At 35.0% G+C, this 57,671-nt stretch carries 58 protein-coding genes and 1 tRNA gene (2 of these 59 cut by a window edge); 51 read left to right on the forward strand and 8 right to left on the reverse strand.

Annotated elements, in window-relative coordinates; genetic code table 11:
* The 6 genes in view from xseA to recN are tightly spaced (at most 25 nt apart) and all read left to right on the forward strand, a layout consistent with a single transcriptional unit that may run on beyond the window.
* A protein-coding gene (gene xseA / locus K5Q12_RS03835; RefSeq protein WP_220742400.1) for an exodeoxyribonuclease VII large subunit crosses the window boundary here: on the forward strand, positions 1 to 892 show its 3' portion. The gene continues 395 nt to the left of window position 1, outside the view; only the last 892 of its 1,287 coding nucleotides appear in the window; its start codon lies beyond the left edge, outside the window; its stop codon occupies positions 890 to 892.
* Positions 885 to 1,109: an exodeoxyribonuclease VII small subunit gene (locus tag K5Q12_RS03840; protein ID WP_220742401.1), complete on the forward strand. Its 225-nt coding sequence runs from the start codon at positions 885 to 887 to the stop codon at positions 1,107 to 1,109. The genes xseA and K5Q12_RS03840 overlap by 8 nt, the downstream gene beginning before the upstream one ends.
* Positions 1,102 to 2,010, forward strand: coding sequence for a polyprenyl synthetase family protein (locus K5Q12_RS03845; protein ID WP_220742402.1), 909 nt, complete (start codon positions 1,102 to 1,104; stop codon positions 2,008 to 2,010). Before K5Q12_RS03840 ends, K5Q12_RS03845 begins: the two co-directional genes overlap by 8 nt.
* Before the next feature lie 2 nt (positions 2,011 to 2,012).
* The gene (locus K5Q12_RS03850) at positions 2,013 to 2,855 is read left to right on the forward strand and encodes a TlyA family RNA methyltransferase (protein ID WP_220742403.1); all 843 of its coding nucleotides are present in this window, start codon (positions 2,013 to 2,015) and stop codon (positions 2,853 to 2,855) included.
* Entirely contained in the window at positions 2,848 to 3,303 is a 456-nt protein-coding gene (locus tag K5Q12_RS03855; protein ID WP_220742404.1) for an arginine repressor, read from the forward strand. The genes K5Q12_RS03850 and K5Q12_RS03855 overlap by 8 nt, the downstream gene beginning before the upstream one ends.
* Before the next feature lie 25 nt (positions 3,304 to 3,328).
* A complete protein-coding gene (gene recN / locus K5Q12_RS03860) occupies positions 3,329 to 5,008 on the forward strand; it encodes a DNA repair protein RecN (protein ID WP_220742405.1) in 1,680 nt (559 codons plus the stop codon).
* Between the two features lie 33 nt (positions 5,009 to 5,041).
* On the opposite strand, the gene K5Q12_RS03865 is transcribed toward recN, so the two are convergent.
* Positions 5,042 to 6,349 carry an NCS2 family permease gene (locus K5Q12_RS03865; RefSeq protein ID WP_220742406.1) on the reverse strand — a complete coding sequence of 436 codons (1,308 nt, stop codon included), beginning with the start codon at positions 6,347 to 6,349 and terminating at the stop codon, positions 5,042 to 5,044.
* A 283-nt stretch (positions 6,350 to 6,632) separates the two neighbouring features.
* Here K5Q12_RS03865 and K5Q12_RS03870 point away from each other — a divergent pair, with 283 nt between their 5' ends.
* Genes K5Q12_RS03870 through K5Q12_RS03900 form a run of 7 tightly spaced genes read left to right on the forward strand, consistent with a single transcriptional unit; the run spans position 6,633 to position 12,041 of the window.
* The gene (locus K5Q12_RS03870) at positions 6,633 to 7,307 is read left to right on the forward strand and encodes a 2,3-bisphosphoglycerate-dependent phosphoglycerate mutase (protein ID WP_220742407.1); all 675 of its coding nucleotides are present in this window, start codon (positions 6,633 to 6,635) and stop codon (positions 7,305 to 7,307) included.
* A 24-nt stretch (positions 7,308 to 7,331) separates the two neighbouring features.
* The gene (gene pepA / locus K5Q12_RS03875) at positions 7,332 to 8,402 is read left to right on the forward strand and encodes a glutamyl aminopeptidase (protein WP_220742408.1); all 1,071 of its coding nucleotides are present in this window, start codon (positions 7,332 to 7,334) and stop codon (positions 8,400 to 8,402) included.
* A gap of 6 nt (positions 8,403 to 8,408) precedes the next feature.
* Positions 8,409 to 9,593 (forward strand): FtsW/RodA/SpoVE family cell cycle protein, encoded by a 1,185-nt coding sequence (locus K5Q12_RS03880; protein ID WP_220742409.1) that lies wholly within the window; start codon positions 8,409 to 8,411, stop codon positions 9,591 to 9,593.
* Complete coding sequence (locus K5Q12_RS03885; RefSeq protein WP_220742410.1) at positions 9,590 to 9,877, forward strand: YlbG family protein; 288 nt, start codon at positions 9,590 to 9,592, stop codon at positions 9,875 to 9,877. Before K5Q12_RS03880 ends, K5Q12_RS03885 begins: the two co-directional genes overlap by 4 nt.
* 33 nt (positions 9,878 to 9,910) lie before the next feature.
* Complete coding sequence (gene rsmD / locus K5Q12_RS03890) at positions 9,911 to 10,486, forward strand: 16S rRNA (guanine(966)-N(2))-methyltransferase RsmD (protein ID WP_220742411.1); 576 nt, start codon at positions 9,911 to 9,913, stop codon at positions 10,484 to 10,486.
* Positions 10,483 to 10,959 (forward strand): pantetheine-phosphate adenylyltransferase, encoded by a 477-nt coding sequence (gene coaD, locus K5Q12_RS03895; RefSeq protein WP_220742412.1) that lies wholly within the window; start codon positions 10,483 to 10,485, stop codon positions 10,957 to 10,959. Before rsmD ends, coaD begins: the two co-directional genes overlap by 4 nt.
* A complete protein-coding gene (locus tag K5Q12_RS03900) occupies positions 10,959 to 12,041 on the forward strand; it encodes a SepM family pheromone-processing serine protease (protein WP_220742413.1) in 1,083 nt (360 codons plus the stop codon). The genes coaD and K5Q12_RS03900 overlap by 1 nt, the downstream gene beginning before the upstream one ends.
* Positions 12,042 to 12,054: 13 nt before the next feature.
* Here the strand turns inward: K5Q12_RS03900 and K5Q12_RS03905 are convergent, their stop codons facing one another.
* The 3 genes from K5Q12_RS03905 to pncB are packed head-to-tail and all read right to left on the reverse strand — an operon-like array spanning position 12,055 to position 14,972.
* A complete protein-coding gene (locus tag K5Q12_RS03905) occupies positions 12,055 to 12,756 on the reverse strand; it encodes a hypothetical protein (protein WP_220742414.1) in 702 nt (233 codons plus the stop codon).
* A gap of 37 nt (positions 12,757 to 12,793) precedes the next feature.
* On the reverse strand, positions 12,794 to 13,621 hold the full coding sequence (gene nadE / locus K5Q12_RS03910; protein ID WP_220742415.1) for an NAD(+) synthase: 828 nt from the start codon (positions 13,619 to 13,621) through the stop codon (positions 12,794 to 12,796).
* A gap of 1 nt (position 13,622) precedes the next feature.
* The gene (gene pncB / locus K5Q12_RS03915) at positions 13,623 to 14,972 is read right to left on the reverse strand and encodes a nicotinate phosphoribosyltransferase (protein ID WP_220742416.1); all 1,350 of its coding nucleotides are present in this window, start codon (positions 14,970 to 14,972) and stop codon (positions 13,623 to 13,625) included.
* A gap of 75 nt (positions 14,973 to 15,047) precedes the next feature.
* On the opposite strand from pncB, the gene tsaE reads away from it, so the two are divergent.
* Genes tsaE through K5Q12_RS03930 form a run of 3 tightly spaced genes read left to right on the forward strand, consistent with a single transcriptional unit; the run spans position 15,048 to position 16,532 of the window.
* The gene (gene tsaE, locus K5Q12_RS03920) at positions 15,048 to 15,497 is read left to right on the forward strand and encodes a tRNA (adenosine(37)-N6)-threonylcarbamoyltransferase complex ATPase subunit type 1 TsaE (RefSeq protein WP_220742417.1); all 450 of its coding nucleotides are present in this window, start codon (positions 15,048 to 15,050) and stop codon (positions 15,495 to 15,497) included.
* Positions 15,494 to 15,994 (forward strand): GNAT family N-acetyltransferase, encoded by a 501-nt coding sequence (locus K5Q12_RS03925; RefSeq protein ID WP_220742462.1) that lies wholly within the window; start codon positions 15,494 to 15,496, stop codon positions 15,992 to 15,994. The genes tsaE and K5Q12_RS03925 overlap by 4 nt, the downstream gene beginning before the upstream one ends.
* A gap of 4 nt (positions 15,995 to 15,998) precedes the next feature.
* Complete coding sequence (locus K5Q12_RS03930) at positions 15,999 to 16,532, forward strand: 3'-5' exonuclease (protein WP_220742418.1); 534 nt, start codon at positions 15,999 to 16,001, stop codon at positions 16,530 to 16,532.
* Between the two features lie 24 nt (positions 16,533 to 16,556).
* On the opposite strand, the gene K5Q12_RS03935 is transcribed toward K5Q12_RS03930, so the two are convergent.
* Both K5Q12_RS03935 and K5Q12_RS03940 read right to left on the reverse strand, forming a co-directional pair.
* Positions 16,557 to 17,375: an exodeoxyribonuclease III gene (locus K5Q12_RS03935; RefSeq protein WP_220742419.1), complete on the reverse strand. Its 819-nt coding sequence runs from the start codon at positions 17,373 to 17,375 to the stop codon at positions 16,557 to 16,559.
* Between the two features lie 13 nt (positions 17,376 to 17,388).
* The gene (locus tag K5Q12_RS03940) at positions 17,389 to 18,213 is read right to left on the reverse strand and encodes an NAD(P)H-hydrate dehydratase (RefSeq protein WP_220742420.1); all 825 of its coding nucleotides are present in this window, start codon (positions 18,211 to 18,213) and stop codon (positions 17,389 to 17,391) included.
* A gap of 390 nt (positions 18,214 to 18,603) precedes the next feature.
* On the opposite strand from K5Q12_RS03940, the gene pepV reads away from it, so the two are divergent.
* The 17 genes from pepV to fakA all read left to right on the forward strand — a co-directional run bounded on the left by pepV (position 18,604) and on the right by fakA (position 37,832).
* On the forward strand, positions 18,604 to 20,019 hold the full coding sequence (pepV, locus tag K5Q12_RS03945; protein WP_220742421.1) for a dipeptidase PepV: 1,416 nt from the start codon (positions 18,604 to 18,606) through the stop codon (positions 20,017 to 20,019).
* A gap of 61 nt (positions 20,020 to 20,080) precedes the next feature.
* On the forward strand, positions 20,081 to 21,223 hold the full coding sequence (locus tag K5Q12_RS03950) for a nicotinamide-nucleotide adenylyltransferase (RefSeq protein ID WP_220742422.1): 1,143 nt from the start codon (positions 20,081 to 20,083) through the stop codon (positions 21,221 to 21,223).
* Positions 21,224 to 21,738: 515 nt separating this feature from the next.
* Positions 21,739 to 23,034, forward strand: coding sequence for a trigger factor (gene tig, locus K5Q12_RS03955; protein ID WP_220742423.1), 1,296 nt, complete (start codon positions 21,739 to 21,741; stop codon positions 23,032 to 23,034).
* A 139-nt stretch (positions 23,035 to 23,173) separates the two neighbouring features.
* The gene (gene clpX / locus K5Q12_RS03960; protein WP_220742424.1) at positions 23,174 to 24,421 is read left to right on the forward strand and encodes an ATP-dependent Clp protease ATP-binding subunit ClpX; all 1,248 of its coding nucleotides are present in this window, start codon (positions 23,174 to 23,176) and stop codon (positions 24,419 to 24,421) included.
* A 1-nt stretch (position 24,422) separates the two neighbouring features.
* A complete protein-coding gene (gene yihA, locus K5Q12_RS03965) occupies positions 24,423 to 25,007 on the forward strand; it encodes a ribosome biogenesis GTP-binding protein YihA/YsxC (RefSeq protein WP_220742425.1) in 585 nt (194 codons plus the stop codon).
* 66 nt (positions 25,008 to 25,073) lie between these two features.
* Positions 25,074 to 27,491, forward strand: a complete 2,418-nt coding sequence (gene priA, locus K5Q12_RS03970; RefSeq protein WP_220742426.1) for a primosomal protein N' — start codon at positions 25,074 to 25,076, stop codon at positions 27,489 to 27,491.
* A gap of 141 nt (positions 27,492 to 27,632) precedes the next feature.
* Positions 27,633 to 28,595, forward strand: a complete 963-nt coding sequence (gene fmt, locus K5Q12_RS03975) for a methionyl-tRNA formyltransferase (RefSeq protein WP_220742427.1) — start codon at positions 27,633 to 27,635, stop codon at positions 28,593 to 28,595.
* On the forward strand, positions 28,592 to 29,935 hold the full coding sequence (gene rsmB / locus K5Q12_RS03980) for a 16S rRNA (cytosine(967)-C(5))-methyltransferase RsmB (RefSeq protein ID WP_220742428.1): 1,344 nt from the start codon (positions 28,592 to 28,594) through the stop codon (positions 29,933 to 29,935). The genes fmt and rsmB overlap by 4 nt, the downstream gene beginning before the upstream one ends.
* A 77-nt stretch (positions 29,936 to 30,012) precedes the next feature.
* Complete coding sequence (locus tag K5Q12_RS03985; RefSeq protein WP_220742429.1) at positions 30,013 to 30,756, forward strand: protein phosphatase 2C domain-containing protein; 744 nt, start codon at positions 30,013 to 30,015, stop codon at positions 30,754 to 30,756.
* 2 nt (positions 30,757 to 30,758) lie between these two features.
* Positions 30,759 to 32,696, forward strand: coding sequence for a Stk1 family PASTA domain-containing Ser/Thr kinase (pknB, locus tag K5Q12_RS03990; protein ID WP_220742430.1), 1,938 nt, complete (start codon positions 30,759 to 30,761; stop codon positions 32,694 to 32,696).
* A gap of 47 nt (positions 32,697 to 32,743) precedes the next feature.
* A complete protein-coding gene (rsgA, locus tag K5Q12_RS03995; RefSeq protein WP_220742431.1) occupies positions 32,744 to 33,649 on the forward strand; it encodes a ribosome small subunit-dependent GTPase A in 906 nt (301 codons plus the stop codon).
* 16 nt (positions 33,650 to 33,665) lie between these two features.
* Positions 33,666 to 34,322, forward strand: a complete 657-nt coding sequence (rpe, locus tag K5Q12_RS04000) for a ribulose-phosphate 3-epimerase (RefSeq protein WP_220742432.1) — start codon at positions 33,666 to 33,668, stop codon at positions 34,320 to 34,322.
* Positions 34,322 to 34,960 (forward strand): thiamine diphosphokinase, encoded by a 639-nt coding sequence (locus K5Q12_RS04005; protein WP_220742433.1) that lies wholly within the window; start codon positions 34,322 to 34,324, stop codon positions 34,958 to 34,960. The genes rpe and K5Q12_RS04005 overlap by 1 nt, the downstream gene beginning before the upstream one ends.
* A gap of 15 nt (positions 34,961 to 34,975) precedes the next feature.
* Positions 34,976 to 35,290: a thioredoxin gene (trxA, locus tag K5Q12_RS04010; RefSeq protein WP_220742434.1), complete on the forward strand. Its 315-nt coding sequence runs from the start codon at positions 34,976 to 34,978 to the stop codon at positions 35,288 to 35,290.
* An 87-nt stretch (positions 35,291 to 35,377) separates the two neighbouring features.
* The gene (rpmB, locus tag K5Q12_RS04015; RefSeq protein WP_004900506.1) at positions 35,378 to 35,578 is read left to right on the forward strand and encodes a 50S ribosomal protein L28; all 201 of its coding nucleotides are present in this window, start codon (positions 35,378 to 35,380) and stop codon (positions 35,576 to 35,578) included.
* Positions 35,579 to 35,770: 192 nt separating this feature from the next.
* Complete coding sequence (locus tag K5Q12_RS04020; RefSeq protein ID WP_220742435.1) at positions 35,771 to 36,130, forward strand: Asp23/Gls24 family envelope stress response protein; 360 nt, start codon at positions 35,771 to 35,773, stop codon at positions 36,128 to 36,130.
* 7 nt (positions 36,131 to 36,137) lie between these two features.
* Positions 36,138 to 37,832 (forward strand): DAK2 domain-containing protein, encoded by a 1,695-nt coding sequence (gene fakA, locus K5Q12_RS04025; protein WP_220742436.1) that lies wholly within the window; start codon positions 36,138 to 36,140, stop codon positions 37,830 to 37,832.
* A 30-nt stretch (positions 37,833 to 37,862) separates the two neighbouring features.
* Here fakA and K5Q12_RS04030 read toward each other — a convergent pair whose 3' ends face one another.
* On the reverse strand, positions 37,863 to 38,066 hold the full coding sequence (locus K5Q12_RS04030) for a DUF4044 domain-containing protein (protein ID WP_220742463.1): 204 nt from the start codon (positions 38,064 to 38,066) through the stop codon (positions 37,863 to 37,865).
* Positions 38,067 to 38,731: 665 nt separating this feature from the next.
* Between K5Q12_RS04030 and mraZ the strand changes: the two genes are divergently transcribed.
* The 16 genes from mraZ (at position 38,732) to K5Q12_RS04110 (ending at position 55,780) form a co-directional block, all read left to right on the forward strand.
* Positions 38,732 to 39,163, forward strand: coding sequence for a division/cell wall cluster transcriptional repressor MraZ (mraZ, locus tag K5Q12_RS04035; protein WP_220742437.1), 432 nt, complete (start codon positions 38,732 to 38,734; stop codon positions 39,161 to 39,163).
* 20 nt (positions 39,164 to 39,183) lie between these two features.
* The gene (rsmH, locus tag K5Q12_RS04040; protein ID WP_220742438.1) at positions 39,184 to 40,125 is read left to right on the forward strand and encodes a 16S rRNA (cytosine(1402)-N(4))-methyltransferase RsmH; all 942 of its coding nucleotides are present in this window, start codon (positions 39,184 to 39,186) and stop codon (positions 40,123 to 40,125) included.
* Positions 40,126 to 40,146: 21 nt separating this feature from the next.
* Positions 40,147 to 40,503 (forward strand): cell division protein FtsL, encoded by a 357-nt coding sequence (locus tag K5Q12_RS04045; RefSeq protein WP_220742439.1) that lies wholly within the window; start codon positions 40,147 to 40,149, stop codon positions 40,501 to 40,503.
* A 2-nt stretch (positions 40,504 to 40,505) separates the two neighbouring features.
* Positions 40,506 to 42,686 (forward strand): penicillin-binding transpeptidase domain-containing protein, encoded by a 2,181-nt coding sequence (locus tag K5Q12_RS04050; RefSeq protein WP_220742440.1) that lies wholly within the window; start codon positions 40,506 to 40,508, stop codon positions 42,684 to 42,686.
* A 12-nt stretch (positions 42,687 to 42,698) separates the two neighbouring features.
* Positions 42,699 to 43,661, forward strand: coding sequence for a phospho-N-acetylmuramoyl-pentapeptide-transferase (gene mraY, locus K5Q12_RS04055; RefSeq protein WP_220742464.1), 963 nt, complete (start codon positions 42,699 to 42,701; stop codon positions 43,659 to 43,661).
* 46 nt (positions 43,662 to 43,707) lie between these two features.
* The gene (gene murD, locus K5Q12_RS04060; RefSeq protein WP_220742441.1) at positions 43,708 to 45,057 is read left to right on the forward strand and encodes a UDP-N-acetylmuramoyl-L-alanine--D-glutamate ligase; all 1,350 of its coding nucleotides are present in this window, start codon (positions 43,708 to 43,710) and stop codon (positions 45,055 to 45,057) included.
* A gap of 1 nt (position 45,058) precedes the next feature.
* Positions 45,059 to 46,168 (forward strand): undecaprenyldiphospho-muramoylpentapeptide beta-N-acetylglucosaminyltransferase, encoded by a 1,110-nt coding sequence (gene murG, locus K5Q12_RS04065; protein WP_220742442.1) that lies wholly within the window; start codon positions 45,059 to 45,061, stop codon positions 46,166 to 46,168.
* 4 nt (positions 46,169 to 46,172) lie between these two features.
* Positions 46,173 to 46,910 (forward strand): cell division protein FtsQ/DivIB, encoded by a 738-nt coding sequence (locus K5Q12_RS04070; protein WP_246570487.1) that lies wholly within the window; start codon positions 46,173 to 46,175, stop codon positions 46,908 to 46,910.
* A gap of 101 nt (positions 46,911 to 47,011) precedes the next feature.
* Positions 47,012 to 48,355 (forward strand): cell division protein FtsA, encoded by a 1,344-nt coding sequence (gene ftsA / locus K5Q12_RS04075; protein ID WP_220742443.1) that lies wholly within the window; start codon positions 47,012 to 47,014, stop codon positions 48,353 to 48,355.
* Positions 48,356 to 48,376: 21 nt separating this feature from the next.
* Positions 48,377 to 49,696: a cell division protein FtsZ gene (gene ftsZ / locus K5Q12_RS04080; protein WP_220742444.1), complete on the forward strand. Its 1,320-nt coding sequence runs from the start codon at positions 48,377 to 48,379 to the stop codon at positions 49,694 to 49,696.
* 33 nt (positions 49,697 to 49,729) lie between these two features.
* Positions 49,730 to 50,182, forward strand: coding sequence for a cell division protein SepF (locus tag K5Q12_RS04085; RefSeq protein ID WP_220742445.1), 453 nt, complete (start codon positions 49,730 to 49,732; stop codon positions 50,180 to 50,182).
* Between the two features lie 3 nt (positions 50,183 to 50,185).
* The gene (locus K5Q12_RS04090) at positions 50,186 to 50,449 is read left to right on the forward strand and encodes a YggT family protein (protein WP_220742446.1); all 264 of its coding nucleotides are present in this window, start codon (positions 50,186 to 50,188) and stop codon (positions 50,447 to 50,449) included.
* Between the two features lie 2 nt (positions 50,450 to 50,451).
* Positions 50,452 to 51,243, forward strand: a complete 792-nt coding sequence (locus K5Q12_RS04095) for a YlmH family RNA-binding protein (protein ID WP_220742447.1) — start codon at positions 50,452 to 50,454, stop codon at positions 51,241 to 51,243.
* A gap of 36 nt (positions 51,244 to 51,279) precedes the next feature.
* A complete protein-coding gene (locus tag K5Q12_RS04100; protein ID WP_220742448.1) occupies positions 51,280 to 51,948 on the forward strand; it encodes a DivIVA domain-containing protein in 669 nt (222 codons plus the stop codon).
* A gap of 317 nt (positions 51,949 to 52,265) precedes the next feature.
* Positions 52,266 to 55,058, forward strand: coding sequence for an isoleucine--tRNA ligase (ileS, locus tag K5Q12_RS04105; RefSeq protein ID WP_220742449.1), 2,793 nt, complete (start codon positions 52,266 to 52,268; stop codon positions 55,056 to 55,058).
* Between the two features lie 107 nt (positions 55,059 to 55,165).
* Entirely contained in the window at positions 55,166 to 55,780 is a 615-nt protein-coding gene (locus K5Q12_RS04110) for an ECF transporter S component (protein ID WP_220742450.1), read from the forward strand.
* A gap of 30 nt (positions 55,781 to 55,810) precedes the next feature.
* On the opposite strand, the gene K5Q12_RS04115 is transcribed toward K5Q12_RS04110, so the two are convergent.
* Positions 55,811 to 55,883: transfer RNA gene (locus tag K5Q12_RS04115), tRNA-Arg, on the reverse strand.
* 302 nt (positions 55,884 to 56,185) lie between these two features.
* Here K5Q12_RS04115 and K5Q12_RS04120 point away from each other — a divergent pair.
* The gene (locus K5Q12_RS04120) at positions 56,186 to 56,974 is read left to right on the forward strand and encodes a 2-keto-4-pentenoate hydratase (protein WP_220742451.1); all 789 of its coding nucleotides are present in this window, start codon (positions 56,186 to 56,188) and stop codon (positions 56,972 to 56,974) included.
* 149 nt (positions 56,975 to 57,123) lie between these two features.
* On the forward strand, positions 57,124 to 57,671 hold the 5' portion of the coding sequence (gene upp / locus K5Q12_RS04125) for a uracil phosphoribosyltransferase (protein ID WP_220742452.1). 82 nt of this gene lie beyond the right edge of the window; the window shows 548 of its 630 coding nt (coding positions 1-548); it begins with the start codon at positions 57,124 to 57,126; the stop codon falls past the right edge of the window.

A 57,671-nucleotide genomic window follows, 5' to 3' on the forward strand; every position in this document is an offset into this window, starting at 1 on the left:
GAAAGTATTACCTCTGTTTCCAAAGAAAATAGCAGTGATAACTTCCCCAACAGGTGCCGTTATTGAAGATATTGCTAAAACAGTCCAACGCCGTTTTCCAACTGCGCAAGTTGTACTCTTTCCGGCAGTTGTGCAAGGTGAAAAATCTGCAGAGTCTATTATCAAGCAACTGATAAGAGTTGATCAGTCTAATGATTTCGATACATTGATTGTTGGCCGTGGTGGCGGATCAATTGAAGATTTGTGGTCTTTTAATGATGAACAATTAGCTCGAAGCATAGCAGCAGTTAAGGTTCCAGTCATTAGTTCTGTTGGACATGAGACGGATAATACACTAGTTGATTTGGTTGCTGATCATCGAGCAGCTACCCCTACTGCCGCTGCTGAGCTAGCAACACCAATAACGTTGAATCAATTACTTTCACGATTAAATGAATTACAAGTTAGGTTAAACTTAATCATGAAAAAAAGAATTGATGTTCAAAGAGATCGGGTTAATCGAGTAGCAAATCACATTATTTTTCAACAACCAGACCGTTTATACATCGGATATAATCAAAAACTTGATCAGTTGAATTATGGTTTAAGTCAAAGCATTCAAAGATATATTGTGGATGCCAGTCATCATCTAGATGTATTAACTCAAAGGCACAAACAAATTGGGGTGCATTTGTTACAGCAACCAAAAGAAAAACTATACATATTAGCAGCTAAATTAGATACAATGAGTCCATTAAAAATTTTAGATCGTGGTTTTGTTATGATGGAAAAATCAAATAAGATTGTGAAACAAATAAGTGATATTGAAATTGGTGATCAAGTTGAATTGCGTTTGAGTGATGGAAAAGCAACAGCAAAAATTATGGAAAAGAGTGAGATAATTAATGAGTGAATCACAAACATTTGAAGAGAAGCTAGAGAAACTAGAAACAATTGTTAGCGAATTAGAAAAAGGCAATCGACCTTTGGAAAGTGCTTTAAATGATTTTAAAGATGGGGTAAGTCTTGTTAAGGATTTACAAAAAACACTAAAAGATGCCGAATCTACTTTAGCCAAAGTCATGAGTGATGATAATCATATGACAGATCTGGAATTAACAAATGACTAAAATGGAACAGTTTCAAGAAAAATGGCATACGCTAATTGATAATCAACTAAATCGAGATATTTCAGTAATTGCTAACGATCAAAAATTTACTGATATGTTATCTTATGCCGTATTAAATGGCGGAAAACGTTTAAGACCGATACTAACATTGGCAGTCTTGGATAGTTTTGGCGTGCATATTTCGCCACAGCTACTAAAATTGACAACAGCCGTCGAGTGGATACACTCATATTCCTTGGTTCATGATGATTTGCCGGCTATGGATAATGATTTATTGCGTCGTGGTAAGCCAAGTCTGCATGCTAAATTTGGCGAAGATATGGCCATATTAGCTGGGGATGCTTTACTAACTGGTGCTTTTCAGATTATTGCCGAGTCCAATGATATAGGTCAAAAAGATTTAAATATTAGTGATCAATTGTTGATCACAGTAACTCAACAGTTATCACTATTTTCAGGTGGTAAGGGAATGGTCATTGGTCAGGTACATGATATGCAAAATCATGGACAACGAGACAAAATATTAAAAAATTGGCTGTTAGATGAGGTTTATGTACCAAAGACTGCTGCACTATTAAGTTTTTCAGCAGGAATTGGTGGATTATTACTAAAACAGTTCGTTGAAAATTTAACGTCGTATGCAAATACAAGCCATGATTTATTTGAATTTGGCAAAAATTTTGGGTTAGCTTTTCAAATTCAAGATGATTTAGATGATTATGAACAAGATAATCAAGAAGATGTTGCCTCATTGCCACATATCATAGGACTAGATGCTGCACGTGATTTAAGGAATCAGTTTATCAGTCAAGCTAAACAGTGCTTAGATTTAATTGCTAAACGTGAGACGTGTTTCAATCGTGACTTGTTAGATAGTTTTCTGAACATTATTGGAGATTAATTATGAGTGGTGTAGAAAAAGAACGTGTTGACGTTTTATTAGTTCAGCAAGGATTATTTGAATCCCGCGAACAAGCTAAGCGAGCAGTTATGGCTGGCGAAATTTTGGGTGAAAATGAAGAGCGTCTAGACAAGGCAGGACAAAAAATTCCAGTCACCACTGAATTACATTTCAAAGGTGAGAAGTTGAAATATGTTTCCCGTGGTGGTCTGAAACTTGAAAAGGCGTTAAATGATTTCGATATTTCTGTCACTGATAAAGTTGTCTTAGATATTGGTTCATCAACCGGTGGTTTCACAGATGTGGCTTTACAAAACGGTGCAAAATTGGTTTATGCATTAGATGTTGGGACTAACCAACTTGCTTGGAAATTGAGATCTGATAGCCGTGTAAAAGTCATGGAAAATACTAATTTTAGATATGCGCAATTAGGAGATTTTGTTTTTGGACAACCTTCATTTGCAACCATTGATGTGTCATTTATCTCTTTGGGATTAATTCTGCCACCATTATCAGATATCATTAGTATGGGTGGGCAAGTAGTTGCCCTCATTAAACCTCAGTTTGAAGCAGGGCGTCAACATGTTGGCAAGAATGGCATCATCAAAGATCCCGCAGTTCATAAGCAAGTTTTACAAAAAATGATACAAGTTATGTTGCATGATGGATTTTCAGTTAAAGCATTGACATACTCACCAATTAAAGGTGGTCAAGGGAATATTGAATTTTTGGCAGTTCTGCAACGCGATGAGCTTGCTAGTATTGAAGAACATATTAGCATTGATCATTTGTTACAACAAACATATGCGCAATTAAATCACACAGGTAGTAAAGATGATGAATAAAAAAATACGTCAAAAAAATTTAATGGCGTTGATTCAAAATCAACAACTGGGTAGACAAGAAGATATTGTCGCTTATTTTGAAACGCTTGGTGAGAGTGTCACACAGGCAACAATTTCACGTGATATTAATGAACTAGGATTAATTAAGGTACCAACAAGTTATGGTAGTTTTCAATACCATTTACCTAAGCAAGATGACCGCCCACATCTGCAACGTTTAAAAAAGGCAATGCAGCAATCTTTTTTGAGTCAGCGTTCGCAACGTGGACAAATCATGATAAAAGTTCAACCTGGTAACGGACAGCTTGTAGCAAATTTGTTTGAACAAGTTAATTTTCCAGAAGTATTTGGTACACTGAGTGATGATGGTACAGTACTCGTATTATTAAAAGAAGGTGTGGCGACTTTACAGATGACAAATATTATTCAAAAATTGCTTGAAAAATAATTGTTATTGAAAGAGTAGGTTAAATATGTTAGAAAATCTTATCATTGAAAATTTTGCTATTATAGAAAAAATTTCACTTCAATTTGATGAAGGCATGACAGTCTTAACTGGTGAAACTGGTGCCGGAAAATCAATTATTATAGGTGCATTACTTTTATTAACAGGTGGTCGTGCTAATTCTGATATGATTCGCCATGGTAGCAAAAAAGCCATATTGCAAGCTATTTTTAATGTGAAAAATAATCAGGTTATTATGGCACAACTATCTGATCAAGGGATTGATGTTGAAGACAACCAACTCATTATTTATCGTGAACTGAACCAAAATGGGCGTAGCGTGATTCGCATCAATGGTGTGTTAGTCAACCTTAAATTCTTAGCATTAATTGGTCGTCAACTAGTTGATATTCAAGGACAAAATGACACGCAACAGTTACTTAATTCAGATGAGCATTTAATGTTATTAGATGCATTTGGTGGAGAGCAATTACAAAAAGTTAAATCACTTTATTTAAATGAATTTTTAGACTTTAAAGCGGTAACTCAGCGTATTAGACAAATACAGAGTTCCCAGCAAGAGATGACTCAGCGACTGGACTTATTGCAATTTCAACAGCAAGAGTTAATAGATGCAGATTTGAAGCCAAATGAAGAAGATGATTTAGTTGACGCTAGGGGTAAACTGATTAACTATAAGAAGATAGCTGATAGATTAAATAATACACAATTGGCATTAAATAGTGATCAAGGTGGTGCAATTGATTTATTGGCTGAAGCAATGCATGAATTACAAGAAATTGCTGAATATGATGATGCCTATGCAGAATTAGCAAAAACAATAGCAGATAGCTATTATACAGCGCAAGAAGTAGGTAGAGATATTGATGAACAAATCAGTGAGTTAACATATGATGAAGAACAATTAATAAGGATTGATGAACGACTCCAGTTAATTCACAGTTTAGAACGTAAATATGGATCAACAGTTAACGATGTATTAATGTTTAAACAAAAAGTTGATGCAGAACTAGCTGTGTTAAATGACGATACTTTTAATATTGAACAATTGCAGATTAAACAAAATAACTTAAGACAGTCTTTACGTCAGAAAGCTATGAGATTACGTGAAAATCGTCAACAAGTTGCTCGAGAATTAGAGCAAAACGTTAATGCTCAGTTGTCTGAATTGTTAATGTCAGGAGCACAATTTGCTGTTGAATTCGAATCAATAGAAGGATTTACCTCGTCTGGCTCTGAAAAAGTGCAGTTTTACGTACAAACTAACGTCGGGGAAGGTATGTTGCCTCTTTCAAAAATTGCTTCTGGTGGTGAGACATCTAGACTGATGTTAGCATTAAAAACAACTTTTGCTAAACAACAACAAATTATTTCTATTGTTTTTGATGAAGCTGATACTGGTGTTTCGGGTCGTGTTGCGCAAGCCATTGCAAGAAAAATGTTGACAATTGCATCGACTTCACAAGTTTTTGCGATTACTCATCTACCACAAGTTGCAGCAGCAGCAAATCATCATTTCTTAATTGCTAAAACGACTGATAGTGATCGAACAGTAACGCATGTTACACCACTAGATGAATCTGGAAAGGCACATGCTATTGCAATGATGTTATCTGGTGATGATGTCACTGAAATGGCTTTGGCAAATGCAAAAGAATTACGTGCAAAAATTGGTAACTTGACGTAAGTAAAAAAGACTGAGCAGCCAGCTCAGTCTTTTTTAATGTGCAACAATTACAAGGAATAGTATAAATAGTACGGCAAGTCCGTACATCAGTGGATGAACTTTTTTGCCACGACCTGTAGCAATCATTGTAATAGGATATAGAATAAATCCTAAAGCGATACCATCTGAAATAGAATATGTAAGTGGCATACCAATGACAATTAAGAAAGCAGGGGCAGCAACAGCAAAATCATCCCATTCAATGTGACGTAAACTTTTTGCCATAAGCACACCTACAACAACCAAAGCAGGTGCGGTTACTTGAGAAGTAACTACTGTTAGTAGTGGTGAGAAAAATAAAGCAAGTAGAAAGAAAATACCAGTAAAGACACTGGTTAAACCAGAACGACCACCAACAGCAATACCAGAAGATGACTCAACATAAGCAGATGTAGGAGATGTACCAATAACAGCTCCTACAGTCATACCTACCGCATCGGCCATCAAGGCGCGTCCAGCACGTGGCATTTCATTATTTTTCATGAAACCTGCTTGTGTAGCGAGACCAATCATTGTTCCTGCGGTATCAAAGAAAGTTACCAGTAAAAAGGTAATAACAACTGTTACCATTTGTAAGGAATTAATATCTCCAATATGCATCACACCTTGTCCAAATGTTGGTGAGAGTGAAGGAGCTGATGACACAAAACTATTAGGTAATTTTATGAGTCCAAAAATAACACCGGCAATTGAAGTAAGTACCATACCAATAAAAATAGCAGCAGGTATTTGACGAGTTAATAAGACAAATGTAACGATAATGCCAAAAATAGCAAGCAAAGAAGTAGGTGTTGTCAAATGACCAAGAGATACCATTGTATCCTTGTTAGCCACAATTAAACCGGCATCGTGTAATCCAATAAATGCAATAAACAAACCTATACCAGAAGCAATAGCCAATTTCAAATTATGAGGAATAATATTTATAATTTTCTCACGGATTTTGAAAAAGGTTAAAATTAAAAAGATGATGGCAGCGACAAATACCCCTGCTAGAGCTGTTTGCCACTTGACACCCATGCCAATAACAACAGAGTAAGCAAAGAAAGCATTCACACCTAATCCAGGTGCAATAGCAATTGGATATAGAGCAACAATGCCCATAAATAATGTTGCGACAGCTGATGCGACAGCAGTTGCCGTGAAAACTGCGCCTTTGTCCATACCAGCAGCACCTAAAACTGTTGGATTAACAAATAAAATGTATGCCATTGAAGCGAAAGTTGTTAAACCAGCAATAAATTCTGTACGAATCGATGTGTTTAACTCGTTCAGTTTAAAATAATTTGCAATCGTAGACATGATTGCCTCCCAAAAATAATGTAACGTTAACACGTTCTACTCAAGTGTAACAGTATAAAATACTAAATTAAATAATTACAGTATAAAATTATGTAAAGAATGACAAAAAAATCGTGTATTAAATATTTGAAAGCGCTTTAATAACGAACGGATTCTCAGAATTGTTCGGTTATCATTGAAATATCAATCTAACACATAATGATGACAAGACATATTAAATCGTCTTATATCAAATTTGTTTAATGTTATAATTAATATATTATGAATCAAAGGAAGTTCGCTTATGGGAGCATATTTAGTACTTGTCCGGCATGGAGAGTCAACTGCTAACCGTGACAATGAATTTACTGGATGGACCGATGTACCATTAACTGACAAAGGGCGCGCACAAGCTAAAATTGTTGGGGAGACTATTTTTGAAAAACAGTTAAATTTTGATGCAGTTCACACATCATATTTACAACGCGCCATTGTGACTGCAAACATTATTCTTTCTGAATCTCATCAGTCTTGGATACCGATTTATAAAACTTGGCGTTTAAATGAGCGTCATTATGGTGCATTAAGAGGGATGAATAAGGATGAGGCACGTGCTAAATATGGTGTCGATAAAGTTGCGCTATGGCGTCGCAGCTATACAGCTATACCACCTTTGGTCAATGAGCTAGTCTATGATAGACGTTATCCTAATAATATTGAACCTAGAGCTGAAAGTCTTGAAATGGCCAGTATCAGATTGCTGCCGTATTGGCTATCAGTTATTCAGCCTGCGTTGAAGGCTGGCAAGAATCAACTTATAGTTGCTCATGGAAGTACATTACGGGCACTGATTAAATATTTAGAAAAAATTAGTGATAATGATATTGATGGGTTGGAAATTGGTAACGGCGATCCTATTTATTATGTTTTTGATGCAAATTTTAAAATGAGTAGTCGTCACTATCTTGTACATCACTAATTGCCCAACAGCAAAGGATAAACTATGAACGATAGAACATGGCAAAAGATAAAAAAATATACTGAAATACAGGGCACTTCTGGTCAAGAACATCATATTCGTAAACTATTCAGAGAAGATATTACACCTTTAGTTGATAGCATACATCAGGATGGTTTAGGGGGTATTTTTGGTGTTAAAAATACGACATTAGTTGAATCACCAAGAATCATGTTTGCTGCACATATGGATGAGGTAGGGTTCATTGTAACGAACATTTTATCTAGTGGTGCATTAAAAGTTACCAATGTTGGTGGATGGAATCCGCTAGTTGTCTCATCTCAGAGATTTACGTTATTTACTAGTTCTGGGGAGTATCCAGTTGTTTCAAGTTCGATTTCACCGCATTTATTAAGAGACAAAGCCAATCCATCACTGCCCGAAATTGACAATATTATTTTTGACGCTGGCTTCTTTGACTCTGATGAAGCAATAGCATATGGCGTGAGACCTGGTGATTTTATTGTCCCACAGGTTGAAACAATTTTATCAGCAAATAAAAAACGTGTTTTCTCGAAATCTTGGGACAACAGATTTGGTATGGTTACCATTTTGGAAGCATTAGAAGCATTACAAAATCAAGTAACACCCAATACATTAATTATGGGCGCCAATGTCCAAGAAGAAGTTGGATTACGTGGTGCGCACGGCGCAGTTAATTTATTAAAGCCAGATATTTTTTTTGCAGTTGATTCAAGCGCTGCAGATGATACTATTAAGCATAGCGGGCAGCAAGGTATACTGGACCAAGGAACACTGTTACGCGTGTTTGATCCAACTGTTGTGATGCCTGTACGTCTTCGTGACTTTTTGTTGTCTACTGCCGAAGATAACCACATTCCTTATCAATATTTTATTGCAAAGGGTGGCACAGATGCAGCAGCACAAAGTGAGTTATCAGGGATTCCTTCTGTAGCGTTAGGTGTTGCTTCTAGATATATCCATACGCACCAAACTGTATGGTCTATATCAGATTTTGAAGCTGCAAAAGATTTTGTTATTGCAATTGCCAAAAATTTGGATAATAGCAATCTAAAAACAATAATGGGTGATTAAATTGTTATGTTTAAAAAATTACGGAAATTAGACTATTGGATAGCTGTACCATATGCCTTGCTAAGTATGTTAGGTGTTGTGATGGTTTTTTCAGCTACTCAAGGTGCAAATACAGCATTTTTCAATTTTATTAAGCAAGCTATATTTGTTGTAGCTGGTTTAATGGGGGCATTTTTTTTATATCATTTAAACATGAACCTGTTAAGAACTAAAAAAAATATGAAGCGTATACTGTTAATTGTTATTGGTGCGTTATTAATTGCTAAATTCATTATGCCTTCAGTAAATGGTGCACATGGATGGATTAATTTAGGACCAGTAACCCTTCAGCCAGCTGAATTTTTAAAGTTGAGCATAATATTATACTTTTCAGATTTTTTTGCAAAACATCCTTGGCGTATAGGCGTTGGGTTCCGTAATCAACCGCTATTTCACCTTAATGTGCTGGCACTACCAATATCAGCTCTATTTTTAGTTTTTATTATGCCGGATAATGGAAATGGATTGATTACATTTTTAATTTTATTTGTCTTATTTATGGCATCAGGTGTGCCTCGTTTGATTATCGGATTTGTAGCCTTTCTTGGAGGCTTGAGCTTTGCATTTCTACAAACAATAATAAAAATTGGCGATCAAGTGTTTCATATTACGGGAAGTAATCATTATGCTTTAACAAGATTAACAAGCTTTGTTAACCCTTGGAATCCAGATGCGGCTGATGCTAGTCGTCAATTATTATATGGTTACTATGCTATTTCTCATGGTGGATTTTTAGGTGTTGGATTAGGTAATTCATTAATTAAACCTTACTTGCCGGAATCAAATACTGATTTTATTATGGCGGTAATGACTGAAGAACTAGGCGCTGTTACAACTGCAATAGTTTTGATACTACTTCTAATACTAGTTGGTCGAATGATACTTTTAGGTATTAGACAGCGAAACCAATACTATAGATTATTACTATTTGGTATATCCTCATTGTTATTTATTCAAGCCTTGGTTAATTTAGGTGGTGTTATCGGTGTTTTGCCGATTACAGGTGTTGTTTTTCCGTTTATTTCTGGTGGTGGCTCATCATATATTGTTTTCAGTGCTGCAGTTGGGTTAACACTTAACATAGCCGCGACACAAAAGAAAGAAGTAGATATTCATCCCGCAGATATTTTATCTAGAAAGGATTATAAATGACTTTTGAAATTTATCCCAGACGCGCTTTATATATTTATTTAAAACAAATAAGACATGCACCACAACTTAAAAAGTTTGGTTATTTAAGTTATGTATCTCATAAAATGAATGTTGCCATGATTTATGTCGATGACAAGGACATTGACGAGCAAATAAAAAAAATTAAACAATATAAATTTGTTAAAAAAGTATTAATGTCACCACGCCCAGATATAGATCCAGATTTAGATAATTTACATGATGATATTTTCTTTGAAAACTATGATGAGGAGAGTGTGCGTTGATGATGGACTCAGACAACGTTCAGTATTTATAATATGAGAGTAGTATCCGGACAATTTAGGGGAACAAGATTAGAAGCAGTAAATGGTGATAAAACTAGGCCTACGACTGATAAAGTTAAAGAAGCAATGTTTAGTATACTAACACCATATATTAGTGGTGGACAAGTATTGGATTTGTACGCTGGGACTGGTGGTTTAAGTATAGAAGCTGTTTCAAGAGGCATGCATCATGCTATTTTGATTGATCGTCAATTTCAAGCGATTAAAGTGATTCAAAGTAATATCGAGAAAACACATCAACAATCTTTGTTTACTGTTATTAAATCATCAGCACAGCAAGCATTAGAAAAATTAAAAAGTGATAATCAATTGTTTGATTTAGTTTTTTTGGATCCACCCTATGCAAAAGAGACAATTCAAGATGATATGTTATACTTAGCCACTAATGGTATGTTAAATGAAGATGCTATTATATTAGCTGAAAGTAATGATTCAGCCAATTTACCTGAAGAAAATTCATATTTTGAAATTATACAACAAAAGCACTACGGTATAACTGTTGTTACGGTTTATCGCTTTTTAGGAATAAAAAAAGAGGACGAAAAATGAGTATTGCACTGTTTCCAGGAAGCTTTGATCCGTTAACCAATGGTCATTTAGATATTATTAAACGAGCTAGTTTTATGTTTGATAGGGTAATTGTGGGTGTTGGAAATAATCACAGTAAAAAAAACTTGTTTACACCAGAAGAAAAATGTCATTTGATTAGTAAGGTAGTTGCAGATATACCAAACGTTGAAGTTGAGATTATGCATGGTTTGACTGTCCAATTTATGTCTGAAGTAGGTGCTAAGTTTATTGTACGTGGATTGAGAAACAGTAAAGATTTTGAGTATGAGCGTGATATTGCGGGTGTTAACAGTGCACTAGCCGACGTTGAAACGGTTCTTTTATTAGCAAAACCTGAAAATCAAAATATTTCAAGTTCAATGGTAAAAGAAATTGGCAGTATGGGAGCAGAAAATATGTCGAAATTTGTTCCCAAAGCTGTTGTTGATGCTTTGAAAGAGCGGTTCAATTAATGAGAAAGAAAAGTAAACTTGTTGCGGCAGTTATTGCAGGATTGTTATTAATTGGGATTGGTGGTATGTTTTGGCCATTGGACGGATATATTGAAGCTCCCGGTGAAGCAGATGATTTGTCACAGTTTGTTAAGATAGATGGCAAACAAGATAATAGTAAAGGTAGATATAACATTACGTCAGTGTACTTGTCAAAGGCTAATGGATTTGGATATTTACAAACGTTGATTAATCCCCATTTATCTTTTTCTAAATCTGAAGATATAACTGGAGGTGAAAGTTCAGCAGTTTTTGCCAAAGTACAAAATTTTTATATGCAAAGTGCCATTGCTAATGCTGAACAAGTTGCGTTTAAGAAAGCCAATCAAAAAATCACAACAACTTATCGCGGTATATATGTGTTAAGTGTGACGGACAACTCGCATTTTAAAAAAACGATTAATGTTGGAGATACCATAACAGCTGTTGATCAACATCATTATGAAAATTCAGATGGCTTTATCAAGTATTTAGCAAACAAAAAGCAGGATACGGATGTCAAAGTAGAGTATTTAAGAGATGGCAAAGCAGGTGAAACAACTGGCAAAACGATTAAGTTGCCTAGTAGTAAATCATCGGAGTACCCTAATGGTCGTTCAGGAATAGGCATTGTTTTGACGGACAATGTAGAGGTTAAAACTGATCCCAAAGTAACAGTAGATCCTGGACAAATAGGAGGACCATCTGGGGGTCTAATGTTTACACTACAAATGTATGATCAGTTAACTGGTGATAAACTGTCAAAAAATCGCAATATTTCTGGCACTGGTACAATCAATGCGAATGGTTATGTAGGTGAAATAGGTGGTATTGATAAAAAAATTATTGCGGCTAAAAATGCAGGATCAACAATCTTTTTTGCGCCATACATTGAACCCACTAAAGCGCTTTTGAAGTATGAAGATCAACATCAAACTAATTATCAACTGGCAAAACAAACAGCTAAAAAGTATGCACCTAATTTAAAGGTTATACCAGTTGAAACCTTTGATGATGCTGTCAATTATCTTGAAAATGGAAAAATAATTAAGACAGTGAATTAAAAAAGACCCCTTATTATAAGGAGTCTTTTTTTAATTTTTTAATATAAAGGCTATTAATCCAGCCATTGTTTGCTAATTTAAACCAAGTCAGTCCGTTTTGGTTATTTTGTTCATCAATAATGGTGACTAAGTCGCCATCCATCAAACTACTTATAGGTAACCCATATGGCTCAGAAAACACATCTGTTGAGCCATTTTTAATGAAGTCAACTACGGCATTAGGTTGTGTAGGTTCTATAAATTGTTTTTTAAAATAATTTATAACATGAGTTTTTGGCTCTTGATTCAATATAGTCATGATTACAGGATCGTATCTCAACCAAGCGTGTGTATCAATTTGGTACCAAAATTGGCCATCTTGAGAGATAACGCGTAATGGCGTTTCCCAAAAACTTTGAGCTGGCACATTTACAGTGATACGATTGTCATCAGGACTGTAATAAGCAATTGTATTGGATAGAATTTCGATAAACATTGATATTCTATGAACCTCTTGCCAATTTTCCGGTCGATAATATAAAAATATATTTTGTGGTTGTTCGTTAAAACGAATAGTTAACTCACTAGAACTATCTTCGTAGACAAAGTTTTCAATGAATGGTGGGTTAATATGATAAGAATCACCAATCATACCAACTTTTGTTTCAGAATCAATTAGAGGTTCCAATGTTGCTATATTGTCGTAATAAATCCATATGGGTGAGCTATTAGTCATTATAAAACTCCTATAAATTGTGGTATAGAATATTAATTTAATAAAACCAAGTATCGTAAACGTTTATTGGTTCATGACGTTTGTGTTCACTGTTTAAATAAAGTGATTCAATTTTATTTGCTACGGACTCTTCTACTGATTTTCCTTCAAGATAGTCATCTATTTCATTATAAGTCACCCCTAATGCAGTTTCATCAGCTAACAGAGGATGTTTATCTTCAAGATCAGCAGTGGGTATTTTTTCATAGAGTGTTTTTGGTGCTTGCAATGCCACTAACATTTGGCGCCCCTGCCGCTTGTTTAATCTCCAGAGAGGATTAATATCTGTCCCACCATCACCATATTTTGTAAAGAAACCAGCAAAAGCTTCTGATGCATGGTCAGTACCAATTACAACACCATTGTGTTCTCTAGCAATGGCATATTGGGCAATCATTCTTACTTTAGGTTTAATAGATCCTTTGCTCATGTCATTAACAATCAAACCACTTTCTCTTAGAGAACTAGTCATAGCATCTGTCGCTGCTTTAATGTTAGTTGTCAAGATAATGTCAGGATTGATAAATGTTAAGGCTTCTTGTGCATCAGCTTCATCTAACTGTTCACCATATGGTTGTCGTACAGCAATTAATTGATATAGGGATTCATCATGTGAAGCGTTTAATTCTTCAATGGCTATTTTGGCAAGTTTGCCAGCTAATGTAGAATCTTGACCACCAGAAATGGCAATTACATAAGTTTGATATTGTGGATTATGTAATAAATATTGTTTCAGAAGGTTAACTGATCTTTCAATTTCAAATAATGGATTAATACTCGGCTGAACTTTTAAATTAGCAATGATTTGAGATTGGAGTGTTCGCATACTAGTTCTCCTTAATATGATTTTTAACTTGATTAATGATATTTACTTTTTGTTCTTTTAAACTATCTGAAAGTATAACTGGATAGTGATCAGTTACCTCAAGTTTCTTATAATTATCAGAAATTTTTGATAGTGACATTTTTTTATAGTCGCGTACTTGTTCAGTAGATGGTTCTTGATATGTTAAGTCTCCGTTCACAAAAATATCATGTAGTAGTTTCTCTCCACTATAATTTTCATGAGATAAGCCGACAATATCTTGTCCATTATTTCGCCAAATTTGCTTTTTGCCCGGCGTTGAAATTTTCTCGATATCGTCTGACAATTTAATTGTATTTTCATTTGCAATACGAACCATCTTATAAACAGCACCTAGTGCTGGTTGATCATATGCAGTGATTAGTTTTGTACCAACGCCCCAAACATCTATTGCTGCACCTTTATGTTTTAAAGAGGCTATAGCATATTCATCTAAGTCATTAGAAGCATATATTTTTGCATCTGGAAAACCCGCTTCATCTAATTTTAGTCGTATACGTTTAGAAAGTCTAACCATATCACCTGAATCAATTCTGACACCTTTAAAATTAATTTTTGATCCAAATTCTTGGGCTACTTTAATTGCATTGACAATACCAGAGTTTAATGTATCAAAGGTATCGATTAAGAAGACAACATCTTTGTGTGTTTTTGCATAAGCTGTAAATGCTTCATAATCATTTTTAAATGCTTGTACTAAAGCATGAGCATGTGTTCCTGAAACAGGAATATGGAATAATTTACCTGCTCGCACATTGGACGTTGCATCAAAACCTGCAATGTAAGCAGCTCTTGTTCCCCATAATGCGGCATCTAATTCTTGAGCACGTCTAGTACCGAATTCAAGAAGCGGATCACCATTAACAATGTCGACTATTCTTGATGCTTTGGTAGCCACCAGAGTTTGATAGTTAATGATGTTTAGTAGAGCTGTTTCTAATAATTGGCCATCAATAAGAGGACCTTCAACTTGAATTAACGGTTCATGGGCAAACATGACCTCGCCTTCATAAGGGGACCGTATTGTGGCTGATAGTTGCCAATTACTGAGGAAAATCAAAAAATCTTCGCTATATAGATTTAGACTTCTTAAGTAATCAATATCTGTCTGACTAAATCTAATGTTTTTCAGGTAGTCAATAATATGACTTAATCCTGAAAATATAGTATAACCATTTTTAAAAGGGTAGTTTCTAAAGTAGGATTCAAAAATAACAGGTGTGTTATGAATACCTGTTTGCCAGTAAGTGTAAATCATATTGATCTGGTAGAGATCGGTATGTAATGTGAGTGAATCGTCTTGCGTTGACATTATGTTTTCCTCTAAGATGATTATTGCTCATATTATAACAAAAATAAATTATAAAAGCCGTGTTATAATAATGCCATGAAAGAATTCTTGACTAATAATATCATTCAAACTCAAAAATTAGCAGCTGAGATTGCTAAGCATGTTTATCCTGGTTTGGTCATTACGCTGAATGGGGATTTAGGATCTGGAAAAACTGCCTTTACACAAGGTTTTGCTAAACAATTAGGTGTGAAATCACGAGTGAAAAGTCCAACATTCAACATTATGAATGCTTACCAAGGTGATCAGCTATCAATCTATCATTTTGATGCGTATCGTTTAGAAGAAACTGGTGCCCAAGATCAAGGATTTGAAGATTATGTAGGTACAGATGGGGTTACAATTATCGAGTGGCCACAATATATGCTAGATTTATTACCTAATGATAGACTAAGTATTAGTTTTTTTAGAGGTGAACCTGATGATTTTAGACGTATTTGTCTTAAAGGTCATGGGAAAGCTAGTGAAATTGAGGAACTATTATAATGTTTGATTTTGATAAGCCAATAGTTTTCGAGATTGAAGTAGCTAATTTAGATTCCGCTGTTAAATGGCAAAATTTAATCCAAACACTGATGTCTGAAACTGACCTGTTTACTATTGGTAGTATGCGTGATGGCAATTCTGAAACCGACTTCAACGATTACAAAGCAGTTACTTTACTTTTAATTGCTAAACAGGAAAGTATGAGTCAACCAGTTGGCATAGGATCAGTTAGTCGTGGGGAAGTCGGGCTAGCAATTTTAAAACAGTTTCAAAGAGCCGGACTTGGACAATTATTATTGACTGAACTGATTACTTGGGCAGAAGAAAATGATATTTTTGAATTGTGGCTTGACGTTCAAACCAATAATCAAGTTGCCATACATATTTATCATAAATTTAATTTTGTAAACCAAGGATATGAAACATCATTTACTCTACCAAATGGTAAAGTAGCGAAACTACAAAGGATGACCAAGTATTTAAAGGAAAAAGAGTAATAATATGAATTTTATATCAATGGATTTTGAAACTGCTAATCATGAGAAGCATTCTGCTGTTTCAATCGCAATTGCAGTTGTTCGGGATAATAAAATTGTTGATGAATTTTATAGTTTAATTAAACCTGAGACTTATTTTAGTAGTCGTAATACTGCTGTTCATGGTATCGAAAAGAGTGATGTAACAAATGCGCCTAAGTTTCCTGAAGTATGGGCAAAAATTTCGCCCCTATTTACGGAAGATAAACTTGTCGTAGCACATAATGCTTCATTTGATAATAGTGTCTTAAAAGGGACATTAGCTTACTATAATATTGAAGAGCCTCATTATATGTTATTAGACACTGTTCGTACTAGTAGGAAATTATTTCCAAAATTTGAGAATCACAAGCTAAATACAGTGGCTCAAAATTTAGGTATTTCTCTAAATCATCATCATAATGCGCTGGATGATGCTGTTGCCGCAGCCAATATATTAATATATCAGCAAACTCATTTTGGGGATGAGCCTTTAAAGTATTTTATAAAACAAAAATGACCCTAATCAAGGTCATTTTTGTTTTTATAAATTAATTTCCAAACTTATTGGAGCATGATCTTGCCGTAAGCCAGTATCAATGACCTCAGTGTTTGTCACTTGAGATGCTATACGATTACTAACAAGGTAGTAATCGATACGCCACCCAGAATTATTAATTTTACTTGTCTTACTAATTTGCGCCCACCAGGTATAGAGACCTGTCATGTCAGGATATTGGGCACGCATTGTATCAGTAAATCCTGCGCTTAGTAATTGACTAAACTTTTCACGTTCTTGATCCGTGAACCCTGCAGATTGATGGTTAGTTTTTGGATTCTTAAGATCAATTTCTTTATGTGCAACATTCATATCACCACTGAAAATAACAGGCTTTTGTGAGTCTAAAGATTTTATATAGTTTCTATAAGCATCATCCCATTGACCACGCTCTTCTAAACGAGCAAGGCTAGATCCTGAATTTGGTGTATAGACTGTTGATACAAAATAGTCTTCGAATTCTAAGGTAATAATACGACCTTCAAGGTTCATTTCTTCGGGCACATCAATTTTCGGATAATCAATCTTTAATGGTATTTTTTTTGATAAAATCATAGTACCAGAATAACCTGAACGACCAGTACTTGAATGCGTATAAATTTGATAATCTGGGAATAACGTGGTGATTGTCTCAGATTGTTTTTTAGTCAGTCCAGTTGCTTTTAGCTTGGTTTCTTGAATGGCAAAAATCTCTGGCTTTTTTTCAGCAATCTGGTTTAACACAGACCAGGTCATTTCACCTCGAGCAGATTTGTGTTCGACAGCTGCGTTAATTGAATCAATGTTCCATGAAATAAGTTGCATATATTGTTCCTTTTTAGTTAGTATAACGTTTCATAAATTCTGGTAATTGTTGGCTAATACGTGTTGGTAATACAACATATTGAGTCTGAGATAATTCTTCTGCTATAGCTGAATGAGAAAAGACGGCAGCCATAACAACATCTGACAGCGGATCATTGTGAAATTGACCCACGAAACCAGCAATAATACCTGCTAGAGTGTCACCCATACCACCAGTTGCTTGGTATGGGCCACCAATATTTAATTTATATGCACCCGTATTAGTATAAATTTCTGTATGAAATTGTTTTAATACTAGAATACAGTTGTGGTTTAAAGTTGCTCTGGCGAATTGATTTAATCTTTCTTCAGATTGTTTGATGATAGGGATACCACTTAGTCTTTGCCATTCCATTTGATGTGGTGTCATAATAAGCTCACAGTTTGGCAAAGTTAATTGATGTGTCGCTAGCATGGTGATAGCAGAACCATCGATAATAAGTTTATGGTCATCTTTAATAGTGGAAAGTACATTTTCTAAAATATCCAATCGATCACCCAAACCCGAACCAATTAAGATTACATCACTTTTTTTGACAAAGTTAGTCAAATCATGATTAAAGTCGATAACCATGGCTTCTGGTACATGATTATGTATTGCTGTAAAGTTGGTTTTGTCCGTTGCAACAGTCACCAAGCCAGCACCTGAATTGACTGCTGCTATGGTATTCATGATAACTGCACCACCATATTCGGAGTTACCGCCAATAATCAGTAGTCGCCCAAAATTACCTTTATGAGTATGATTTTGTCTAGTATGAATAATTTTTGAAAGAATTGCATTGGTTATGTTTTCCAAAACGTACACCTTTATTGTTTAAACTATTCCCTGTTTTGCAAAAGGACCATGATAGAAAGGATAACGAGGCCAAAATTTGCAGTTAAAATTGCCAAGTTGGACTGATTCAATACCCAACTTGCCAAGGAAATAAACATTAAAATCATAGCCAAAATAACCATATAAAGAACTGTTTTTTTCATTATTATAAACTCCATTTATATATTTTTTTAATTGTACTAATGAATTTTATACAAAGCTAATTGTAAAGTAATACTTATTGATTTACAAATAAATGTCAAATAATAAGATTAAATATTTATGACAATATTATGGTTCAATTTGTAATAATTAGAACAAACAGTATAATAGGTCATAATAGAGAATACGTCGAAAGGGTAGGCAATTAGAATGACAATTAATTGGAAAAATGAAGCAAAAAATCGACAAGAAGAATTTGTGACAGATTTAAAAAGCTTGCTGGCGGTAAAATCAGTGCGTGATGATAATAAAGCAACAAAAGATGCGCCACTTGGGCCAGGACCCAAAGATGCACTCGTTAAAATGTTGGCAATTGCAGAACGTGACGGATTTAAAACTAGAAATATTGATAATATTGTTGGTTATATCGAAATTGGACCAGAAGAGGCGGCTGATTATGTTGCTATATTATCGCATGTTGATGTTATGCCTGCGGGAGAAGGGTGGGATACAAACCCATTTGTACCTGTTGTGACTGAAGACAAAATTATTGCACGCGGTGCTTCTGATGACAAAGGACCAGGTATGGCTGCCTATTATGCGTTTCGAATACTATCGGATTTGAAAGTCCCACTAAAGCATCGCGTAAGATTGATTTTTGGAACCGATGAAGAAAATGATTGGTTAGGCATGACACGTTATTTTGAGGTTGAACCAGCTCCAATTTTTGGTTTTTCACCTGATGCAGAGTATCCTATAATCAATGGCGAAAAAGGGAATGTACAAGTTGTTGTGTCAGGTCATGCAAACAATGGCGGCAGTGTTACGTTAAAAACTTTTGAAGCAGGACTTAGAACTAATATGGTACCAGGTATTGCTCGTGCAACCGTTGAGGCCAAAAATGTAAATGATATTCAAAAAGAATTTAATCAATTCTTGAAAGATAATCATGATATTTCAGGCATTGTTTCGGAAGAAGACAATAAATTATCATTTGTTCTAAATGGTAAACAAGTTCATGGTGCAATGCCAGAAACTGGTAAGAATGCTGGGACATATTTGGCTAATTTTTTGCAAAGACTTGATTTTGGAGGCTCAGCAAAAAAATTCTTGACATATTTAGGTACGCCTGCTCATAATGATACGATTGGTAAGAAATTTGGGATTAGTTACACTGACAAAGTCATGGGCGCTTTATCAATGAATGTTGGGATTCAAAAATTTATTGATGGCGAAGAAGCATTTATTAACTTTAATTTTCGTTATCCAAAGGGGATTTCACCTCAACAAATTGTCGATGGTTTGTCATCACAGCTAGATGGTTGGAAAGTATTACCGACTGTTGGGGGGCACGCTCAAGAACCACATTACGTATCACCTGAAGATCCAATTGTTAAAACCTTACTACGTATTTATCATGATCAAACAGGGTTACCAGCACATGACCAAGTGATTGGCGGTGGCACATATGGTCGGTTAATGGCACGAGGTGTTGCCTTTGGTGCTTTGTTCCCTGATTCTCCTGATACGATGCATCAAGTAAATGAATTTGCACTGTTAGATGATCTGTACCGATCAATATCGATTTATGCTCAATCAATTGCTGAGATAGCTAACTTAGATTAATAAAAAGAAAGCGAGAATGTCATATTAGTACTAAAAAATATTAATATGATGAATTGATAACATGAGAACTTTTGCTGGTAATCTATATAAAGATGATCTTGAAGGAGACACAATAGGCGTTTTTTTTGGCACCTTAGCACCGATGCACGTTGGACATCAGGCTGAGATTTACAAAGCAGCAGCGCTAAATGATGGTGTTGTTGTCATTTCATCAGGTTATACAGGGGATCGAGGCTATCAAATGGGTCTATCAGTAGAAAAGCGATTTCGCTACCTAAGAGAAGCCTTTAGTGATGAAACAGCAATAAAAATTGACTATATAAACGAAGATCATATTCCACAAATGCCGGATGGATGGGATGAATGGACGAACATCTTAGTTGAAACAGTTAAACGTAATATTGTCAATCAAAATGCTAAAATTACATTTTATACTGGTGAAGAAAACTATAAGCAAGAACTAGAAAAAAGATTACCACAGAATGGGCAATTCCATGTTAGCTTGATGGATCGAACAGTGCTTAAAATTTCTGCTACAGAAATACGCCGTGATCCAATTGGTAATTGGGATTACATAAATCGTGTGTTTAGAAGACATTTTACAAAAAAAGTAACTGTTATGGGCTCAGCGTCAACGGGGAAATCAACCTTAGTAAGAAGACTAGCCAGAACAAGTAATTCGCCCTTCTCTGAAGAATACGCGCGAGAGTACCAAGAAAATTCCAATGTTAGTGATGATGAACTTGTTGTTAAGGATTATATTCGTTTAATACAAGGCCAATATGATGCTAATTCAAGGGAAATTAATTCTCCAGCCAATAATGGACTAACCATTTTTGACACTGACGCTATGGTTACCAAAGTGTATGCTGACATGTGGTTGAACCAAGAAGATAATGCACAATTACAACCTCTCTTTGATAATACAATTAGTGAAGAATTAATTGATTTAATCCTCGTAATTCCACCAGTTACACCATACATAAATGATGGTTTTAGAAATATGGATGCCTCTGACATAGACTCTCGCCTGCAATTTCATCAGCAACTGATGCAGGTCATTGAACATTACGGATTTATGGATAAGGTGGTTTTACTTGATGCTAAAGGAGATAGCGATGACCCATATGGTTACTATGCAAGATATCTTCAAGCACTTGATGCGATTCAGGAACGAACAGGGTTTAATATCAAACACGTTTAATGAATTACCAATGGTGCATAAATAATAAAAAAGTGTTTTCCTAGTCATGCACTTTTTATGTAGAGAATTATTTTTATAGGGGATACAGAATATAAAACATATTCTCTGATAATGAGCATTATAGCCAGTATTTGGAAAACATGATACGGGCGTGCATACAATTATAAACGTTATTCAATTTATAGCTAAAACAGTGGTTAACGCTTATAATCAGTTATTTGATAACTAAAATCTTTGTCACAACATGCTAATTTCAGTGATCTTTATGGGAATTCTACATATTGAATCAATTGTTTTAGAACCAGACATTGCGATTTTGTTAGTTAATTTCTATATCATTAAAAATCAGGATATTAAAAAAATGATTACAATAATCGTGTCAAAAATGAATTAGCTAAAAATATTTTGTGCTATAGGAAATTATAGAGGTTATCTTTTGTTGCTAGAAAAAAGTTGTGATTTGTAAGGTTTTAAGATAAAATTAAAAGGTATTTAAAACATTTGGAGGACTTATCATGTCTAACTGGACACTAGCTGCGGATCAAAAGAACCAAGGCACATTAGAATTTGAAATATCACGCGAAAAAGTTGAAGAAGGCTTGGAAAAAGCTTTCCAACGTAATAAGAATCAAGTTTCTGTTCCTGGATTCCGCAAGGGTAAAGTAACAAAAGCAATGTTTATGTCAAAATTTGGCGAAGAAGCTTTATATCAAGAGACAATGGACATTATTTTACCAGAAGCTTATGAAACAGCTGTTGACGAAGCTGGTATTAGCCCCGTTGGGCGCCCAAATATCCAACCTATTTCAATGAAGAAGGGGGAGCCTTGGACATTGAAAGCTGAAATTACAATTGCCCCTGCTGTTCAATTAGGTGAATATTTGAACCTTGAAGTTGAAGCTGCTGACACAGAAGTGACAGATGCTGATGTAGATGCTGAAATCAAGCGTTTGCAAGATGGACAAGCTGAATTAGTCTTACAAGAAGCTTCAGTTAAAGCTGAAAAAGGTGATACAGTTATCATTGATTTTGATGGTTCAGTTGATGGTGAACACTTTGAAGGTGGACAATCAAAGGACTTTTCTCTTGAATTAGGATCAGGTCAATTTATCCCTGGATTTGAAGACCAATTGATTGGTCATTCAGCTGGTGAAGATGTTAATGTTAATGTCACTTTCCCTGCAGAATACCAAGCAGCTGATTTAGCAGGTAAAGATGCGTTATTTGAAGTTAAAATTCATGAATTGAAGCGTAAAGAATTGCCTGAATTAGATGACGAATTTGCTAAAGATGTTGATGAAGAAGTTGAAACTTTGGCAGAATTGAAAGAAAAAACTGCTAAGAAGTTAACTGATGAAAAAGAATCAGCCGCAAAGTCTGCTTTCGAAGACGCTGTTATAACTAAGGCAGTTGACAATGCATCTGTTGAAGGAGAAACAATTCCTGAAGCTATGATTGAAGAAGATGTACATCGTCAATCAGAACAATACTTAGGACAATTGCAACAGCAAGGTATTTCACGTGAAATGTTCTTCCAAATTTCAGGTCAAACTGAGGAAGATTTGCACAAGCAATTCACAGAAGGTGCAGAAACACGTGTTAAAACTAATCTTGTGCTTGACGCAATCGTTAAGGCTGAAGGTATTGAACCAACAGAAGAACAAGTTACTGAAGAAATTAATAACTTGGCAAAACAATATAATATGGATGCAACTAAAGTTCGTGAATCATTATCGGACTCACTTTTGAAGCACGATATTGCTATGCGTGAAGTGATCGCAAAAATTACAGAGTCTGCAAAGACAAAATAAAAGCCCAAGGGCTTTTTTTTGTGCCTGATTTTAAGCTGAAAAGAATTAACACTTTAATATTCGATATAATCTGGTAGAATGAAATAGTATTTATTTTTATAGATTTTAAAGTATCTATTGATTAATTAAAGGATAGTATATGGCACAAAAACAAGGTTTTGAAGAAGAAGTTTATTGTAGCTTTTGTGGCAAGTCAGCAAACGAAGTCAAGAAAATTGTTGCTGGGCCAAACAATGTTTTTATTTGCGATGAATGCGTTACGTTAGCCCAAAGTGTTATCGAAGAAGAATTGAGTGCTTCACAAGCGATTAAAGTATTGACATTACCAACACCACATGAAATTGTAGAGAAACTTAACGATTATGTTGTTGGGCAAGAAGATGCCAAAAAAACTTTGGCTGTTGCAGTTTATAATCATTACAAGCGAATTAATGAGAATATTGCACCAACAACTGACGTTGAGCTTCAAAAATCAAATATTGCATTAATTGGGCCAACTGGCTCAGGTAAAACATATTTAGCGCAAAGTTTAGCTAGAATTTTAAATGTACCATTTGCTATTGCAGATGCAACAACATTAACCGAAGCAGGCTATGTTGGTGAAGATGTTGAAAATATTATTTTAAAATTATTACAATCTGCAAATTTTGATATTAGTGCGGCAGAACAAGGTATAATTTATATTGATGAAATTGATAAAATAGCAAAGAAATCTGAAAATGTTTCAATTACAAGAGATGTTTCTGGAGAAGGTGTCCAGCAAGCTTTGCTAAAATTACTTGAAGGTACTACTGCTAGTGTGCCACCGCAAGGCGGGCGCAAACATCCACAGCAAGAGTTGATTCAGGTTAATACAACTAACATATTGTTCATTGTTGGTGGCGCTTTTGCTGGAATTGATACGATCATTAAAGAACGTTTAGGGGAACGTATTATTGGTTTTGGATCTGATGCAAATGAAAACGCTGTAGCTTTAAATTCAGAAAACATTTTGACTCAAGTACAACCTGAAGATATGACAAAATTTGGATTGATTCCTGAATTTATAGGAAGACTTCCAATTGTTTCGGTTTTAGATGAGTTGAGAGTTTCTGATTTGAAACGTATTTTAACTGAACCAAAGAATGCTTTGATAAAACAATACACTGCATTATTAGGACTTGACAATGTTGAGCTAATATTTCAGGAAGACGCTTTGGAAGCAATGGCTGAACTGGCTATAAAACGTCATACTGGTGCTAGAGGCTTGCGGTCAATTATTGAACACGTTATGAAAGATGTGATGTTTGATATTCCAAGTCGAAAAGATGTTGATAAAGTTATTATCACAAAAGACAGTGTACTTCAGGGCAAAACGCCAGAATTACATTTAAAGAAAGTAGATTAGCATGAATGTTAATAATGTAGAAATGGTTATGAGTGCAGTGACATCTGCACAATATCCTACAGATGGTAAACCTGAAATTGCGCTTGTTGGGCGTTCTAATGTTGGCAAATCTTCGTTGACAAATACGTTAATTCAACGTAAAAACTTTGCTAGGACATCTTCTCAGCCAGGGAAAACACAGACTTTGAATTTTTATGATGTAGAAAATAAATTATATTTTGTTGACGTCCCAGGATATGGATATGCCAAAGTTTCAAAAAAGCAGCGTGAAGCATTTGGGCACATGATTGAAGAATATATTACAACTCGTAAACAACTTAGAGGGGTAGTGAGTTTAGTAGATGCTAGACATAATCCAAGTGAAGATGATATAGCAATGTATGAGTGGCTTCATTACTACAATATACCTATTTTAGTTGTTGCTACAAAGTCAGATAAAATTTCCAAAGGCAAGTTTAACAAGTTTGAAAGCAATATAAAACGTGTATTGGGATTTGATGAGACAGATAGTGATTTTCAATTTTTCTCATCAGAAACAAAATATGGTAAAGATGAAGTCTGGAAATGGATTGAGTCACATCTTTAAAAGTCAACTTTGGTTGGCTTTTTTGTTTAAAGCTAAATTATTTGACCTATTTGATACAATAACAGTATGAAGAAAAATCCATATGCACAAATCATTGTTGATGTGCCAACAATGCAAACTAATCAGCCATATACATACGAAATACCAGATTATATGTTAGATACTGTCAAACCTGGTATGCGTGTAGAAGTACCTTTTGGTCACAGACATGTTATGGGATTTATAATTGCACTATCAAATAAAGAATTGGGAGATGAAATCCAATTAAAGAAAATAATTAAAACTTTGGATATTTCACCAGTTTTAAATTCTGAGTTGTTACAACTCTCTGAATATTTGGCAAAAGAAACATTTGCATTTCGTATTTCTATTCTACAAACAATGCTTCCTACTGCCTTAAAAGCTAATTATCAATTAAAAATTAAAATAGTTGGTGAGATTAGTTCTGAAATCCAGCAAGTTGTTTTTAACGGATTGAATGAATTAGTCTTAGATGCTGGTAATGTGCAAAACAAAGATATGATGTTGTTTTCAAAATTGAAAAGGGAAGGAAAAATTGAAGTTATTCCTAAAATTTCTAATAAATCATCTGTAAAAAAACAACTCGCCTATAAATTTTCTAACGAAAAAAAATTTTTAGACCAAGAAAAACAACACATTCAAAAACGTGCTGCAAAGCAGCATCTCATATTAGATTTCATATTGGCGCATTTAGGAGAAACATGGACAAAAAAAGAACTACAAGATATGTTAGCAATTAGTCCCGCTAGTTTAAATGATGCAGCATCAAAAAAGTGGTTAACAAAAACAACAGTTGAATTACTTAGGAATCCATTATCTGATATGCAAGTCAAGCCCACTGAGCCAATACCTTTAAATATTGAACAAAAATTAGCTTATGAACAAATACTTCTCGCAGCTGAGAAACAAATTTATCAACCTTTTTTACTTGAAGGGATTACCGGATCTGGTAAAACAGAAGTTTATTTACAAGTAGCGCAAAATGTTTTTGAACAAGGAAAGACAACTTTATTTTTAGTTCCTGAAATATCTCTCACACCTCAGATGGTGAGACGAGTTAAATCAAGATTTGGTGGACAAACAGCGGTATTACATTCTGGTTTATCTGATGGGGAACGTTATGATGAATGGCGACGCATTGAGAGAGGGGAAGTTAAAATTGTTGTTGGTGCCCGTTCTGCTGTTTTTGCACCACTGGATAATCTAGGATTAATTATCGTTGATGAAGAGCACGAAACGACTTATAAGCAAAATGATAATCCTAGATATAATGCTAGAGATGTGGCTTTGTGGCGAGGAGCATATCATCATATTCCTGTTATCCTAGGTTCGGCAACGCCATCGTTAGAATCTCGAGCAAGAGCGCATCGCAATATTTATCAGTTTTTGAAATTAAACAAAAGAGCTGGTGACGCTAAATTACCTAAAGTTACCATCGTAGACATGAAAGACACACTGTCTAACTATCCGGAAACAGATTTCTCAGAGCAATTAAGAGAGGCGCTAAAAGAGAGATTAATTCATCGAGAACAATCAGTATTAATGCTGAACAGACGTGGATTCTCAAGTTTTGTGATGTGTAGAGATTGTGGTTACGTACCTAGAGATCCTAATTGTAACTTAGCAATGACATTGCATATGGATACTAAAACATTGAAGTGTCATTACTGTGGATACGAAGAATCAATTCCTCATATTTGTCCAAACTGTCATTCTAATCGTATTAGATACTATGGTACTGGTACTGAAAAAGTTGAAAAAGAATTACAAACGCTTTTTCCTGAGGCACGTATTATTCGTCTTGATCAAGATACAACACGAAAAAAAGGCAGTATGGATAAATTACTAACCCAATTTGGGGATCATAAAGCTGATATACTTTTAGGGACACAAATGATTGCTAAAGGATTGGATTTTCCAGATGTTACTTTAGTTGGTGTACTCAATGCTGATACATCACTTGGGTTACCTGATTTTCATGCTAGCGAACGTACATTTCAGTTACTGACTCAAGTAAGTGGTCGTGCAGGACGAGGTGAAAAAAAAGGGGAGGTTATCGTGCAAACCTTTAATCCGGCGCACTACGCCATTAGGTATGCTAGTAAACATGATTATGAAGGATTCTATCGGCAAGAAATGTCGGTCAGACATCTTGGAAACTATCCACCGTATTACTACACAGTGCAAATCCAAGCAAGTCACACAGAAGAAAATGTCGTTGCCAAACAAATGACTCAAATTGGGCGTTGGCTCAAAAATAATACCAACGACGATGTTATATTACTTGGTCCATCACCAAAACCCATTGCTAAGTTAAGAAATAAATATTTTTTTCAAATCATTTTAAAATTTAAGCAGCGTGAGTCATTAGACGATTTACTGGAAGAATTAAATTTTCGTGCGCAGAAGGCAAAAGATGGTTTGCAAATAATGATTGACAGAGATCCTAATTCTTTTTTGTGACAAAAACGTTACAAAATTATATGGTATAATGGAGATAATTTAAATACTCGGATGACGGGTATTTTTTATTGACTATAAAATAAAATTAAGACCAGTTAAGCAGACACGCTATAATTTAACGATGAAACGAGGAATCAATGCATGACCTATTCTGTTGTATTTATGGGAACACCCCAATTTGCGGTGCCAATATTAGAGGCATTAATTCAAGACTCTAATTATGACGTAAAAGCTGTGGTTACTCAACCAGATAGGCCCAAAGGTCGTAAACATCAGTTAACCTACAGTCCAGTTAAAGAAACAGCATTAGTAGCACAAATACCTGTATTACAGCCTAATAAAATAAGCGGTTCAAATGAAATGGATAGGATTATGGCGATTAGTCCGGATTTTATTATCACAGCAGCATTTGGCCAGTTCTTACCAACATCTCTTTTATCATCTGCCAAGATTGCTGCTATTAACACGCATGCGTCATTACTACCTAAATATCGTGGCGGTGCACCAGTTCATTACGCCATTATGAACGGTGACCAAGAAACGGGTGTTTCTATTATGTATATGGTCAAAGAAATGGACGCTGGTGATATTATTGATGTGATAACTGTTCCCATAACAAAGCAAGACAATGTAGGGACAATGTTTAAAAAATTAAGTCTAGCAGGACGTGATTTACTAATGTCCACATTACCTAAACTAATTAGTGGAGAGATTGTACCTAAACCACAAGAGGATAGTAAAGTTACTTTTTCACCAAACATATCTCATGAAATGCAAAATTTGAATTTTGCAAAAGAAACAGCACAGCAATTAGATTGGCACATTCGAGGATTATACCCAACACATCCAGCCTATAGTCAGATTAATGGACAACGTATGAAAATAGTCAGTGTGACACCAACAACTGAGAAAACTGATTTACCAGCCGGATATATCGTAAACAAAACTAAAAAGCAACTGCTAGTTGCTGCAGCTAATCATACTGTTATAAGTCTTGATAAATTGCAGCCTGCTGGAAAATCAGAAATGTTCATTCAAGACTATCTGAATGGGGCTGGCAAACAGATTGAAATTGGGAAACAATGGATAGAGGATATTAAATGAGTGATAAACGTGTTAAAACGGATAATCCACGTGTGATAGCAGTTCAAATTCTTTCGAAAATAAAAAATGGTGCTTATTCTAATATTCAATTGAATCAGTCATTGCTGCGTCATCAATTGAATGCCCCTGATAAAAGATTAATAACAACCTTGGTTTATGGTGTCATCCAACACCGATTGACACTTGAATATTGGCTAGCACCGTTTATTGAAAGTAAAAAAATAGATCCCTGGGTCAGAGAATTGCTTTATACAGCAATTTTTCAACTTGTTTATTTAGATAAAATTCCCAAACATGCAATCTTCAATGAATCTATTAATGTATCTAAAATTTTGGGTCATGTTGGAACAGCTAAATTTGTTACAGCAATTTTACATAATATAGATCGTAAAGGATTAAGAAAACTAGATGCAATTGAAAATCCTATTGATAAACTTTCAATTGAAGCTAGTTTACCAGTTTGGTTAATTCAAGAATTATTTGAACAACAAGGGGAAGAAGCGACACGTCATATTATTTCAACAATTAATGAGGCACCAAAGCAATCCATAAGAGTTAATTCAACACTGATTGGAGATGATGAGGTAATCACAAGGCTTAAGGGTGAAAATTTAGAAGTTCAACCCTCCAAAGTGGCTAATCATGCTTACACTGTTAGTGGCGGACATGTTGCAAGTACAACGTTATATGAGGATGGTTTGATAACTATCCAAGATGAAAGTGCTATGTTACCAGTTGAAAGTTTACGACTTAATGATAGTGTGATTAATGTACTCGATGCAGCAGCAGCACCAGGTGGTAAAACAACTCAAATTGCGCAATTCACAAGTGACGATTGCAAAATATTGGCACTTGATGTTCATGAGCATAAGATTAAATTAATAAAGAGCAATGCAAAAAGGTTACATGTTGATAAAAAAATAACGGCACGTGTATTAGATGCACGTAAAGTTCCTGAAGTAGTTTCTACAAAATTTGATCGTATTTTAGTCGATGCACCTTGTTCTGGGTTTGGTCTATTAAGACGTAAACCTGAGATTCGATATGATAAAAATCTTGAAGATGTTAACAAATTAGCAACATTACAGTATGAAATTTTAGAAGCCGTTAGTCATAATGTTTCCGATAATGGTATTATTGTCTACAGTACATGCACGATATTACGTCAAGAAAATGATGATGTTATAACGAAGTTTTTATCCAACCATCCAGAATTCGAACTTATTCAAACGGCGACGGATAAGAACCTTAAACCTAATCGCAATGAGAAATTACTGCATGTTTTTCCAAATGACTATCAAACTGATGGTTTTTTCATTGCGACACTGTTAAAAAAATAAAATTAGTCGTTTAATTTTAAATTCATTTAATTAATTTAAGCAATCTAGAGCTTTAAATATGATTATGAGGGAATTTTATGCAAATTGCATTTCAAACCGACTCAGGAACAAGAAAAGAGAATCAAGATTATGTTGGTTCTTACACCAACACAAAAGGTTACGTCATGGCTATTGTTGCCGATGGTGTAACTTCAAATGAAGGTGGTGAAGTAGCAAGTTCTATGGCCGTCGAACATTTTGGTTATGAATGGCAACAAACAAAGATTGATACAATAAAGTTAGCTACAGTATGGCTGAAAAAAATGGTCAAAAAAGAAAATGACACTATTTTATCTGCTGGAGATCGATTTAGTGAATTGCAAAATATGGCTACTACAATTGTTTTAGCAATTTTTTTTGAAAAAAAAGTTTTGATTGGTAATTTAGGTGATTCTAAGGCATTTTTGTTGCACAATAATCATTTGAAACAAGTATCATGTGATCATAATTTAAAAAATGAGCTTTTTCGAGCTGGAACTGTTAGCCATGAGAATGCTGAAAATGTACCAAGTGCTAACAGTGTTACGCGTTATTTAGGTGTTGATAAACATGCTGACATTGAAATTGAACAATACAATTTTGTTGCAGATGATATATTGTTCTTAACTTCAGATGGCATCACAAAAGTTTTAACACTTGATATGATTGCAACGATATTACAAGAAAAATTAGATTTAAAAATGCGAGTTGAGAAATTAATTAATGAAGCTAATGCGAAGAATGTATCAGATAATATTACAGCATTACTAGTTGGCCGTGGTGATGAAAAGGATAGCGAATAAATATGTTACCAGATACAGTAATCGACAACCGGTATAAAATTATTAAGTCATTGGGCGGCGGAGGTATGGCCAATGTTTATTTAGCATACGACCAATTTTTAAAGCGCAATGTTACTTTTAAAATGATGCGTTTAGACATGAAAGACAATGTCGACTTAGCCAAACGATTCAAAAGAGAGGCTATTGCAGCAACTGAGTTAGTCAATAACAACATTGTTCAAGTTTACGATACCGGTGAATACGAGGGTACGCAATATTTAGTAATGGAATATGTTGAAGGGACTGATTTAAAGACATTCATTGCTGATCATTTTCCAATTCCGTATCAACAAGTTGTTGATATTATGCTACAAATACTGAATGCAGTAGAAGCAGCCCATCAAGCAAATATTATTCATCGGGATTTGAAACCTCAAAATATTTTGATTGATGGCAATGGTCATGTCAAAATTACCGATTTTGGTATTGCAATTGCCAAATCACTACAAAACATGACGCAAACAAATACTGTTATTGGTTCAGTACATTACATCTCACCTGAACAAACTAAAGGTGATAAAGCATCAACTAAGTCTGATTTATATGCGTTAGGCGTTATGCTATATGAAATGTTGACAAAGCAAGTGCCTTATGAAGGGGAAACACCTGTTGAGGTTGCTATGAAACATGCAACAGTAGATATGCCTTCAGTGAGGGACTTTGATCCTCGTATACCACAAGCGCTTGAAAATGTCATCTTAAAATCAACAGCCAAACGGCCCCAAAATCGTTATGATAGTGCAGGATCAATGGCGAATGATTTAACAACATCTTTATCACCTAGAAGATCTGATGAAGAGCGATTTATGCCAATGTCTGAAACAATTGACGAGACTAGAATTATTCCTATGGCTCAGATACAAGATCAACTTAGATCAGGCCTTATTACTGATAGTCAGCAGTCAGAGGCAGAACCAGAGCGACCGTCAGTAGTAGATAAAATTATAGAGTACGGCAAAAAAGGCTATGCAATTAAACACATTGCTCGATTGGTTGATAGAACACAAAACTACGTTAGACAGATTTTACGTGAAAATGGTATTAAATATAAAAAACGGCCAAAATGGCCAGTAGCTTTAGTAATATTAGGACTTTTTGTTATTGGTGCTGGATTATTTTTTAATTACCAATCGAATAAAATAACAGTACCTAATGTCGTTAATATGTCACAAGATGATGCTACAAATACTTTACAAAAAGCCGGTTTATCAGTTGGAAGTGTCAGCTCCACAACTTCAAAATCAATTGCAAAGGGTAATGTTGTTAGAACAACACCAAAAATGGGTTCTGAGGCTAAAAAAGGAGATATTATAAATTTAATTGTATCATCGGGACATGCTAAGGTGAGATTTGGGGATTACGTTGGATCAGATTATAGTGTTACAGTTGATCAATTAAAAGCACAAGGCTACACTGTAACTAAAAAAGAAATTGCTTCTGATGATTTTTCATCAGGTGAAATTATGTTCCAATCAATTGATGCAGATGAGAAAGTAGATCCAACTGAAACAAATGTAGTATTTACAGTTTCAACTGGTGCAGTTAAAATAACAGTTCCTGATTTTACTAATAAAGCAACTCAGCAAGAAGTTCAAGACTGGGGCAATCAAAATAATATTGTTGTTAATTTTAATACTCAATATGATGGCTCTACAAAAAAAGATTTGGTTATTAGTCAATCTATCAGAGGGGGATCCACTATTACCAAAGATATGGTGCTATTAGTAACAATTTCTAGAGGACCACAGAGTGATTCGATTTCATCATCTAATGATAATAGTAGTTCATCATCTAATGATAGTAGTAGTTCATCTAATAATTCTAGCACTAGTAGCTCGTCTAGTAATAGTAGCTCAAACAACTCCAGTCAAAGTTCAAAAGATAATGATCATAAAAATTAGAGACAAAGCTAGTCGATTAAGATTGGCTTTTTTGTTACAATTAATTTATGAAAAAAGGACGCATTATTCGCTCTTTGAGCGGTTATTTTGATATAAAAACACAAGATGGTAGTGTTGAACGGACACGTGCTCGTGGTGAATTTAGAAAGTCTGGGCAAAAGCCATTAGTTGGTGATTTTGTGGATTTTGAAAGTGAAAATGATGAAGGACTGATATGGAAAATTTATCCTAGAGAAAATGTTTTAGTGAGACCACCTATTGCTAATATTGATGTTGCTGTTATTGTAACAGCAGTGAAGGAACCTAACTTTGCTTCTAATTTGCTAGATAGGCAGCTAGTTGCTCTTGAGGCTGCTAATGTTACGCCAGCAATCTATTTTTCTAAATCTGATTTACTAAATATTGACGAAATAAACGATATTAGTAAAATGGTAAGAAATTATAGAGACATTGGTTATCGTGTGTTTTTTCCAAAAAGTCAATTGACGGCGGATGGTATTCTGGAATTGCAAAATTTTCTAGACCAAAAAGTTTCAGTATTCATGGGGCAAACAGGTGCTGGGAAATCAACACTTTTAAATAAACTTTCGCCTGAACTGGGTTTGGAAACTGGTATTGTCTCAAAAGCACTTAGTCGTGGTAAACATACAACTAGGCAAGTAACTTTGATTGAAGTTGGTGCAGCAATGATTGCTGATACACCCGGATTCTCATCGTATGAAGTTTTTGATTTTTCTGTTGAAGAATTAGATGATTATTTTCCAGAATTTAGAAAAGTACGTCAAAACTGTAGATTTCGAGGGTGCCTTCATTTAAATGAACCTGGTTGTGCGGTGAAACAACAAGTTGAAGTTGGCGCAATTGCTGAATCAAGGTATAATAGCTATAAGGCCTTTAATACTTTAATTAAAGCTCAAAAGCCAAGATATAAAACTGATAATAGAAATTTTTAGGAAGAAGGAATCTGTTATGCCTGGAATTATTGCACCCTCAATTTTAAGTGCTGATTATACAAACCTAGAACGTGATGTGAAATTAGTTGAAAATGCAGGGGCAGAATATTTACATATTGATGTTATGGATGGTAATTTTGTCCCATCTATTTCATATGGCCCAAATTGGGTTAAGCAACTTCGGCCAGAAACCAATATGGTACTTGATGTTCACTTAATGGTCATAAATCCCGAAAAAATTGTTGATGAATTTGCAGATGCTGGTGCAGATATTATTGGTGTACATGTTGAAGCTACTCCGCATATACATCGTGCACTTCAAATGATTAAAAATAAAGGGGTTAAGGCTGAAGTGGTGATTAATCCAGGTACACCAGTTGCAATGATTGAGCCTGTGTTAGATATGGTTGACCAAGTGCTTGTTATGACAGTTAATCCAGGATTTGGTGGTCAAAAATTTTTGCCATCAACCTTAGAAAAAATTGCTCAACTACAAAAGCTACGTGATCAGTTTGATTATCAATTTGATATTGAAATAGATGGTGGTGTAAACAACGAAACAATCAAAGCAGCCTATAAGGCTGGAGCAAATGTTTTTGTTGCCGGATCATATGTGTATGATAAAGTTGATCCAAAGTCTAAAATTGAAACTTTGAAAGCGCTAGTGAAATAATGCAAGTTAACATTTTAGCAGGCGGTCCGACTGATTTATGGCCTGATAATATGTTTGATGAGCCTGGTATATGGATTGGTGCTGATCGTGGTGCTTGGTTTTTATATCAGCATAAAAAACCTATTTTCATGGCTGTAGGAGATTTTGATTCACTCATAAGTGCTGAACTAACAGTTTTAAAAAAATATTTATCAGAAAGTGCAATTCTTCATGTACAAGCTGAAAAAAATGAAACTGACACAGAATTAGCCCTGCTGAATGCCGAAAAGCAAAATCCCGATATTATCAAAGTTTTTGGAGCTACTGGTGGGCGAGTCGATCATTTGTTAAGTAATTTATGGTTAATGGCTGATCCAGTCTTTGAGTCCATAAGAGATAAAGTTTCATTCATTGATAAAACAAATAATATTTGTTTTGCAAATCCAGGAGAACATGTCGTAAAAAAAATACCAGGAACTCGATATCTTGGTTTTATGCCATTAAATGACGTCAAAAATCTAAAAATTTTTGATGCTAAGTATCCTCTAGTGCTAAAAGACAATGTTGCTAAAATGTGGTCATCTAACGAATTTATAGACGAAGTAGTTCATTTTAGTTTTGACACAGGGGTTATATTAATAACACAAACTGTAGATTAATTTGGAGGTGAAATAATGACAGTTACAGCAGTAAATGATTCAAATTTCAAAGAAGCTACGAGCAATGGTGTTAGTATTACAGATTTTTGGGCTACTTGGTGTGGACCATGTCGTATGCAGTCTCCAGTTTTAGATGCGTTGTCTGATGAAGTTCATAACGTTAAATTTGTAAAAATGGATGTTGATCAAAATCCTACAACCCCCGCAGATTTTGGTGTTCGTGCTATTCCCACTTTGCTGATCCAGAAAAATGGTGAAGTTGTGGATCGCTTAACAGGATTTCATACTAAAGACCAATTAGCCAAAATTTTAGCTAAATATGCGGATTAACTTGCCAAATTAACGAAAATCTGGTAAAATTTACTAATGTTGTAGAAAGAGCTTTTTAAATTATTGGCTCGAAAAGGAGGGTCGAACATGGCAAAAGATGCTATTACAGGCGCACGCACACGTTTTGGTAATCAACGTTCACACGCGTTGAACTCAAGTCGTCGTAGCTGGAAGCCAAATTTGCAAAAAGTTACTGTTAAAATCAACGGTGCTGCTGCAAAGAAAGTTTACTTGACTGCGCGCACTTTGAAGGCCGGATTGAAGAACGGTTCTATCGAACGCGTTTAATTAATTAACATTTAATTGATTAATAAAGCATAGTTAAAATAAAACGACCACCTTACAGCGGTGGTTTTTTTATGCCATAATTTGAGGATTATCTGTGTCATGTTAATCTATGTTAAAATATTAGCAGTAAACCTTTTAAGGAGGAAAAGCAGTGCAATGATTAATAGTATCGTAGTACTACTTTAAAAAAATATGGCAATTAAAATCAAAACAAAAAATGGCGATATTACGATTGAAAACGATGTTATTGCCACAATTGTTGGCGGATCAGCAATTGAAAATCCAGGTGTTATTGGTATGGCATCAAAGGCAACTTTTCGAGATGGTATGAATCAAATTTTGAATCGTGAAAATTATGCTAAAGGTGTGGTTGTTCATCAAGAAGAGAATGGTGTCAGTGTTGATGTCTATTTAGTAGCTCAATATGGGACTAAGTTATCGGAAATTTCTAAGTCTGTTCAAGGAAAAGTAAGGTATAATCTTGATGCATTATTGGGGATCCACGTAACAGAAGTTAACGTTGTTGTTCAAGGTGTACGCGTCACAGATTAGGAGTATCATGACTAAACTAACAAAGATTACCAATGTTGAATTCGGTAAGATGATTAATGCTGCAGCTGCAGCATTAGCTGCAAATGCAGAAAAAATTAATAAACTAAATGTTTTTCCAGTACCTGATGGTGATACAGGTACTAATATGAGTTTATCTATGGCTAGTGGTGCACAATATGAACGCGATGCCTTAGATACAAATATCGGAGCGTTAGCTAAAGCAACTTCAAAGGGATTACTTATGGGAGCAAGAGGTAACTCTGGTGTTATACTCTCACAAATATTTCGTGGTTTTGCTAATTCAGTCGAAAACAAAGAAATACTAACTGCTCGTGATATGGCAGATGCTTTGATGTCTGGGGCTAAAGTAGCTTATAAGTCAGTTATGAAACCCACGGAGGGGACAATTCTTACTGTTATTCGTGAAGCAGCCTCTCGAGCTAATAACATTGCAAATGAGACCACTGATATTGTAGTATTGATGAGAGAAGTTGATGTTGCAGCACAGGCCGCATTAGCAAGTACCCCAGATCTTTTACCTGTTCTTAAAGAAGTAGGAGTAGTTGATTCAGGTGGTCAAGGATTAGTATTTGTTTTAAACGCATTTTATCAGGTTCTAAGCGGTGATTTTGATGAAGAACAGTTCAAAGCACCTGATAATGCTGAATTAGACCAAATGGTTAAAGATTTGCATGCTGGTGCTCAAGCAAATGCCAATTTAAATCCGGAAGACATTAAATTCGGCTATTGTACAGAGGTTATGGTACAAATCGGTAAAGGCACAACTTTTGACAGACAATTTAATTATGACGATTTTTATGCGCATTTGGCTGAATTAGGAGATTCCCTGTTAGTGATTAATGACGATGAAATTGTTAAAATTCACGTACACACAGAAAATCCCGGTGAAGTCATTAGTTGGGGGACGCATTACGGATCATTGGTCAAAGTAAAAGTTGATAACATGAGAGATCAGCAGCAAGCAGTTATTGATGAACAACGTGCTGAAGAAGCTGAAAACTTGAAACATAAGCTTCAACCAAAACCTGAAACAGCAATAATTACAATTTCTGCTGGTGAAGGTATTGCTGAATTATTTAAGAGTCTCGGAGCCTATACGGTAATTTCTGGCGGACAAACAATGAATCCTTCAACAGCAGATATAGTATCAGCTATTGAAGAAAGTGGAGCCAAGCAAGCTATCATCTTGCCAAATAATTCGAACATATTCATGGCTGCACAACAGGCTAGTGAACTAGCAAAAATACCAGTAAAGGTTGTTAAAACAAGAACAATTCAGCAAGGATTGACAGCTATGTTGGGTTACAATCCAGATTCTGAATTATCTGAGAATGTAGATGAGATGTCGAGTATGATGTCAGAGGTGAAATCAGCTCAAATCACTCAAGCAGTTAGAGATACAGTTCTGGATGGTTTATCAATCAGTAATGGTGATTGGATGGCAATCATTGATGGAAAAATTAGTGTTGTTGTTCCATCAATGCAAGATGCTGTCTTAAAAGCTGTAGAAAAAATGTTAGATGATGATTCTGAGATTGTGACAATCATATTCGGCGAATCAGTGAAATCAAAAGAAGCTGAAAAATTAAAAGAATCAATATTAGCTATAGATCAAGATTTAGAAATTGAAATTCATGATGGTAAGCAACCACTTTACCCTTTCTTAATTTCAGTAGAATAAAAAAACACGGTATTTATATACCGTGTTTTTTTATAGCCAGCCAAGGGCATTGATAGCAGCATATATAATGCCGCCAACCATTAAGATTACCATTAGCCATGACATAGCCAGTGTCATTTTTTCAATACGGGTACGTACTTTTTTTTCGTATTTTGGCATGCGATGCTGATTTAGCTTAGCATCTATTTCTGCTTGTAATTTTGAATCTGTTGATGTTTTCTTTGGATTTTCCATCACAATTTACCTCTAATTTGTTTCGAAATTAAGTTTACCATATTTTTTTAAGATATAAAAATTTAGATATTTATGTTGTAATACCTTAAGGTCGACATATATTATGATAAAGCTTGTTTTTTGAAATTTGGTCGGTTATTGTTATTAGAGTGGATAAAAAGGGGTTCAAAATGCATTGGGTTATATTTCCAATTATTTCAATTTTAATAATTATTGTATGCTTTTTTTTAGTTAAGTTATTCAAGCTCAATAAATATCATTTGACTGTTTTAGATTTAATTGCTATTCCGGGTTGGATTTTAGTACATTTAACTTTGGGATATCGATTTGGAATTAGTATTGTCGGTTGGTTACTGCTTATGTGGTGGGTTGTTGGTTTATTTTTATTTATATTGTTAACTAAAAAAGGTTGGTCCATCTCGATATTTTGGTCCAAATATTGGCAGTGGACTAGTATTTTAAGTTATTTTATGTTGTATGTGATTACTATAGTGGGATTATTCATCCACTAGCCCCCACCTATATAAAAGAGTGATTGTCATTTAGACAATCACTTTTTTAGTTGGTCTAATTTTACTAAAATATGACAAAATAATAAAAATGTGGAGCTAAGTGGGGAAATGTGGTAAATTAATACTATGGATTTTTTAATGGAGGTAGTCCCTATGTTCATGGGTGAATATTCACATGCGATTGACATAAAAGGGCGTTTAATAATACCTTCAAAATTTCGTAATCAGCTGGGTGACAAATTTGTTGTTACACGATGGATGGAACACGCTTTGCGTGCGATGCCAATGCCGATATGGGAAAAATTAGAAAATCAGTTAAATGAATTACCCTTAGGAAAAAAGGAAGCTCGTCAGTTTAGAAGATTTGTTTTGGCAGGCGCAATGGAAGCTGAAATTGACAAACAAGGGCGAATTATAATACCAACCAATTTAAAAACTTATGCTGATTTGGCAAAAAATGCCATTATTACCGGTTCTGGAGATTCCTTTGAAATTTGGAGCCAAGAAAACTGGAATAAGTACACGGCAGAAACTGCTGAAAACTTTGATGACATTGCAGAGGGATTAGTAGATTTTGATTTTTAATATTAAAAGGACGTTAATAAATGGCAGAATTTGAACACGTCACAGTACTATTACATGAAGCTGTGGATTTGCTAAACATAAAACCAAATGGTATTTATGTTGATGCCACATTAGGCGGTGGAGGGCATACGGGTGAAATATTAAAACATTTAACTACCGGTAAACTCTACAGTTTTGATCAAGATAATACTGCCATCAAATTTAATCAAGAACGTTATAGTCAAGAAATCTCTCAAGGTAAATTGATTTTAATTCATAAAAACTTTCGCCAACTTGTGTCTGCATTATCAGATTACGGTGTTGAAAAGGTAGATGGTATTGTTTATGACTTGGGTGTTAGTTCTGTTCAATTTGATGATGGACAGCGAGGTTTTAGTTACAACTATGATGCCGAATTAGATATGCGCATGGATCAACGTCAAACCCTTACGGCAAAGCAAATTGTCAATAATTGGGAATTTCATGATATATTGAGAATTTTAAGCCGTTATGGAGAAGATCGATTTCCTAAGCAAATTGCTAGAAAGATAGAACAGCATCGAGTAATCAAGCCGATTGATACAACATTTGAATTAGTTGACATTATCAAAGAGGCAATTCCGGCACCGGCAAGACGTAAAGGTGGACACCCTGCTAAGAGAACTTTTCAGGCTTTACGTGTGGCAGTAAATGACGAATTAGGTGCATTGGAAGATTCACTGACACAAGCTATTGAGTTATTGAATAGTGGTGGCAGGATTAGTGTCATTACTTTTCAATCGTTGGAAGATCGTTTAGTCAAACAAATGTTTCGTGAGAAAACAACAATGCCCGACTTACCAGCGGGGTTACCTATATTGCCTGGACAATTTGAGTTAGACTACAAGTTATTAACTAGAAAACCTATTTTACCTAGTCAGGATGAGATGGTAATTAATCATCGTTCAGAATCAGCAAAATTACGAGGTCTTGAACATAAATAGTAGTGAGGAGCAGTTAGTTTTATGGCACAAAATGCATATCAATTTACGACATCAGCCGAACGCTTGGACTCTGTTCAATCAAAAGTAACGATAAAATATAAATCTGCTCCTTGGACAAGAAGAGAGCGTTTGATTGCTACGCTAGTTTCTGCAGTAGTTATGACATTAATGATTGGTGTTGTGTTTTCAAGTATGCAAGCTAATGCTGCAAGAACTAATATGGAAACAATGCAAGCTAAAATTGATAAAACAAGGGAAGCAAACGACGCGCTACGAAGTGACATTAAAAGTAAGACAAATAAAAAAAATTTAGATGAGGCTGCCAAGAAGTATAATATGACGCGCTCAAATAGCAATGTCAGAAATATAAATCAGTAATTATGGAAAACAATAAAAGACGAATACCAAATAAAAGAGTTACAACAAACACCAAAATTTTTGGTGCTGTGTTATTGGGTGCAATGACGATTGTAATCTTGGGACTTGGTATTCGTCTTTTTGTAATTGCTAGTGGTTCAATCGACGGACATAATCTCAATGACGCTACACGTCAAGCATTCATGGCGAAACAATTAGTACCTGCTAGTCGAGGAAAGATATATGATGCTTCAGGGCAGGTATTAGCTGAAAATACAACTGTGTATGATATGTATGCAGTTTTAGATAAGAAAGTAAATCGTATTAAGGAGGCTAATTCTAATAAATATATAGCGGGATCTGGGCATGTTATTGATCCAGAAGAGACAGCTAGTAAGTTAAGTCAAGTGATTAAAATGAGTAAATCAGATATATTAAAAAGGCTTGAGAAAAAGGCTTATCAAGTTGAATTTATATCTGATAAAGTACAAGCAAGTAAAAACTTAAGCATTGAACAGTATAAAAAAATACAATCTTTTAATTTACCAGGTATTAACTTTACCCCACATCCTTCACGAGTTTATCCTGAAGATGCAACCGCTTCACACTTGATAGGTGTTATGCAAACAGTGGATAATCCTAAAACCGGCTTGATTAAACAAACAGGATTAATGGGGATTGAAGCTGCTGAAAATACCACGCTTTCAGGAAAAGACGGTATAAAAAAATACGATGGTGAAACTGAAAACCTCCAAGATAGTAAAACAGTTGAGGATGGAAATGATGTCTATCTGACACTAGACAGCAATTTGCAAAATACATTAGAAACTACAATGGAAGATTTATTCAACGCCACTAAACCAGAGTCTGCTGTTGGCGTACTCATGGAGGCAAAGACAGGGCGTATAGTAGCAGCGACACAGCGTCCAAACTTCAATCCTAATGATAAACCTATATCTCCTAAATTGTGGAGTAACCTATTAGACCAAAATGCTTTTGAACCAGGATCAACAATGAAAGGAATAACTTTAGCTGCAGCTATTGATACAGGAAAATGGGCGCCAAATGAAACTTATCAATCTGGAACACTTCTAATTGATGGTAAAAAAGTAGTTGATGCTTTTGGTCAAGGAGAAGGAAGACTGACTTATAGAGAAGGATTTTGGCGTTCTTCTAACGTTGCGTTTGCTAAAACCGAGCAAAAATTGGGCGCCAACACTTGGCGCAATTATTTAGAGAGATTTCATTTCTTACAACCAACTAATGCTGGTTTGAATGGTGAAGACAGTGGTTCTATTTCTTTTAATTATCCAATTGATCAAGCTAATACAGCATATGGGCAAGGTATTAGTGTTACACCTTTACAGTTATTACAAGCTTATTCAGCGATTGCTAATGATGGCCAAGAAATCAAACCATATTTTGTCGATAAAATTGTTAATCCATCAACTGGTGCTGTAGTGAGTGAAGGCAAAACGGAAGATGTTGCAAGGCCGATAAAGTCGACTACCGCTAAGCAAGTGAGAAAGTATATGATTGACGTTGTCAATGAACCAACAGGAACAGCAAGAGAATTTGATCTCAGAAAATTTGGTTATCAAGTTGCTGCAAAGACAGGAACGGCACAGGTCGCTGATAAGGGAAGTTATTTACAAGGATTAAATAATGCGATACATTCGGTTGTCGCGCTTGCACCAGAAAAAAATCCAAAATATATTTTTTATTTGGCGATTAAGCAGCCTAAAAATTTCCCCGATCCTACAATTCAACAAACAATGAACAAAGTTTTTCAGCCACTAATGCTTCAGGCTTTGAATAATAGTAGTAGTGCTGTAAAATCAAAGACGACGAAACAAACAGTGCCTAATGTTATTGGAATGAGTATTAAGGATGCATCAGTAAAACTGAATAAATCTGGATTTAGGGTTGCTATAGTCGGCTCAAACGGTAAGGTATTAGAACAATCATTATTGCCTGAACAAAAATCATTAACTAATCAGTTGATTATTTTAAAAGCAAAAGGAAACTCACATTTACCAGACATGCTTGGTTGGAGTTTAGCAGATGCACAATCATATGCAAATGCAGTTGGATTTAAACTAAATTGGCAAGGATCTGGTTATATAACGAAGCAAAGTATCGCGAAAGATCAACTAATAGTAAGTAGTAGTCAAGTAGATATTGAGTTAAAAGAGAAGAATTAGGGAGAACGAATGATTTCAGATAATTTATGGGCGTTGGCTCGAGCATTTATAATAACGGTAGTATTTATGCCGTTTTTAATTAAATTTTTAAAACAATCAAAAGAACAAGCAGTTATTCGCAAACTTGGTCCTGATCATCAGGCAAAATCTGGGACACCTAGCATGGGTGGTGTTTTATTCGTATTAGCAGCAGTAATTAGTGCAATAATTGCGAGTTCGTTATTTTCTGGTATTGTCGGATTAAAGTTGATTGCTATTCCTGTATTGGCAGTTCTGGCTTATGCGCTTATCGGTGGTATTGATGACGCACTGAAACTTGTTAACCATGCAGATGATGGATTTTCGTTTAAACCTAAAATGTTAGCTCAGACAGTGAGTGCTGCAATTATTATGTGTGTTATGTGGCTAATTGGTTTTCCATTTACGCTCTACATACCATTAATTGGCACAATTAATTTAGGTAATTTTTATTTCGTATTCTTGTGGTTTTGGCTTGTAGGATGGTCTAACGCAACTAATTTAACAGATGGTCTTGACGGCTTACTAACAGGAAATGCAATCATTGTGTATGGGGCATATACAATGATTGCAATGCATATGCATAATCAAATTATTGTCTTGTTTAATTTTTCTATTATTGGTGCGCTGATTGGCTTTTTAATTTTTAATAAACCAAAAGCAAAAATATTTATGGGAGATACAGGATCTTTAGCATTAGGAGCTGGTTTAGCTATTGAATCAATTTTACTAGGTATACCATTTTCACTTGTTTGGTTTGGTCTTGTATTTGTCATCGAGACACTATCAGTAATTATTCAAACTGTAGGTTATCACTTTTGGAAAAAAAGAATATTTCCAATGGCTCCTATACATCATTCGTTTGAAAAATTTGGCTGGACTGAATGGCAAATTGATGTGCTGTTTTGGATTATATCGCTTATTTTAGCTGTCTCAGGCATCTTTTATATGAATTAAAAGCGAGATTTCTCGCGTACATAATTAAATTAGAAATCAGGTTATTATGGAATCAAAAGAATTTAAAAATAAAAAAATAATGGTATTTGGTTGGGCTCGTTCAGGTAAGGCTGCGACACAAAGACTAGTTGAACTAAGAGCGACAGTAGTAGTTGTTAATAATAGTACGTTTAATAAAGCAGATGAAGTATATCAAAAATTAGTTAATGACGGTGTGATTTTCATTGAAAACGATTCTGATAATGTGTTAGACAGTACATTTGATTACGTGATTAAAAATCCAGGTATTAAGTATGAAACACCTATCATTCAAAAAGCTATTTCTCTTGATATTCCAATTTTAACTGAAGTCGAAATTGCACTGAGTTCTTTTGAAGGCAAAGTTGTCGCTGTAACTGGATCTAATGGTAAAACAACAACTACGTCATTAATCAGAGACATGTTACTTGCAGATAATCAATCTGTTGTAACAGCTGGAAATATTGGGACACCTGTTTGTGAAGTTATGACAAGTCTGAAAGAAACAGATATATTGCTTTTGGAATTATCTAGTTTTCAATTAATGGGGACACCAGACATTCAACCAGATATTGCATTAATTACAAATATTTTTTCAAATCATTTGGACTATCATGGTAATCGAGAAAATTATGTGAATGCAAAATTTCAAATTACAAAAAATCAAACTAGCAATCAAATTTTGGTGTTAAATGCTGAGGGAAAAGATACAGCTAAATTCGAATCGGATACACATGCTAAAGTTATAAAATTTTCAAGTGGAAATAGAGAAAATATTGTTAGAATTAGTGGTGATAGTTTAATAATTGATAACGAACCGCTCATGCCCCTAACTGAAATCAAGTTAGTAGGACCGCATAACTTGCAAAACATTCTGGCAGCAGTAACAGTTGCTAAACAACTTCAAGTTTCAAATTTATCAATTAAAAAAGTTTTGAAAGAATTTGGAGGAGTTAAGCATCGTTTAGAATATGTTGGAACATACAATCAGATTAAATATTACAATGATTCTAAAGCAACAGATATTGAAGCAACACAAACAGCGTTAGAAAGTTTTCAACAACCAACGATTTGGTTAGCTGGTGGGTTAGACCGTGGTGACGATCTTATGAGGTTATTACCTGATTTACTCCACGTTAAATTAGTCATTGCTTTTGGTGAAACGCAACAAAAAGTTGTAGAATTAGCTAGAGCTGCTAGCAAACCAGTCATCACTGTGACAAGTGTTAAAGAAGCAGTGCCTGTTGCAAATAAATGCGCTGAATCTGGAGATGTTGTGCTACTATCCCCAGCTGCAGCAAGTTGGGATCAGTACGAAAATTTTGAAATTCGTGGCGAAGAATTTGTCAAAGAATTGAAACAAACATTGGGGGTATAGTATGCGTGTGATATTATCAGGTGGCGGAACAGGTGGACATATATATCCAGCGCTTGCTTTAGTAGAAGTAATCAAGCACCATCATCCAGAAGCTGAGTTTCTGTATGTTGGATCTGAACGTGGTGTTGAATCGACAATTGTGCCTAAAGCAGGTTTGCCATTTGTACAACTTAATGTTCAAGGGTTTAGTCGATCAATATCCATACATAATATTAAAACAGTCCAACTGTTTTTGAAGGCCGTTAAAGAGTCAAAAAAGATTATTAAACAATTTAAACCTGATGTTGTGATTGGAACAGGTGGTTATGTCGCTGGTGCTGTTGTTTATGCTGCACAAAGAATGAATATTCCAACTGTTATTCATGAACAAAATTCAGTTGCTGGTGTGACTAATAAATTTTTATCTCGTGGTGCCACTAAAATTGGTGTAGCATTTGATATTGCAAAAGAACAGTTTCCTATTCAAAAAGTTAGATTGGTTGGAAATCCTAGAGCACAACAAGTTGCTGAAATGAAGTCATCATTTTCATGGCAACAAATAGGTTTGCGTGATGATAAAGAGACTGTTTTAATTTTTGGGGGGTCTCAAGGAGCACCAGCAATAAATTTGGCTGTTATAAATGCGATGATGGCATTTAATGTTAGAAATTATCAAGTTGTATTTGTTACTGGTCCTAAAAGGTATGAATCTGTAATTAAACTACTGCAAGAAAAAAATATAGCACCTGCTGAAAATGTTCGAATTCTACCATATGTTGATGACATGCCAAGTATGTTAAAGCAAACAAATGTGATTGTTTCTAGGGCAGGAGCAACGTCCATTGCTGAAATTACATCACTAGGTATTCCTTCGATTTTAATACCTAGTTTACATGTTACGGGTGATCATCAAACAAAGAATGCACAGAGTTTAGTTGATGCGGGTGCTGCGCTAGCTATTGTTGAGTCAGAATTAACGAGTGATAAATTAGTTACGGCGGTAGACTCACTTCTATTAGATGAAAAATTGAGTGATAAAATGGCAGCTCAGGCAACCAAAGTAGGCATGCCTGATGCAGGTGATAGATTGTATAAATTATTAATCAATGCGATTGAAGATAAAAAGAGGTAATTCTTTGAATGCTAATTATGAAAAAAAACAATTAGTTAGAAAATATAGCAAGCCATTCATTTTTAGTTTAATTATTTTTATTGTGTTAATCACTAGCACGATTGGTACTTTGCAACCATGGCGTAACATAAGCCATGTTGATGTTTCTTCTATGGAACTATCACAACAAAAAATAGAGAAATATGCTCAGATTAGTGTGGGAACACCATATTGGAAAATACTAGGGCAAACGGCTTTTCTATCAAACAAAATATTGAAAGCTGATGATAAAATTGATTCGGTCACTATAAAACATCAAGGGAATACTGTTTTAATTAATGTGATTGAAAAAGTGACATCAGGTTATGTTAATAAAAATAATAAGTGGTATGTAATGGACAGAAATGCCAATTTGAAAGCAATAAACTTTCCTAAAGGGGATGCTCCCGTTTATTCGGGCTTTAAAAATAATCAATCGCTTCAAATAGTAGCAAAGCAATTTTCTAGCCAAGAATTGACATTACGTCAAAATATTAGCCAAATAATTTTTTCACCTACAAAGGATAATGCTTCAAGGATAGTTGTAGTCATGAATGATGGTAATACTATTTACGCCTCAATTGATACATTTGGTAAAAAAGTGAGTTATTATCCTGGCATAGCAGCCCAAATGCCCAATAAAGGTATCGTAGATTTACAATTCGGTGCTTATTCTTATGCTTATGGTACTGATAAACCTGATAAGAGCAATTTGAAAAAATAAATTATTATAAGACATTTATTAAAAAATAACAAGAGATAGCTATTTTGTGATATTATTATTCTTAGGTATACTTTGTAAAAAAATGTAAAGGGGCACAATGCATGAATAATTCAGGCGTGACAGTTGGTTTAGATATTGGCACAACGTCAATTAAAGTTGTCATTGCGCAAACAATTGGGAATCAGTTTAATGTTATTGGCGCAGGTAATGCACCATCACGTGGATTACATAAGGGTGTGATTGTTGATATAGATGCAACAGCTAATGCAATTCGAGAAGCAATTAATCAAGCACAAGAAAAAGCTAATATTCAAATTAATGAAGTGGTAGCTGGTATTCCTGCTAACCAAATCGACATTATACATGTTGATGGGCTGGTTTCAATTGCTAATCAAAATAAAAGAATAACGTATAATGATGTCCAAAATGTTACGCGACAAGCTATTTCTAGCAATGTGCCCGCAGATCGTGATGTCATAGAATTAATCGCTGAGGAATTTAGCGTTGATGGGTTCGATGGTATTAAAGATCCCCATGAGATGATAGGTGTTAGACTTGAGATGCACGGGACAGCGTATCTTGGACCAAGTAAAATATTAGATAATACACGTATGGCAATTCAAAAAGCTGGTTTGAAATTGCGAGAATTTGTTTTGTCACCACTTGCTGTTGGGACGAGCATACTAAATGATGGAGAACAAGATTTTGGTACCGTCATTATTGATTTAGGTGGTGGTCAAACTACAACATTTATCATGCACGATCGCAAGCTGAAATTTCATACCATTGATATAGAAGGTGGCGACAATGTCACAAAAGATATATCCACTGTGTTGAGTACATCATATAATAATGCTGAAAAATTAAAGCGCAATTATGGGTATGCTGATCCTTCCCAAGCCAATGTTAGAAATGAATTTACAGTTGAAGTTGTTGGTGACTCTGTTCCACAAACTTCAAATGAACACTATTTAGCTGAAATTATTGCTGCACGACTGGAACAAATACTAGGTCGTGCTTTCGAGCCATTGAGTGCAGTAAATGGTTTGGATATGCCGGGTGGTTTTGTTTTGACAGGGGGGAATGCAGCCTTACCACGTATTGTTGACTTTTCTAAAACAATATTAGGTGACAATGTGAGATTATTTGTGCCAGATCAAATTGGCCTACGTCATCCTTCTTATACTCGTGCTATGTCTTACGCAATGTTTGCCTCACGAAAAAATATGACTCAACAAGTAATTAAAAATGTTATCATGTCAAAATATGATATTGATAAATTTCCTGCTGATGAGCAATCACAAAATATGATGCCTGCTTATCAAGAAACTACTGATTCGACTAATCAAATTTTTGACGAATATCAGTATAGTAATGAAACAAATCAAAATAGTTTTTTTGCCAAATGGATGCAAAAGGCTAAGAATCTATTTCGCGAAGATTAGTAAATTTTAAGGAGACAATTCATGGATTTTTCAATTGACGATGCCCAAGAATCAGGTGCAATCATAAAAGTAATCGGAGTGGGAGGCGGTGGATCTAATGCTGTTAACCATATGATTGAAGAAGGTGTAAGCGGCGTTGAATTTATCGTGGCTAATACAGATGTACAAGCGTTAGATAAATCAAAAGCTGACGTTAAAATTCAAATTGGTCCTAAACTTACTGGTGGTTTAGGCGCAGGATCTAACCCTGAGCGAGGAACAAAGGCAGCCGAAGAATCTTCTGAGGACATTGCTTCTGCGCTATCTGGAGCAGATATGGTAGTTATTACTGCCGGAATGGGTGGTGGTACAGGAAATGGTGCTGCACCTGTTGTTGCGAGAATTGCCAAAGAACAGGGAGCTTTGACTGTAGCAGTAGTTACACGTCCGTTTAGATGGGAAGGTCCTAAACGTGGTAGATTTGCTGCCGAAGGATTACAAGCTTTATCAGAGTCTGTTGATTCTTTAATTGTAATTACAAACGAACGTTTGAAAGATCGCATTGATTTGCGTACACCTTTGTCAGAAGCCTTCAAGGTTGTTGATGAGGTTGTAGCACAAGGCGTGCGTGGTATTTCAGAACTAATCACTAATCCAGGATTTATTAACTTAGATTTTGCTGACGTGAAAACTGTCATGCAAGATGCTGGACCAGCATTAATGGGTGTTGGACAAGCTAGTGGTGAAACGCGTGCGGCCGATGCTACAAAACAGGCGATATCATCACCTTTGCTAGAGGTTGATATGTCTGGGGCTGAGGATGTGTTACTTAATATTACAGGTGGCCTTGATATGTCATTGTTTGAAGCGCAAACTGCTTCTGAAGTGATTGCTCAAGAGGCTGGTAGAGAAGTTAACGTTATTTTTGGAACATCAATTGATGAAGAACTTGGTGACTCAATACGTGTAACGGTTATTGCAACAGGACTTCAAAAGTTGGCAACAGATGTGTCTCAAAAACAATCATCAGCTCCTAAAGCAAATGCAGCTAGTGTTTTTGGTGTCAATAGTCAAAACAATCAAACGCAAGAAGTGGTTGCGCCACAACCAAAAACATCTGTATTTGAATCATCGAATAATAACACAACAACTCAAGCAGTTAAACCAACAACTAATGACCCTTTTGCTGATTGGAATATTAGTGGTGAATCTAAAGATGCCTTTGCAGAAGATAAGAGATTTGATGGTGTACAAAAACAATCTTTTGACGTATTTAATACACCCACTGCAAATCAGGGTACAGTCGACTTTTCAAATGTTGAAGACGATAATGAGCAACCTCCATTTTTTAAAAAGCGTTAATCCTAAAACAATTTAGCCGGGTAAGGAGAAAACATGGCAGTAGTCGATACAATTAAGCGTCTTTTCAGTAATGAAGAAGATGATTATTATGAAGATGACTATGATAACAATGGTCAAAAGCATCAACAACAGCAATATCAACAACCAGTTCAAAACAGTGGACAACAGTCAGCAACTTATTTTAGTCGTCAAACAATGACGGATCCAAATAATGTCAACAGTAAAATTGCGCTTTTTGAACCCAAGGTATATTCTGATTCACGTGCAATAGCGTCACAAATTTTAGGTGGGGAGGCAGTAATTGTTAACTTTACACAAATTGATGAGGCACAAGCTAAGCGCATCTTGGACTTTTTAGGTGGGGCTGTATACGCAGTTAATGGTGAAATTGAACGTATTGGACAATCTATTTTCTTGGTAACACCTGATACTTTCGAAATATCTGGTACGTTAACAGATAATTTAGAACCAAATACACGGTACTAATATATGTTACTAATTTTAGATTGGATTATTCGAATTGCTCGTTATTACGAATATGCCATAATTATTTATGTTTTAATGTCTTGGTTTCCTGGGGCACAGCAATCTCAATTGGGCCGATTGTTGAGCCGTATTGTGATGCCGTACTTAAATTTATTCAAAGTAATACCACCTATAGCTGGTATAATTGATATTTCTCCAATTGTAGCTATTTTAGCTTTGAATTTTGCAACTAGTGGTTTAGCACATCTCTTGATGTTGATTTTTTAGTTATGTCAATGTTTATAAATCTTGAACAACATTTTAGATCAGAAGAAATGTTTTTTATTCAAAAAGTTTCCGATTGGATACAAAAGGCTAACAATAATTACCAAGGCATTTTGACTAAATTTTTAAATCCTAGAGAACAGTATATTGTGTCAACGTTAGTTAATCATCATGGCACAGTCAAAGTTGCGTTTAATGGCGGAACTACTCAAGCTGAAAGTAAACGAGCCTTAATTTATCCAGAATATTTTGAGCCAACAGTTGACGATTTTCAAATTGACTTATTGGAAATAATTTATCCTGAAAAATTTTCCGAATTGCATCACTCAACGATTTTGGGATCATTAATTCACAATGGGATTGATAGGTCATTTTTTGGTGATATTTTAAGAGATGAACATAAACATTGGCAAATTTTTCTTGATAAAAAGTTAGCTAATTATGTTATTCAAAATGTTGTAAAAATTGGGAATGTTCGAGTTTCATTTGAAAATAAAAATTTTTCTGAGACCTTGCAGAGTACTGTTGACTGGGATGATCAATTCGAGTTGCTATCTTCTTTGAGAGTTGATTCAGTTATTTCTGCAGTGTACAACTTGAGTAGAAAAGAATCCAAAACACTAATTGAGCAACAACAAGTGAAAATTAACTGGGCCACCGAAGTAAGAGCTGATTTTGTTTTATCGACTGAGGATATTGTATCGGTTAGAAAATATGGCCGTTTTAAAATAGAAAAAGTCGAAGGGAAAAGTAAAAAAGACAAAATAAAAGTAATTTTAAAAGTTATTCAGCGGTAGTTTTGAAAATTCAATTAATTTGTTAAGGAGAGAAAGATGTCATTAACACCTGAAGAAATTTTAAATCATGAGTTTACAAAGAAAGGTTCACGAGCATATATTGCATCTGAAGTTGATGCTTTTTTGGATAAAGTTAACGCTGATTATCAAACCACAATTTTTGAGCGTAATAAGTTAGCTCATGAAAATGAACAATTACAAGCCAAGGTTGATGAGTTAGAAGCAAAACGTGAGCAGGTAACTCAGTCTATTGTTGTCGCACAAGAAGCAGCAGATCGCTTAAAAAAAGATGCTGACATAGAAGTAAAAAAGCAACTAACACATGCGCAAGAAGCAGCTACAAAAATCATAAGTGATGCTAAATCAAAAGCAGAGTATGAAGCAAGTTATTTAGCACAAGAAAATGCTGATTTAGTTGAGGAACAAAATGATTTACGACAAAAAGTTCTAGAATTTAAAAATTCTTTCTTGAATTTGTTGGAACTTCAGCGTAAACTATTAGAAAATGATGAGTTAGCAAAGGCAATTGTTAAGTTACCATTAGGCAAAACGAGTGCCGAGAGATTAGCACGCGACAACGAAATTGAGACAGAGGTTGTAATGCCAGAGCAGACAGTTGAGATGGATGGCACAAATCAACTTCACAACGTTGAAAACGAAAGTGATGATCCAGATCAAGGACCTGTTATTGTATTGCCGGATTAATTTTACAAAATAAATTAAAGTGTAAAACAGCAAGAAAGATTTTCATACGTGCAGCGAGTCATGATGGTTAGAGATGATCGTCCCTGTAATCTTTCAGATCAGTTACATAAAATGTTGAGCTGAATAGTCAGTAAGTTCAAACGGTGCAGATCGTTAAGACTGGATTGAGGATTACAATGGCATATTGTTATGTTACATAGGAAGCGTTGTAATCAAATAATGGGTGGTACCACGCTTATGCGTCCCTGTGTGTTTAGAAATAAATATACAGGGATTTTTTTGTCATTATTTACATACTTTAAAAGAGGAGAGTAACTATGAAATATAAAGATACACTAAATCTAGGAAAAACTGCATTCCCAATGCGAGGGTCACTACCAAAAACAGAACCGGAACGTCAACAAAAATGGTATGATGCAGATCTATATAATCAAAGATTGGCACAAAACGAAAAGAAACCTCATTTTAATTTGCATGACGGTCCTCCGTATGCAAATGGAAATATTCATTTAGGGCATGCTTTAAATAAAATCTCAAAAGACATTATTGTTCGTTATAAAAATATGTCTGGGTACTATGCACCCTATGTTCCTGGTTGGGATACTCACGGATTACCTATTGAACAACAATTAACCAAAGCAGGTCATGATCGTAAGTCTATGCCAAAGTCAGAATGGCGAGACTTAGCAAAACAGTTTGCTTTAGAACAAGTAAATAAGCAACGTAATGATTTTAAGCGTTTAGGAATCATGGCAGATTGGGATAATCCTTATATTACCTTACAACCAGAATTTGAAGCTGCACAAGTTCGAGTTTTTGGTGAAATGGCAGGCAAGGGGTATATCTTTAAAGGTTCAAAGCCAGTTTACTGGTCTTGGTCATCAGAATCGGCTTTGGCTGAAGCTGAAATTGAGTATCATGATATTGACTCGACATCATTGTATTATGCTAATAAGGTAAAAGATGGAAAGGGAATTCTAGATTCGGATACTTACTTTGTTGTTTGGACCACAACACCATTTACTGTTACAGCATCGAGAGGGATTACTTTAGGTCCCGACATGGATTATGCTGTTATTCAACCTGAAGGCGAAACTAGAAAATTTGTCGTTGCTACCGGCAGACTGGATGTTATTGCATCTAAGTTTGGTTGGGAAAATTATAAAACTTTAGCCACTTATAAAGGTCAAGATTTGGATCGTATTACAGCTTTCCATCCGTGGGATGAAAGTGCTGAAGAAATGGTCATGAATGCGGATCATGTTACTCTTGATTCAGGTACAGGTCTTGTCCATACTGCGCCAGGATTTGGTGAAGATGATTTTAATGTTGGTCAAAAATATGGATTAGAAGTTGCTGTAACAGTTGATGAAAAGGGATTCATGACCGCGTCAGCTGGGACAGATTTTGAAGGTGAGTTTTATGATGATGTTGTCGACTTGGTTATTGAAAAATTGAGTAACAAGAATTTATTCTTAGCTAAAGAAAAAATAACACATTCATATCCTTTCGATTGGCGAACTAAAAAGCCTATTATTTGGCGAGCAGTACCACAATGGTTTGCATCAGTTGATAAATTTCGTCAAAGTATTTTAAATGACCTAGATAATGTCACATTTTATCCTGAATGGGGTAAGAAACGTCTTTATAATATGATTCGCGATCGCGGTGATTGGGTCATTTCTCGCCAACGTGTTTGGGGTGTACCACTTCCTATCTTTTATGCAGAAGATCAAACACCTATTTTAGATCAAACAATTATTAATCATGTTGCTGATTTATTTGAAAAGTATGGTTCAAATTATTGGTTTGAGCATGAAGCAAAAGACTTATTGCCAGCAGATTATACTAACGAACATTCACCTAATGGTTTATTTAAAAAAGAAGAAGACATTATGGATGTTTGGTTTGATTCTGGTTCTTCATGGGCTGGTGTTATGAATACACGTAAGCAGTTAGACTACCCTGCTGATTTGTATTTAGAAGGGTCAGATCAGTATCGTGGTTGGTTTAATTCTTCTTTGATTACATCAGTTGCTGTAACAGGACATGCACCATATAAGAATGTCTTATCCCAAGGCTTCACATTAGATGGTAAGGGTAACAAGATGTCTAAGTCATTAGGAAATACAATTTCACCATTAGACGTTGCAAATCAAATGGGTATTGAAATTTTAAGATTATGGACTATTTCAGTAGATACTTCACAAGACATGCCCGTATCAAACGAAATTCTTAAGCAAGTTTCTGAAAGCTATCGTAAATTAAGAAATACGTTAAGATTTTTGATGGCTAATACTTCAGACTTTAATTATCAGACTGATGCAGTAACCTATGCAGAGCGTGCAGCTCATGATCAATATTTTTCAGTGCTGTTAAATAATTTTATTAAGGATGTACGTAGTGCCTATGATAATTATCAATTTAATGATGTCTTCAAGCGTGTCATTAATTTTGTTAATGTTGATTTATCAGCCTTTTATTTAGATATTGCTAAAGATGTTGTTTACGTTGAAGCACCAACTGGTCATGCTAGACGTTCAATGCAAACAGTATTTTATGAAACACTATTGGCATTAACTAAACTATTGTTACCTGTATTACCACATACGGCGGAAGAGGTTTGGGAATACTTGCCAAATGAAACAACAGATTTTGCTTATTTATCAGATATGCCTGAAGTCCAAGATCTTGGAGATACAACTCAACTACTTGAAACTTGGGAAAAGTTTATGATAATGCGCAATTCTGTCAACAAAGCACTTGAAGAAGCAAGAGCCTCTGAATTGATTGGAAAAAATGCAGAAGCGGCGTTGACATTATACTTAACAGACGAACAACAAACATTGGTAAGTGAGTTGAATGCTAATATAAGAATGTTGCTAATGGTTTCTCAATTACATTTGGAATCAACGACTAGTGATAACAGTATCAAAGATTACGATGGATTCAAAATAGTAGTTTCACGTGCAGCAGGTGGTGTATCACCACGTGATCGTATGTTCCATGAAGATTTAGGAGCTGATCCTGCTTTCCCAGAATTGTCAAAACATGAAGCTGAAATTATTAGAGAGTTTTATCCTGAAGCTGTTTCAGAAGGATTGGAATAAATCAAAAAAGATTATGTTAAAAACATAATCTTTTTTGATTTATATAAATACGCATTGCATGATACAATGTAACTTAACTGGTCATGATAAAAAAATAGGATACTAGTATGACAAATAAAAAAAATAGATACTACATTTTAACAACAATGTTTGTTGCCATTGTAATTTTACAAATGATGGTACCATGGTTAGGCATTATGCCGTTAGGTGCATTTGTGGTTGGTGCAAGTGCCACCATTATACAATTTACTGTTGCTATTTCTGGCATTTTACTTGGACCAAAGTATGGTGCGATTGTTGGTTTTTTTTGGGGTATTGCATCGTTGATTAACGCATTAACTCATCCAGGAACAATAGGATCATTAATTTTTCAAAATCCATTCACTGCTATTTTACCAAGAGTATTTGTAGGATTATTAATAGGCTGGCTGTTTAACCATTTTTTTCGGAAACGTTCAAAGTCAGTTAGATCGTTTGGATTAGCATTATTAGGTATGTTGGCAGCATTAATTAATACAACTGGTGTTTTACTGCTTACCACTTTGGGATTTAGTATAATGCATACTAATTTTACTGGCGTACCAAATCATAATATATTATTTTGGTTACTTGGCATTGTTTCATTCAATGCAATTTTTGAAATAATTGTGGGCATTGTTATTGTTTCAATAATTGGCAATATTTTGCTTCCTGTAGCTGAAAAAGCACAAATTGTTGGATAAAAAAAGCTTGCACATTGCAAGCTTTTTTTATGCACTAACCCAGACTCGAACTGGGAGCAAAGACTTAGGAGGTCCCCGTTTTATCCTGTTAAACTATTAGTGCGAACTATATTATTATACACTAAATTACTCGAAAATAGTTATTTATATTATAGATGTCACTAATTGACAAAATAATTTGTGTGTGATTTAATATAATTATTAAATAAAAAAGAGAAAAACATTATGAAAAACACATCTTATAAAAATTCACGAATTATTATCAGCATTATCATTATTGAATGATAGGTGCTGACATTTCGTGGTGCCTATCAATTTATTTGATAGGTAGCCGTGTTTTTCTTAGAAAACGAGCTACTTACCATAGTAGCTCGTTTTTGTTTGGATCAAAAGGGGAGAAGGATTATGACATTAACAGTAGAACAAAAAAAATTAGCTGAACGATTGGGAAATGCATTCAATCAAAATCAACCATTAGAACGTGACAAGTATGTCGGTGTAGTAAATGATTTTGATACGGCATATGAAGTTCAAGAAGTGGTGATGTCTCATAAAACAGAAAAGACTGCAGGCTATAAAGTATCGTTAACATCGCCAGAAACACAAGCCATGTTTAATTCAGATTCGCCACTTTACGGTGCACAAGTTGCAAGTCGTTTTTTGAAATCACCATGTACGCTAGATTTATCAGATTACAATGAGCCTCTTGTTGAAGTAGAATTGCAGTTTACAGCGAAAAAAGATTTAACACCTGATATGGATTTAGAGGAATTACTAAATAATACAACCGTTGCACCAGCATTGGAAGTTCCCGATGCTAGATTTAAAGATTGGTTTCCACGTTTAGATAAATATTTAGTATTGTGCGATTCAGCTGTTGGAGGTGCAGTGGTATCTGGAGAATCTCGAAACGGGGATGAACTAAATGTTCAAGACTTAGCTGAGGTTAAAGCTACACTGACACACAATGGTCAGAAAGTTAGTGAAGGATTTGGGTCAGAAGTTTTAGGAAATCCTTTAATGTCACTTCAATGGCTTGTTGGGAAATTAGCTTCTCAAGGACATCCTTTCACTGCTGGAACATATGCATCAACAGGAACATTTTTATTACCACCAAAATTAGTTGCTGGAGAATGGCGAGTTAGTTTTACTAATGGATTTAGTGATGTTGTATTAAATGTCAAATCAAAATAGATTATTGATTATAAAAAACTGATGCATTTTCTTATAATAAGAAAGCGTTTCCAGTATAAATAATTTTTTGATATAATGAACAAAAGAAAAGACTATTCATGAAAGGAAACGTTGTGTAATTTTACTGCACTTCTAAAATATAAGTAACCATGGGAAAATTTGTTGAAATGGATCACCCGTTAATTCAACATAAGTTAACGATGATACGTCGTAAGACGGTTGGAACTAAAGATTTTCGCGCACTTGTCGATGAAATAGCTATGCTAATGACATACGAAGCCAGCCGAGATCTTCAATTGGAAGATGTTGAAATTGAAACACCAGTTGCTAAAACGACTAAAAAGCAGTTAGCAGGTAAAAAATTAGCTGTTGTTCCAATTTTGAGAGCCGGATTAGGTATGGTTGATGGGATAGTTCAATTAATTCCAGCAGCTAAAATCGGGCACATTGGTATGTATAGAGATGAGCAAACACTTGAACCGGTAGAGTACTTTATTAAATTACCTGAAGATATTGATCAACGTGATGTTTTGCTAGTTGATCCAATGCTGGCAACCGGTGGCTCAGCAAAAGATGCTATTTCAGCTTTGAAAAAGCGTGGCGCTAAAAATATTAAACTAATTACGCTGGTTTCAGCTCCAGAAGGCGTTGATGCGGTTCAAAAAGCCCACCCAGATGTAGATATTTATACTGGATC

Origin of the sequence: Leuconostoc palmae, from assembly GCF_019656075.1 — a bacterium.
In the GTDB taxonomy this organism is placed as follows: domain Bacteria; phylum Bacillota; class Bacilli; order Lactobacillales; family Lactobacillaceae; genus Leuconostoc; species Leuconostoc palmae.

What these genes read in the sequence shown, in the direction of transcription:
- K5Q12_RS04050 (WP_220742440.1), top strand. Translation starts at nt 40,506, where the DNA reads ATGGAAAACAATAAAAGACGAATACCAAATAAAAGAGTTACAACAAAC.
- K5Q12_RS03930 (WP_220742418.1), top strand. Translation starts at nt 15,999, where the DNA reads ATGAATTTTATATCAATGGATTTTGAAACTGCTAATCATGAGAAGCAT.
- ftsZ (WP_220742444.1), top strand. Translation starts at nt 48,377, where the DNA reads ATGGATTTTTCAATTGACGATGCCCAAGAATCAGGTGCAATCATAAAA.
- rpe (WP_220742432.1), top strand. Translation starts at nt 33,666, where the DNA reads ATGCCTGGAATTATTGCACCCTCAATTTTAAGTGCTGATTATACAAAC.
- K5Q12_RS04120 (WP_220742451.1), top strand. Translation starts at nt 56,186, where the DNA reads ATGACATTAACAGTAGAACAAAAAAAATTAGCTGAACGATTGGGAAAT.
- K5Q12_RS04095 (WP_220742447.1), top strand. Translation starts at nt 50,452, where the DNA reads ATGTCAATGTTTATAAATCTTGAACAACATTTTAGATCAGAAGAAATG.
- K5Q12_RS03900 (WP_220742413.1), top strand. Translation starts at nt 10,959, where the DNA reads ATGAGAAAGAAAAGTAAACTTGTTGCGGCAGTTATTGCAGGATTGTTA.
- murD (WP_220742441.1), top strand. Translation starts at nt 43,708, where the DNA reads ATGGAATCAAAAGAATTTAAAAATAAAAAAATAATGGTATTTGGTTGG.
- pknB (WP_220742430.1), top strand. Translation starts at nt 30,759, where the DNA reads ATGTTACCAGATACAGTAATCGACAACCGGTATAAAATTATTAAGTCA.
- K5Q12_RS03865 (WP_220742406.1), bottom strand. Translation starts at nt 6,349, where the DNA reads ATGTCTACGATTGCAAATTATTTTAAACTGAACGAGTTAAACACATCG.
- tig (WP_220742423.1), top strand. Translation starts at nt 21,739, where the DNA reads ATGTCTAACTGGACACTAGCTGCGGATCAAAAGAACCAAGGCACATTA.
- rsgA (WP_220742431.1), top strand. Translation starts at nt 32,744, where the DNA reads ATGAAAAAAGGACGCATTATTCGCTCTTTGAGCGGTTATTTTGATATA.
- K5Q12_RS04110 (WP_220742450.1), top strand. Translation starts at nt 55,166, where the DNA reads ATGACAAATAAAAAAAATAGATACTACATTTTAACAACAATGTTTGTT.
- rsmD (WP_220742411.1), top strand. Translation starts at nt 9,911, where the DNA reads ATGAGAGTAGTATCCGGACAATTTAGGGGAACAAGATTAGAAGCAGTA.
- rsmB (WP_220742428.1), top strand. Translation starts at nt 28,592, where the DNA reads ATGAGTGATAAACGTGTTAAAACGGATAATCCACGTGTGATAGCAGTT.
- fakA (WP_220742436.1), top strand. Translation starts at nt 36,138, where the DNA reads ATGACTAAACTAACAAAGATTACCAATGTTGAATTCGGTAAGATGATT.
- tsaE (WP_220742417.1), top strand. Translation starts at nt 15,048, where the DNA reads ATGAAAGAATTCTTGACTAATAATATCATTCAAACTCAAAAATTAGCA.
- K5Q12_RS03885 (WP_220742410.1), top strand. Translation starts at nt 9,590, where the DNA reads ATGACTTTTGAAATTTATCCCAGACGCGCTTTATATATTTATTTAAAA.
- K5Q12_RS03845 (WP_220742402.1), top strand. Translation starts at nt 1,102, where the DNA reads ATGACTAAAATGGAACAGTTTCAAGAAAAATGGCATACGCTAATTGAT.
- K5Q12_RS03935 (WP_220742419.1), bottom strand. Translation starts at nt 17,375, where the DNA reads ATGCAACTTATTTCATGGAACATTGATTCAATTAACGCAGCTGTCGAA.
- K5Q12_RS03950 (WP_220742422.1), top strand. Translation starts at nt 20,081, where the DNA reads ATGAGAACTTTTGCTGGTAATCTATATAAAGATGATCTTGAAGGAGAC.
- K5Q12_RS04005 (WP_220742433.1), top strand. Translation starts at nt 34,322, where the DNA reads ATGCAAGTTAACATTTTAGCAGGCGGTCCGACTGATTTATGGCCTGAT.
- fmt (WP_220742427.1), top strand. Translation starts at nt 27,633, where the DNA reads ATGACCTATTCTGTTGTATTTATGGGAACACCCCAATTTGCGGTGCCA.
- clpX (WP_220742424.1), top strand. Translation starts at nt 23,174, where the DNA reads ATGGCACAAAAACAAGGTTTTGAAGAAGAAGTTTATTGTAGCTTTTGT.
- trxA (WP_220742434.1), top strand. Translation starts at nt 34,976, where the DNA reads ATGACAGTTACAGCAGTAAATGATTCAAATTTCAAAGAAGCTACGAGC.
- rpmB (WP_004900506.1), top strand. Translation starts at nt 35,378, where the DNA reads ATGGCAAAAGATGCTATTACAGGCGCACGCACACGTTTTGGTAATCAA.
- K5Q12_RS04100 (WP_220742448.1), top strand. Translation starts at nt 51,280, where the DNA reads ATGTCATTAACACCTGAAGAAATTTTAAATCATGAGTTTACAAAGAAA.
- pepA (WP_220742408.1), top strand. Translation starts at nt 7,332, where the DNA reads ATGAACGATAGAACATGGCAAAAGATAAAAAAATATACTGAAATACAG.
- K5Q12_RS03905 (WP_220742414.1), bottom strand. Translation starts at nt 12,756, where the DNA reads ATGACTAATAGCTCACCCATATGGATTTATTACGACAATATAGCAACA.
- coaD (WP_220742412.1), top strand. Translation starts at nt 10,483, where the DNA reads ATGAGTATTGCACTGTTTCCAGGAAGCTTTGATCCGTTAACCAATGGT.
- K5Q12_RS03880 (WP_220742409.1), top strand. Translation starts at nt 8,409, where the DNA reads ATGTTTAAAAAATTACGGAAATTAGACTATTGGATAGCTGTACCATAT.
- ftsA (WP_220742443.1), top strand. Translation starts at nt 47,012, where the DNA reads ATGAATAATTCAGGCGTGACAGTTGGTTTAGATATTGGCACAACGTCA.
- K5Q12_RS04020 (WP_220742435.1), top strand. Translation starts at nt 35,771, where the DNA reads ATGGCAATTAAAATCAAAACAAAAAATGGCGATATTACGATTGAAAAC.
- murG (WP_220742442.1), top strand. Translation starts at nt 45,059, where the DNA reads ATGCGTGTGATATTATCAGGTGGCGGAACAGGTGGACATATATATCCA.
- priA (WP_220742426.1), top strand. Translation starts at nt 25,074, where the DNA reads ATGAAGAAAAATCCATATGCACAAATCATTGTTGATGTGCCAACAATG.
- K5Q12_RS03850 (WP_220742403.1), top strand. Translation starts at nt 2,013, where the DNA reads ATGAGTGGTGTAGAAAAAGAACGTGTTGACGTTTTATTAGTTCAGCAA.
- yihA (WP_220742425.1), top strand. Translation starts at nt 24,423, where the DNA reads ATGAATGTTAATAATGTAGAAATGGTTATGAGTGCAGTGACATCTGCA.
- K5Q12_RS04030 (WP_220742463.1), bottom strand. Translation starts at nt 38,066, where the DNA reads ATGGAAAATCCAAAGAAAACATCAACAGATTCAAAATTACAAGCAGAA.
- rsmH (WP_220742438.1), top strand. Translation starts at nt 39,184, where the DNA reads ATGGCAGAATTTGAACACGTCACAGTACTATTACATGAAGCTGTGGAT.
- recN (WP_220742405.1), top strand. Translation starts at nt 3,329, where the DNA reads ATGTTAGAAAATCTTATCATTGAAAATTTTGCTATTATAGAAAAAATT.
- K5Q12_RS04045 (WP_220742439.1), top strand. Translation starts at nt 40,147, where the DNA reads ATGGCACAAAATGCATATCAATTTACGACATCAGCCGAACGCTTGGAC.
- mraZ (WP_220742437.1), top strand. Translation starts at nt 38,732, where the DNA reads ATGTTCATGGGTGAATATTCACATGCGATTGACATAAAAGGGCGTTTA.
- nadE (WP_220742415.1), bottom strand. Translation starts at nt 13,621, where the DNA reads ATGCGAACACTCCAATCTCAAATCATTGCTAATTTAAAAGTTCAGCCG.
- K5Q12_RS03870 (WP_220742407.1), top strand. Translation starts at nt 6,633, where the DNA reads ATGGGAGCATATTTAGTACTTGTCCGGCATGGAGAGTCAACTGCTAAC.
- pncB (WP_220742416.1), bottom strand. Translation starts at nt 14,972, where the DNA reads ATGTCAACGCAAGACGATTCACTCACATTACATACCGATCTCTACCAG.
- K5Q12_RS04090 (WP_220742446.1), top strand. Translation starts at nt 50,186, where the DNA reads ATGTTACTAATTTTAGATTGGATTATTCGAATTGCTCGTTATTACGAA.
- pepV (WP_220742421.1), top strand. Translation starts at nt 18,604, where the DNA reads ATGACAATTAATTGGAAAAATGAAGCAAAAAATCGACAAGAAGAATTT.
- ileS (WP_220742449.1), top strand. Translation starts at nt 52,266, where the DNA reads ATGAAATATAAAGATACACTAAATCTAGGAAAAACTGCATTCCCAATG.
- K5Q12_RS03985 (WP_220742429.1), top strand. Translation starts at nt 30,013, where the DNA reads ATGCAAATTGCATTTCAAACCGACTCAGGAACAAGAAAAGAGAATCAA.
- K5Q12_RS03840 (WP_220742401.1), top strand. Translation starts at nt 885, where the DNA reads ATGAGTGAATCACAAACATTTGAAGAGAAGCTAGAGAAACTAGAAACA.
- K5Q12_RS04085 (WP_220742445.1), top strand. Translation starts at nt 49,730, where the DNA reads ATGGCAGTAGTCGATACAATTAAGCGTCTTTTCAGTAATGAAGAAGAT.
- K5Q12_RS03855 (WP_220742404.1), top strand. Translation starts at nt 2,848, where the DNA reads ATGAATAAAAAAATACGTCAAAAAAATTTAATGGCGTTGATTCAAAAT.